Below are 46,446 nucleotides of genomic sequence, written 5' to 3'. Positions count from 1 at the left end.
CGGGTAGGGGTCCGGCCCGGCGGGGCCGCGGGGGGCCCGGAACAGGCAGGTCCCGCCGACGACCCGGCCGCCGGCCCGGGCGATCATCCGGTCGAGGCGGCCCGCATCCGCGGCCCGGGCGCGGGCGGCTTCAGCGCGCCAGCCCGCGTCCGACAGGGCCGCGCGCCCGATCGCCAGGGCCGGGCCCGACACCGCCCAGGGTCCGAGGGCCGCGGCGATCCGGGCCGCCGTGCCGGGCGCGGCGACCGCGAAGCCGAGGCGCAGGCCGGCGAGCCCGTAGGTCTTGCCGAAGGAGCGCAGCACCACGGTGCCGGGCGCCGAGCCCGGTGCGGAGACGTGCGGGCACAGGCTCTCCACCGGCTCGAGGTCGGCGAAGGCCTCGTCGGCGACCAGCAGGCCGCCCCGGGCGGCGGGCGCCGCGGCGAGCGCCCGGCGCTCGGCCAGGGGATGGGTCCGCCCGTCCGGGTTGTTGGGATCGACGATCACCGCCACCCGGGCCTCGCCGACGGCGTCGACGCTCGGAACCTCCGCGACCGCGTGCCCGGCCCGCGCCCAGGCGGCGGCGTGCTCGGCGTAGGTCGGCCCGACCACGGCGACCCGGGTCGGGGCCAGGAGCCGGGGCAGGGTCTCGATCAGGACCTGCGTGCCGGGCGCGGGCACGACGTGGTCGGCGTCCGGCGCGCCGTAGGCCGCGGCGGCGGCCTCGCGGAGCGCGCGGACCTCGGCGGCCTCGGGCAGGCGCGCCCAGGCGCTGGCCTCCAGGGCGGGCACGGGATAGGGGACCGGGTTGATCCCCGTCGAGAGGTCGAGCCAGGGCTCCGGCGCGTCGGGAAAGGCTTGTCGGAGTCCGCCGAGATCGCCGCCATGCGCGATCGGGGCGGCCTCACGCGCGGGAACGCTCCACACCGAATGGTCCATCTGCCCGGTACGTTCGCCGACACGCTCGCCGTCCTCGCCGTCGCCCTCGGGATCGAGGCGGCGGCCGGCTATCCCGACGCGCTCTACAGGGCGGCCGGTCACCCTGTCACCTGGATCGGCCGGTTGATCGCCGCCCTGGAGCGCGGCCTCAACCGCGGCTCGGCGTGCCGGCGGCGGATCGCCGGCTGCCTCGCGCTGGCGCTGCTCCTCGCCGCGGTCGGCTCGGCCGCCCTCGCCGTCACGGCGCTGGCGGGGCTCGCCGGCCCCCTCCCCGCTCTGCTCCTCCTCGGCCTGCTCGGCGCGAGCCTGCCGGCGCAGCGCAGCCTGCACCAGCACGTCGCCGCCGTGGAGACGGCCCTGCGCGCGGGCGGCCTGGAGGCCGGGCGCCGGGCCGTGGCGATGATCGTGGGGCGCGACCCCGACCGCCTCGACGAGGCTGCGGTCTGCCGGGCCGCGATCGAGAGCCTGGCGGAGAACTTCTCCGACGGGATCGTGGCGCCGGCCTTCTGGATCGGCTGCCTCGGCCTGCCGGGGGGCGCCCTCTACAAGGCGGTCAACACCGCCGACAGCATGATCGGCCACCGCAGCCCGCGCTACGCGGCCTTCGGCTGGGCGGCGGCCCGGCTCGACGACGGCGTGAACCTGCCGGCCTCCCGGCTCGCGGGCCTGCTGATCGCCGGGGCGGCGGCCCTGCGCGGCGCCGACGCCCGGGGGGCGCTCCGGGCGATGATGCGCGATGCGCGCCGGCACCGCTCGCCCAATGCCGGCTGGCCCGAATCCGCCATGGCGGGGGCGCTCGGCCTGCGGCTCGCGGGGCCGCGGGTCTACGATGGCACCCTCGTCCCGGACGCCCATATGGGCGACGGCCGGGACGCGGCCACGGCCGACGACATCGCCCGGGCTCTGGCCCTCTACCGCACCGCCTGCTGGCTCCAGGGCGGGCTCGTGCTGGCGCTCCTCGCGTTCTGCCTGTCGCTCACCGGCTGAGCCGTCCTCGCGAGCGGAGCGGAGCGCGCCAGGGCCGCGCGACCTCTGATATCGTGGCGCCGACGGGATCGCTCCGCTCGCGAAGACGGCGGCCATTCCGGATCGGGCCTTGGCACGGCCCGCGCACCGGACGCATCGTGGCCGGACGGGGCTGGATGAGGGAGACGCCGATGCGCGCCGTGTTCGTGGATGCCAGCGAGACCCTGGCGGCGGTGGCCCGGCGGCTGCTGCGGCCGGACGATCCGCCCTTCGCGATCCATGCGGATCCCGGAATCGCGCCGCAGGACCTGCCCGCGATTCTCGACGGCGCCGAGACCGCGGTGATCGACCACACCGCCCTCCCCCTCGACGTGGCCCGGGCCTGCGCGGGCCTGAAGCACGTCGTGTTCCTCGGCACCGGCGCCCGCAGCTACATGGACCCGGATGCGCTCCGGGACGCCCTCGGCGTCACCGTCCACACCATCAAGGGCTACGGCGACACGGCGGTCGCCGAGTGCGCCTTCGCCCTGATGTGGGCCGCCGCCCGCGGCCTGCCCGAGATGGACCGGGCGATGCGCGCCGGGTCCTGGCTGCGCACCGAGGGGATCCAGCTCACCGGCAAGACCGTCGGCCTCGTCGGGTTCGGCGGGATCGCCGCCGAGATGGCGCGCCTCTGCCGGGGCGTGGGCATGCGGGTGCTCGCCTGGAACCGGACCCCGAAGACCCATCCCGGCGTCGATTTCGTCCCCCTCGACCGCCTGCTCGCCGAGAGCGACGTGGTCTCGCTCCACCTGCTCCTGACCGACGCGACGCGCGGCTTCCTGTCGGCCGCGCGGATCGCCGCGATGAAGCCCGGCGCGATGCTGATCAACACCGCCCGCGGGGCGGTGCTCGACGAGGACGCCCTGGTCGCGGCCCTGCGCACCGGCCACGTGGCGCGGGCCGGGCTCGACGTGTTCACCGTCGAGCCCCTGCCCGCGGATCACCCGCTGGCGCACCTGCCCAGCATCACCCTGTCGGCGCACTCGGCGTTCCGGACGCCCGAGGCGAGCGACAACCTGATCGGCGCCGCCCTCGACCATTGCCGGCGGATCGCCTCAGGCTGACAGCTGCGCCGCGGGAGCGGCCGCCCCGGTGCTCGGCTATCCTAGTGCTCGGTGCCCTGCATGTTCGGGCGCGGCTCGCCGCCGTGATGGTGGATCACGCTGGAGCGCTCCGGGCTCCCCTTCGCGTCGGCGACCTGCTTCCGGGCCGCGGCGGCCAGGAACCAGATGCCGCCGAGCGTCCCGAAGGCGAGGATCATGAGCGGAAATCCCTGACTCATCGCGGTGCCCTCCTCGACGATGGCCCGCGGGCTTGCGGGTCTGCATCATCCTGCCGGTCGCGCCGGCCTGAGGAAGGATAACGCACGAATCCGGGCCGTGTTCAGGCCGGTCTCGCGGCCGTCGGCACCGCCCGCCGCGCCGCGTCGCGGCGCAGGGCGGAAAGCACCACGAACATGAGGCCGGCCCCCACGGCGAGGCAGGCGGCCAGGAACAGCATCGGCACGAGGTCGCTCTGGGTCTGGTCGCGGATGAACGGCACGGCGTTCTGGGCGACGAAGCCGCCGAGATTGCCGACCGAATTGATCGCCGCGATCCCGGCGGCCGCCGAGGCGCCGCGCAGGAAGGTCCCGGGCATCGACCAGAAGACCGGCTGGGCCGCGAAGGTCCCGGCCGCGGCCACGCACAGGCAGGCGAACTTCACGGCGTTGCCCGGCAGGACGACGGAGAGCGCGAGGCCCGCCGCCCCGACCAGCGCCGGCCCGACCACGTGCCAGGTCAGGGCGTTGCCCTGCGCCCCCGTGCGGGCGGCGTGGCGCGGCACCCACCACAGGGCGAAGGCCGTGGCGAGCCACGGGATGATGTTGAGGAAGCCGTTGGTGAGGTTCGAGACGCCGAAGCCCTTGACCACGGTGGGCAGCCAGTAGCCGAGGCCGTAGGCGGCGAGCGGCAGGGAGACGTAGACCCCGGCGAGCATCAGCACCCGCCGGTCGAGGAGCGCCGCGAACGGGTTGCCGTGGTCGACGTGGCCGCCGTCCTCGCGCTCGGCCCGGAGCGTGCGGGCGAGCCAGTCGCGCTGGGCCTGCGACAGCCAGGGCGCGGTCTCGGGGCCGTCCGGCAGGACGAACAGAACCACCGCGGCCATGAGGATCGCCGGCGCGCCGGTGGCCAGGAACACCCACTGCCAGCCCTGGAGGCCGAGGAGCCCGTCGAGGCCCAGCAGCGCGCCGCCGATCGCCGCACCGACCGCGTTGGCGATGGCGCTGGCGATCATGAACCAGCCGATCATCCGCGCCCGGTGCGCTTGCGGGAACCACAGGGTCAACGCGAACAGCACGCCGGGGAAGAAGCCGGCCTCGGCGGCGCCGAGCAGGAAGCGCAGCACGTAGAACATCGCCGTGCCCTGGGTGAAGCCCAGCAGGACGGTGACGATCCCCCAGGTGATCATGATCCGGGCGAACCAGATCCGCGCGCCGACCCGCTCCAGGAAGACGTTGGCCGGCACCTCGAACAGGAAGTAGCCGAGGAAGAACAGCGAGGCCCCGAGCCCGTAGGCGGTCTCGGAGAGGCCGAGGCTGCCGACCATCTCCAGCTTGGCGTAGGAGACGTTCTGCCGGTCGATATAGGCGATCAGGTAGAGCAGGCCGAGGAGCGGCATGAGCCGCAGGGTCACGGTCCGGACGGTGCTCGCGGCGAGATCCTCCCCGGCGGGGGACGGCGTGGTCGGCATGGGCGTTCCTCCGGGGGCCGTGCGGCCCTTCGTGGCGGGGCCGGCATAACACAGAGCAATCCCTGGCCCGCGCCCCGCCTACCGGGCAAGCGCCAGGAGGCGGTCGCAGTCGACATGGGCCGCGATGTGTCGCGCGAGGCCGTCCAGCGCCGCCTCGACCCCGGCCTCGTAGCCGGCGCCCGCCGAGGCGGTGCCCAGGCGCGCGAGCCACGCCGCCCGCTGGGCGTCGTCGGCGAACAGGCCGTGCACGTAGGTCCCGGCCACGCGCCCGTCCGCCGAGACCGCCCCGTCCGGGCGCCCGTCGGCGAGGCGCAGCAGCGGCCGGTCCGCGTCGGGGCCCTCCGTCGCGCCGATATGCATCTCGTAGCCGGCGAACGGCACGCCGTCGGGCAGGCTCGTGCCGGTGACGGCGGCGAGGCGCTTCTCCGGCGTCATCACGGTGTCGACGGCGAGGAGCCCGAGGCCCGGCACCGTGCGGGGCGACCCCTCGATCCCGTGCGGGTCGGCGAGGCTGTTGCCCAGCATCTGGTAGCCGCCGCACAGGCCGAGCACCCGGCCGCCCCGGCGGACATGGGCGCGCAGGTCGACGTCCCAGCCTTCCCGGCGGAAAGCCTCCAGGTCGTCGATCGTGGTCTTCGAGCCCGGCAGCAGCACGAGGGCGGCCTCGGCGGGGATCGGCGTTCCGGGCCGGACCAGCACCACCGACACGTTCGGCTCCGCCCGCAGCGGGTCGAGATCGTCGAAATTGGCGATGCGCGGCAGCACCGGCACCGCCACCGTGACGGAGCCAGGCCCGCACGGGTCCGAGCCGGCGAGGCCCAGCACGTCCTCGGCCGGCAGGCGCGCGGCGTCGGGGAAGTGCGGCACGAGGCCGAGCGCCGCCCAGCCGGTGCGCTCGGCAATCAGCCGCATCCCGTCGGCGAACAGGCTCGGATCGCCGCGGAACCGGTTGACGAGGAAGCCGGCGACCATCGCGGCGTCCTCCGGGTCGATCACCGCCTTCGTGCCGACGAGGCTCGCGATCACCCCGCCCCGGTCGATGTCGCCGACCAGCACCACCGGCGTGTCGGTGGCCCGGGCGAAGCCCATATTGGCGATGTCGCCCGCGCGCAGGTTTATCTCCGACGCCGAGCCCGCGCCCTCGACGAGGACGAGGTCGGCCTCGTCCGCGAGCCGCGCGAAGCTGTCCAGGACGGCGCTCATCAGCCGGGGCTTCCAGGCCTGGTAGTCGCGCGCCTTCACGGTGGCGACCATCCGGCCCTGCACCACCACCTGGGAGCCGACCTCGCTCTGCGGCTTCAGCAGGACCGGGTTCATGTGCACGGAGGGCGCCACCCGGGCGGCTCGGGCCTGGAGCGCCTGCGCCCGGCCGATCTCGCCGCCGTCGGCGGTGACGGCGGCGTTGTTCGACATGTTCTGCGGCTTGAACGGCCGGACCCTCAGGCCCCGCTCGGTGAAGGCGCGCGCGAGCCCCGCCACGATCAGGGACTTGCCGACATCGGAGCCGGTGCCCTGGATCATCAGGGCCTTCTTGGGCGCCGTCGCGCGCGGCGGGCTCAGAACTCGATCCCTTCCTGCGCCTTCACGCCGGCGGCGAAGTGGTGCTTGACGCTGCCCATCTCGGTGACGAGGTCGGCGGCCTCGATCAGGGCCGGCTTGGCGTTGCGGCCGGTGACGACGACGTGCAGGTCCGGCCGGCGCGCGCGCAGGGCGGCCAGCACCGCGTCGAGGTCGAGATAGTCGTAGCGCAGCGCGATGTTGAGCTCGTCGAGGACGAGCAGGCGGATCGCGGGATCGGCCATCAGGCCCTCGGCGACCGCCCAGGCGTGGCGGCAGGCGGCGATGTCGCGCGCCTTGTCCTGGGTCTCCCAGGTGAAGCCCTCCCCGAGGGTGTGCCACACGACCCTCTCGCCGAAGACCGCCACGGCGTGGCGCTCGCCGGTGTCCCAGCCGCCCTTGATGAACTGCACCATGCCGACCCGCCAGCCGCGGCCGAGCGCCCGCAGCATCAACCCCAGAGCCGCCGTGCTCTTGCCCTTGCCGGGGCCGGTATGGACGAGGAGCAGGCCCTTCTCGAGGGTTTTGCCCGCGACCTCGGCGTCCTGGACGGCCTTGCGCTTCTCCATCTTCTCGCGGTGGCGCGCGGCGTCGTCGCTCATGCGGAGGCTCCTGTCTCAGAGGTTCGCGGCTTCACGACCAGCGGCAGGCCGGCCACGGTCAGGACGACCCGGTCGGCCCGCGCGGCGAGCTGCTGGTGGAGGCGGCCGGCGGCGTCGCGGAATCGCCGGGCGAGGGCGTTGTCGGGGACGATCCCGAGCCCGACCTCGTTGCCGACCAGCACGAGCGGGCCCGGGACGTCGGCGCAGGCGGCGAGGAGCCGCGCCGTCGCCTCCGCCACGTCGGCCTCCGCCAGGATCAGGTTGGTGAGCCAGAGCGTGAGGCAGTCGACCAGGACCGGCCCCTCGGCCTCGGCGACCGCCTCCGGCAGCGCGAGCGGCACGTCGCGGGTGCGCCAGGCGCCGCCGCGCCGCGCGCGGTGCTGGGCGATGCGGTCGACCATCTCGTCGTCGAAGGCCTGGGCGGTGGCGAGGTAGAGCCACGGGCTGGGGCAGGCTTCGATCAGCCCCTCCGCGTAGGCGCTCTTGCCGGACCGCGCCCCGCCGAGGACGAGGGTCATGCGAGGGGGGGGCTGGGGCATGGCTCTCCATCGCCCCAACCCGGCGCGCGGTCAAACCCAGGACCGACAGAGTCAGGACCTGCAAACTCGGGACCTGTGGCACCTGTGCCGCGCCTGGACAGTTGCCGGGCGTCTCCGGTCCGACTATAGAACCCCGGCCCAGCCAGAGCGCCCTTCGTCTAGCGGTCCAGGACGTCGCCCTTTCACGGCGAAAACACGGGTTCGATTCCCGTAGGGCGCGCCAAAAAAAATCAAGCACTTAGTTGCATCTGGCGGCCTGCCTAGCTTCTCCTGGGAAGAATTCGGGGAGAAATGGCTCCTGCCGTGTCCCCGTGGCTTGGCTTGTTCCTCATCGCTCCTCGATGTGCAGGCCGATTTCGCTGCTGCGGCATTGCGCCCACTCTCGCAGCCTGATTTTCACCAACGTGCGGTTGCAGAGGGCCGGTGCAGGGGACGGGCCGAACGGCTTTGTCCCTGACTCTCAGCAACGCGGACGCACTTCCGCTTCCCCGCGCTCGGCTTCAGTCCCCCACGCGGGCGATGACCGCTACCGGGCCGCCGCCATCCGGCCCCTGATGCTCAGCGCCGCCGGAGACGAAGAGGTCCGTCCGGCCGATCGCCGCGGCGGCCACGCCGCCGACCAGGGCGCGGGCGTGCCGGGTGGCGTTGATATCGCTGTCATCGTTCATGATGTGGCGCCGTCCGCGGATCAGGCCGTCATGGGAGGGCTCGGCTTTGGCGAGCAGGGCGATCACGCGCTCCGACTCATGAGACGGCAACTGCGCCGCCTCCAGGAAGCCGAGGTCGGTGAGCACCCGCCGAATCGCCGACAGGTCGATGCCGTCGTCCATGACCCGGTGGGCGATGGCGAGCGGGCCGGTCCAGCCCTGGGCGTTGCCGAGCACGATGATCTCGTTGCGCATCAGCTCGATCCCCGCCGAGCAACTGGCGCGGCCGGAGAAGAGATCGCGTCGGGTGCCGATGGCGGAATCCGCGAGATGTTCGCGGTCGACCTCTCCCAGGGCGAGCGCGATGCCGAGCGCCGAGGCGCCGCGGGATAAGCCCATCGAGGCGTAGGTGTCGTGTGTGGCGACGCCGTGGCCCCGGGCGGCCGCCTCGGCGATCCGAGCGCTCGTCAGGAGCGGGCACTTCACCTGCACGAAATGCACGTCCGCGGGATCGGTGAGCCCCGCCTCTGCCATGGCCCGGCCCACCGCCGCCGCAGTCGCCTCGACCTGCGCCATCCGGCCGATCTCCTCCGCCCGGAACTCCTGGGTGAAGGCCGTTCCGATGGCGAGCGCCTTGCCCTCCGGCACCGCGGGGCTTTCGCGCCGGGCGAGGACGAGGAAGTGCGGCGACAGCCCGCCTTCGGTGCCGCCGGACATGATGAGGGCGATCCGCGCTCCGACCTCCGCCGCCGTACAGCCGAGGGCGGTGGCGAGCGCCGTCTCCAGGGCCATCACCGCGAGCTGCCGGGTGAAGTCATTCACGCAGCCGTTGCCCTCGGTCTTGCCGAAGATCGCGACGATCTCGGTCGCGTCCACCGCCCCGGAGGCGACGAGGCCCATCACCTCGGAGACGTCGGCGGGATGCTGCGCGGGCACGCGGAAGACGAGGCATTCGGGCATGGGGGAACCGGGGTGGAAGAAGAGGGCGCGCCGCCCTTCCACTGGGGCGATCCCGTCGTCTGTCCGCGTCCAGCGACGACAGGGACCGGCACGATCGGGTGGCCAGCACGGGCAAGCACAGACCGGACCATCTTCGGAGAATCCACGAGCCTTCTATCGCGCGGGAGAAAGAACGCGTTGATCGGCTCCTGACGCCGAACCAGCAGGATGGCCCAATCTGTGGTAGAAGCAGATCGTCTCTAGACCACTCCATGCCGCCGTGCCGGTAGCAACCCTGGCTGTGTCGAAACCGCGATGGTGGTAGCTTTGTCCGGCACGCCCGGGGGGCGGCATGGGACGGTTCGTTGTCGGCGCCGAGCGCGATCAGACGACGCTGTTCCCGCCTTGTCTCGAAGATCGGATTGCCGAGGACAACCCTGTCCGGGTCGTCGATGCCTTGGCTGCCTCCAGGGGCACCCAATCGGAAAAGTGGCTCAGGGACCGAGAGGCGTGAGGCTACGAGCTACACCGCGTCTTCGCGGGCGCTACCGGCCTCCCGTCCCAGGCGAACCATGACCTCCCGCAGCCAGCGATGGGCGGGATCGCGGTCATAGGAGGCGTGCCACAGCATGGAGATGACGATCTCCCCGGTCGGCACCGGCACGGGGCTCGTCGTCAGGCCGAGCTGGGTCGCGAAGGTGGTGGCCAGCTCGTCGGCCATCGTGGCGATCAAGGGCGCGGCCTGCACGTGAAACGGCACGGTGGCGAAGCGCGGCGTCGTCGCCGCCAGCCTCCGCGTCCGGCCCACCTTCGCGAGCGCCTCGTCCACCACCCCCGGGCCGACGCCGGTCAGGTACGTCAGGATGTGCGGGAAGCGGACGAAGTCGTCGAGCGAGAGCGGACCGCTCACGCCGAGCAACCGGGGATTGAACAGGCTCAGGAAGCCGAAGCGATAGAGCGGCCGGACCTTGTGGTGGACTTGGCCCTCGGAGATCATGCCGACGGCCATGTCGATCCTGTCGGCGTCGAGGTCCCCCAGCACGCTCCCGTAATCGAGGCCGACCAGGTGCAGGCGGATGCCGGGCGCCTCGCGTGCGAGGAACGCGAGCAGGCGCGGGATGAGACGCACCTCGACGCTGCCGGGGATGGCGAGCGTGAAGGACCGCTCGACCTGCGAGGGGGCAAAGTCGTCCTCCCGGAGGACGATGCCCTGGAATTGGCGCAGGGCGGCTCGGACCGGCTCGACGAGGGCGAGCGACCGCGGTGTCGGGCGCATGCCGTCCGGCGTGCGCGTCAGGAGCTCGTCGCCGAGGAGCCTGCGCAGGCGGGCAAGGCTGCTGCTCATGGCGGATTGCGTGATGCCGACCTTCGCGGCAGCGCGCGTGACGCTGCTCTCGGTCAGGAGTGCGTCCAGCGCCACGACCAAGTTCAGGTCGATGCCCGCGAGGTCACGGTGCTTGATCGTCATGGTCAGGTCCGCCGGTGGCTCGCGACCCTGGTCTCGGCGACCGGACAATGCGGCATCCGACCGAGCGGGACCATCAGACTTCCGAGCTGCATCGGCCGCGCCATCGCGGCCGTCGAAACCGGCCCATCATTTACGGCGTAGATACCGGGTATCAACCGCATCTGTTTGATGAATGCGGCCCCCGGCCGCATCTCCTCCTCATCGAAAGACGGGCCACCCCGTCACACCGAGAGGATCGAGAGATGACCCACCGTACCATCACCCTCACCGCCGCGCTGACGATGACCGTGGCGTCCCTCCTGCCGGCCGCCGCGTCGGAGGTGACCCTCAACACCGCCGCGCACGGCGCCTTCTCCGTCCCCGCCGTCATCGGCGCGGCCCACCATGCGCCGGGTCTCGCGCTGAGCGCCGCCGACGTCCGTGCGCAGGGTGGTCTCCTCGTACCGGCCCTCACGCGCTGGCAGGAGGCTCGGCCGGCCATCGCCTCCGTCGAGCCCTTCAAGGCGCCCGCCACCATCACCGTCGCCTATCGGAGCCGAAACGTCGCGACGCATGCCGCGCAGGTCCTCAAGCAGGGGGGCTTCGCGACCGCGGGCGTCGTCCGGTGGCTGCCCGACGCGCCTGTTACGGTCGAGGCCGACACGAACACGGTCAAGCTCGGGTCGCTTGAGGCCATGAACTGAGCGAGCACTCGGACAGGCCGAGGACGAGCAACCGAGGCCCGCCCAGCGAGCCGCCCGCTGCATGAAGTCAGGAGATCAGATCATGTCCGACCACTTCGCGTCGACCAAAATCGCGGTCGAGCACGTCACCCTTTCCTCGGCCAAGTCCTTCGAGGCGGTCCGATCCGCCTTGGAGGCTTCGGTGCCCGTCATCGACCTCGATTACGCCAAGCTCCTGAAGGCCGGACGAGTGGACGAGGCGCGCGACCTCCTCGAACGGCAGGCGCCGCTCTCGATCTTTGGCTTCCGAGACCATGGCGATGTGCTGCTCACCGCCGGGTTGGGCCGCAAGGCCATCCAGTACGACATCGGCAACCCGCTGACGGCCGCGTCGATGACCCGGCACGCCGTTTCTGCCGCCTTGTACGCGCCGATCCGGGTGCTTCTGCGTGCGGATGCCGAGGGTGGCGTCGCCTTCGAGTACGACCGCCCGGTCAGCACCTTCGGCCAGTTCGCGAATCCGCAGGTCGACCGCGTCGCTGGCGAACTCGATGAACGGCTTCGGAGCACGCTCGCCGCGGCCGCCGCGTGAGGTGAGGCGCTCGAGGACGCCGCGGATCGGGGCCGAGTGTCTTCGTTCCGCGGGGCGCGCCGTGACGCGGCAGCTCTGTTCCACGCGCGGTTCCGACGCGTGTTCGGCTTCACGGCAGCTTCGGCCGCGACCAGACCGTCCCAAAGCCACCCCTCCGAGACGTTCGAGCGGTCGTTCGGTGGTGACAGTGGCTGGCTGATCGAAGGCAGTCCGCTCGCGGCCGAGCAGAGCAGGAACGGACCCGCGTTTGGTAGGTCTCAGAACCGGAGGAGTCGCCGGAAGCGGGCGATGTTCACGAGCGACACGAGGGACGAGGCCACGTAGGTGAGGGCTGCGGCGCGCAGCACGGTGCGGGCGCCACGCATGTCGTCAGCGTCGAGGAAGCGGCCCGTTTCCAGGATGGGCAGAGCCCGCCGGTAGCTCGCATCGAGCTCGACGGGCAGCGTCAAGAGGTGAAACACGAGGCGAACGCTGAGGAGCGCGATGCCGAACCCGACCTGTAGGGTGAGCAGGGCGGGTGATTTGATGACGGCGAGCATGATGGGCGCGGTCATCATCACCAAGCCTGCGGCAAGCTCGAAGCCCTGCACGATTGGCGCGAAGGTCACCCGCGCCGCGAGCAGCCGGTCCCCCGCCGCGTGCTGGAGCGCGTGGGACACCTCATGTGCCGCCACCGCGACCGCCGTGATGGAGCGGCCCTCATGGTTCTCCGGCGACAGGCGCACGACGTTCGCGACCGGATCGTAGTGGTCGGCCTGCGCGATCTCGACGGGAACGTGCTCGAGCCGTGCCAGGTCGAGCAGATGGCGGGCAAGCTCGCCGCCGGTCCCGGGAAGGTCCGGCCTCTCGGTGGCGTGTTGCCGCATCACCCGGCGCACCCACCACTGAGGGCCGAACACGAGACCGAACAGCAGGGCGGCGCCGAGCGCCAGGAGGATCGGCATACCGGGTATGTAGGCGCGGGGCCGAATCCGTGGAAGCGCGGCGCTGGCTCGACCGCTAGAGCCACGGTCGTGGATCGACTGGTGGCCGAGGCGTTCGCGCTTCGGCCGTCCGGCGGGTCACCGCGGCCGGTCGACGAGGTGCGCGCGGCGTCGAGCGGTGGCCAGTCCGAGCTCGCTCAGGGGCGCACGGCCGGCGTCTCCAGCGGCAGCGGCGCGGCGCGCGTCGCGAGGTAGAGTTCGAGCGCAACGTATTCCGGCGCGCCGTACCCGAAGGGCTCGGCGCGCATGCCGGTGAGGCAGTTGCGCAGGCGCCGTTGCAGCGAGCCGAGACCTTGCCATTCGAGGCGGTAGAGCGGGTAGCCGGTCGGGTGGCCCTGCGGGATCATCGCTGCGCCGAGGCGGTGACCCCGATGGTCGTCGTGGCAGATGGCGCAGGACAGGCCGAGCTGGCCCTGGCGCGCCTCGAACAGCGCGCGACCCGCCGCCCGCGCGGGATCGAGCCGGGGATCGTCCGGCGGAGCGATCGGCAGCCCGCGGGACTGCGCGGCGACGAAGGCCGTCAGCGCCAGCAGGTCGGGGCTCTCGTAGGCGAGGGCCTCGGAGCCCTGATGCTCGCGGCGGCACGCGTTGACGCGAGACTGGAGGTCGATGGGCCTGCCCGTCCGCGCGTCCCAAGCGGGATAGCGTGCCGCGACACCCCGCATCGTGGACGAGGCCTCGCCGTGGCAGCCGGCGCAGGCGAGTCCCCCGGAGATGGGCGCCTTCGCCCAGAGGTCCTCCCCGTCCGCGACCGCGAGCATGCCGGGATTGGCCCCGTCGTCCCGCTGCATCGCCTGGATCTCGGGGCTCATCTGGTCGAAGCCCGAGCGTCGCTCGGCCGGCGGGACCGGCTCCGACCGCGCGAGAGGGCTGGTGAGGAGCAGGGCCACGAGCGCCGTCTGCAGCAGGGAGCCGAAGCGGCGCGGCACGGCGGGACTCAGGCCACGGTGATCGCCGCGGACTCGGTCTGATCGAAGCCGCCGTCGCCGCGCCACGTGAAGCTGAAGCGGCCGCTGCGCGTCGCGACCCAGGTGAAGGTCAGGTAGGGGTTGGCCGCTGAGGCGGGAAACAGCTCGGCCCGGAAGATCTCCTCGTCCTCGAAGCGGCAGACGAAGTCCGTCACGATGTTGCGCGGCAGGATGCGGCCGTCGGCACCGGGGCGGAAGCCCGTCTCCATCGGGTGCGAGATCAGGGTCCTGATCGTGATCGTGTCGCCGGGCTTGGCGGTCTTCGGCAGGTTGATCAGCGTGCGGGCCATCGGGGTCAGCCCTCCAGGCAGGCGGCGAGGGTCACGATGGCATCGGCGCTCGCCGACCAGTAGGTCCCGTCGCTCATCTCGGCGATGGCGGTGATGCGCTGCGTGTCGGCGAGCCGGATGCGTGTCGAGACCTGCGCGCGGCCGGCGCCCGGCCGCAGGTGGAATGTCACGACGTTCGGCTGCGGGTTCCTCTCGTTGAACACCCCGATCCGGCGCACGTGATCCCCGGGCGTCATCGCGCTCTCGACGGCGACGGTGAGCGGCACCGTGTTGCCGTTCTCCACGAGCGGCGGCAGGTCGAGGGTCACCCGGCCCGGTCGGATCGGGTTGTCACCCGCGAAGCGTCGGATGGCGGATTCCGTCGTTTCCGTGCGCGGGAGCGTCGCCGCGGCGGCGGGGCGCAGCGCGACGGCGAGCGCGGTGCCGACAGCCCCGGCGAGCACGCCGCGCCGGTCCATCGAACGCGCGCTCCGTCTCCTGTGCCTGCTCATCGGCTCTCCTCGGGACCCGCCTCGCGCAGCGTCGCCAGGAAGGCGACGACATCCTCGATCTCGGCCGCGCTCAGGATCGGCCGCCCCTGCCACGGCCGCCCCACGCGGGTGAGCCCTGTCAGGCTATAGTACGGTGGCATGATCGTCTCCGGGTTCAAGGCCCGTCCGTCCACCAGCCGCAGGCGCAGCTGACCCGAGCCCAGCCGCCCGCCGACGCCCGCGAGATCCGGGGCGAGGTTGCCCTGGAACCGCTCCTCCGGGAAGGGCCCGGTATGGCAGAGAAGGCAGAGCCCGCGGGTCCGGTCCACGACGATGGCCCGGCCGCGCGCGGCATCGCCCGGCGCGCCGGTCAGGCTCTCGGGGATGGCGTCGCCGACGATCGCGGTGGGGACCAGGCCCTCCCCGGCCTCCGCCGGCGGGGCGGCGACTGCCAGCACGAGCATGGCGGCCACGCGGCCCTCCCTCATCCGAACACGTCCCGGGTGATCGTCCGGTACCAGCTCTCGCCGTAGGCCGCCTCCTGCGCGCGCACCGCGTCGGGCGCGTCGAGGGGGCTGATACCGCCGGCGCCCGGAACGTCCGCCAGGAGGCCGTCGGTCGGGCGGAAGACGCCCGCGATCGAGATGCCGTTGCCCGGTGCGACGAGGCTCCAGCAGGTGTTGATGAGCCTCGGGCTCTCGGGCTCCCGTCCGGCCAGCAGGTCGATCACCGCCTGCGCGCAGACTTTGGCCTGCGCGTTCGCCGAGAAGGCGGATTTCGGCATCGCCCCTGCGATCGCCGCGTCGCCGATGACATGGATGCCCGGCACGAGGCGCGATTCGAAGGTCACCGGATCGATCGGGCACCAGCCGCTGCGGTCGGCGCAGCCGGCCTGCGCCGCGATGGGGCCGGCCCGCTGGGGCGGGATGATGCACGCCACATCGGCCTTGTACTCGGCGAAGTCCGTGCGAACGACCATCGCGGCGGCGTCGACTTCCGTGACCGCACCGCCCGAGGCGAGCGGCACGTATTCGAGCATGTCCGGGTACAGCTTCGCCCAGGCCGCCTCGAACAGTTTCTGCTTCGAGAACGTGTCCTTGGCGTCGAGCAGGACGAGCTTCGCCTGCGGCTTCCGGGTCTTCAGGAAATGCGCGATCAGGCTCGCGCGCTCGTAGGGGCCGGGCGGGCAGCGATACGGGTTGGCGGGTGCCGAGAGGACCACCGTGCCGCCCTCCGGCATGGCCTCGAGCTGGCGGGCGAGGAGCACCGTCTGCGCCCCGGCCTTCCAGGCATGGGGCATCGCCTCGGCGGCCTTCGCGTCGTAGCCCGGCACGGCGTCGAAGCGCAGCGCGATGCCCGGCGAGAGGATCAGGCGGTCGTAGGGCAGAGTCGTGCCGTCGCCGAGGGTCACCCGGCGCCCCGCCGGGTCGACCGCATCCGCCGTTCCGCGCACGAAGCGGAGCCGAGCCCGGCCGAGGGCCTCGTAGCCGAAGGTCTGGGCCTCGATCCCGCGCAGGCCAACGACGACCGCGTTGCTGCCCGTGCAGGCGACATAGCGCTCGGCCGCCTCGACCAGGGTCACGTCGACGCCGCCCGCGGCGAGGCAGCGCGCCGCCGTGGCACCCCCGAACCCGGCGCCCACGACCACGACGCGCGGCGCTGCGCCACCGAGGGCCGGGCGCGCCAGCGCGGTGGCCGCGGCTCCGCCGATCAGGGCGCGGCGGGTCGGAGAAGGCGCGCGCATCACCGCGATCCCTGCGCCGCGAACCAGGCGGCGATGGCCTGGCTCTCCTGCGCGCCGAACCCCTTGGCGATGCGGTTCATGATCGTCGCCGGGCGCGCGCCGGTCCGGAAGGCATCGAGGGCGCCGACGATCTCGGCTTCCGGCCGCCCCGCGAGCGCGCCCATCGCGGAGCCCTCGGCGTGGCAGCCGGTGCAGGACGAGGCGCCGGGCGGCGGCCGCATCCCGGCGGCGCCCGCGCCCGTTCCCCCGGCGAGGGCGGCGAGCAGCGCGAGCGCCGGCGTCATCGCCCTCATGCCCGTCCCCTCATGCCCGGCGGAGATCCGTGTCCTTCAGCGGAAGCTGGCGGACGCGCTTGCCGGTCGCAGCGAAGATCGCGTTGAGCACGGCCGGCGCGGCGACCGCGATCGTCGGCTCGCCGACGCCGCCCCAGAAACCGCCGGACGGCATCAGGATGGCCTCGACCGCCGGCATCGCGTCCATCCGCATCACCGGATAGCTGTCGAAGTTCGTCTGCTCGATGCGCCCGTCCTTCACCGTGCAGGCGCCGTACAGCGCGGCCGAGAGACCGTAGACGAAGGAGCCCGCCACCTGCGCGTCGATCTGCTGCGGGTTGACCGCGTGGCCGGGGTCGGTCGCCGCCACGATACGGTGGATCTTCAGCTCGCCCTGGTCGGAGACCGAGACCTCGGCCGCGCCCGCGACGTAGCTCCCGAACCCCATCGTCTGGCAGATGCCGCGGTAGACGCCCGCGGGCGGCTTGCTGGCCCATCCGATCCGCTCGGCCACCGCCTGCAGCACGGCCCGGTGCTTCGGATGGTTGTCCATCAGCTTCAGCCGGAAGGCGAGCGGGTCCTGCCCGGCGGCGTGGGCCAGCTCGTCCATGAAGCATTCGAGATAGATGGCGTTCGGGTTCAGGTTCACGCCCCGCCAGAAGCCCGGCAGGATGTGCGGGTTGCGCATCGCGTGATCGACCAGGATGTTGGGGATCGTGTAGCCGATCGCGGCCTCCGGACCTCCGGGGTTGAGACCCTGGAAGGTGACCGGGTCGCGGCCCTCGACCATGCGCTGGGGGGCGACCGAGGCCAGGATCGACTGGCCGGAGATGCGCATGTGCAGGCCGGTCAGGTTGCCGTTCCCGTCGAGGGCGGCGCGCATCCGGCACTGCGTGACCGGATGGTACCGGCCATGGGTCATGTCCTCCTCGCGGGTCCAGATCAGCTTGACCGGCGTGCCCGGCATCTCCCGCGCGATGAGCACCGCCTGACGCACCCAGTCGTGCGTGGCGCCGCGCCGGCCGAAGCCGCCGCCGAGATGGATCTTGTAGACCTCGCACGACGTGGCCGGCAGCCCGGCGGCGTCGGCGGTCGCGGCCAGAGCCGCCTCGCCGTTCTGTGTCGGCGTCCAGACCTCGCAGCGCTCCGGCGTCCAGAGCGCGGTGGCATTCATCGGCTCCATCGTGGCGTGATTCTGGAACGGTACGCCGTAGACGGCCTCCACCACCTTGGCGGCGCCCTTGAGGGCGCCGGCCACATCGCCGGCCTTGTTGCCGACGAAGGCCTGCTCGGCGTCGAGTCCCTCGCGCAGGGTCGCCGCGATGGTCTCGCTGGACACCGTCGCGTTCGGGCCATCGTCCCAGACGACCGGGAGGGCGTCGAGGGCTGTCTTGGCGCGCCAGAACGTGTCGGCCACCACCGCGACCGCGCTGTCGCCGACCTGGAGCACTCTTCGGACACCGGGCATGCCCGACACAGCCGCGGCGTCGAAGCTCCTCACGCTGCCGCCGGTCACCGGACAGTCCCGGATCGCGGCGTTGAGCAGCCCCGGCAGCTTGAGATCGATCCCGTAGACCTGGCTGCCGTCGAGCTTGGGTAGGGTGTCGAGCCGCTTCAGCGGCTTGCCGGCGATGGTCCAGTCCTTCGGATCCTTGAGCACCACGTCTTTCGGCGGCTCGATCCTGGCCGCCTCCGCGGCGACGGCGCCGTAAGTGATGCTGCGGCCGGAGGGGCCGTGGGTGATCACGCCCCGCTCGACGCGGCACTCGGCGGCGGGTACGCCCCAGCCCTTCGCGGCGGCGGCAATGAGCATCGTGCGGGCGGCGGCGCCGCCTCTTCGCACGTACTCATGAGAATCGCGCACGCCGCGGCTGCCGCCGGTCGAGTAATCACCCCAGACGCGCTTGCGGGCGAGGTTCTGGCCCGGGCTCGGATACTCGGTGGTGACCCTGGCCCAGTCGCAGTCGAGCTCCTCGGCGACGAGCTGCGCGAGGCCGGTGAGCGTGCCCTGGCCCATCTCCGAACGGGCGATGCGAATGACCACGGTCTCGTCCGGCTTCACCACGACCCAGGCATTGACCTCCGGCGCGGTGGGCGCCGCGTCGAGGGTTGCGGCCCGTGCGGCGAACGGGATGTGGAAGCCGAGGGTGAAGAGACCGGCGCCGGCGAGCAGCGTGCGGCGGCTGGGGCGGGCAGCCTGCGGGGCGGCCTTGGATTCGAGGCTCATCTGCTCTCCCCCCGTCAGCCGGACTGGCCGCGCTCGGCGGCGATCTTGATGCCGGCGAGCACACGGTTGTAGGTGCCGCAGCGGCAGATGTTGGTGATCTCCTGGCGGATCTGCTCCTCGCTCGGACGCGCGTTCTGCGCGAGCAGCGCCGCCGAGGCCATGATCATCCCGGGCTGGCAGAAGCCGCATTGCGGCACGTCGAGCTCGGCCCAGGCTTGCTGGACCGGATGGCGGGCATCCGGGGCTAGCCCCTCGATCGTGACGATCTTCTGCCCCGCCTCGATCGCCGAGAGCGGCACGGAGCAGGAGCGGACGGCCGCCCCGTCGATATGCACGGTGCAGGCGCCGCATTGGGCGATGCCGCAGCCGTACTTGGTGCCGGTCAACCCGATCTGCTCGCGGATGACCCAGAGGAGCGGGGTGTCGGCCTCGGCATCGACCTCACGCACGACGCCGTTGACGTTCAGTCGCGCCATCTGACCCCTCTCCCAAACGAGATTATGTATCCAGTATCCCCAAAGCGAGGGAGGCCTCAAGGGAGGGCGTCAGCGACCGTCGGCAGCATCCAGCCGGCGCTCGGACAGGTCGCCGTCTGCGACCCGAAGGCGCCAAGGCTCTCGAGGCCAATGGCGTGACCTCTCCTGCCATCGAGCTGACTTCTCGCAGATCCCGGCCGCCGTCAGCTGGATCGGAACCGAGCACCGAGCCGTGCCCGCTGGCCCGACTCTGTTCTCCGAGCGGATCGACGCGCATCCTCCCAGCCACACGCCTCTGCCCGACACCTTCCACGATGCTTCGCGCACATCTGGAGTCCATCATCCAGCGCGAGACGATGTCCGCTTCCGGAATACCGCCGTCGATCGCCGCATGGCCGTGACGGGCGCCAAGCCCTCGGTCAGCTTCCCAGCTCGCAGCCAGGGTCCGGCAGCAGTGCGTCCCAAACCCAGGTGACCGAACGGCGCTTTCCAGCTCGTCGCTGGTCCTCCCGAGAGCTGCGCACGGAACGCGACCTGACAGGATCCCGAGGCGCGTTGCATTTAATAATAAACCGGTCTATTTCTAAATTATGAAGCCCGATTCGGTCTCGGCTGTCACCGCGCGCAAGAGAGGTCGGCCACCTAGGCCTGAGCCGGCCTACGGCACGTCGCGGGCGGCCCTGATCCGGGTGGGCGTCGCGCTGCTATCGGAGAAGGGCTACTCGGCAACCGGCCTCGAAGAGGTCCTGCGCACCGCGGGTGTGCCGAAAGGTTCGTTCTACCACTACTTCGCGAGCAAGGACGTCTTCGGCGCCGAACTGATCGAGGCGTACGCAGCCTATTTCGCGCGCAAGCTCGACCGCTGGTTGCTCGATGAGCGTACGACCCCGATCGAGCGCATCAGGAACTTCGTCGCCGACGCGAAGGCCGGCATGGCACGCTACGAGTTCCGTCGCGGCTGTGTCGTCGGCAATCTCGGGCAGGAGATGAGCGCCCTGCCCGAGCTCTTCCGGGACCGTCTGCATGGCGTCCTCCTCGACTGGCAGGCGCGGACGGAGCGCTGTCTCCGGGAAGCCCAGGCAGCCGGCGAGATCGCCGCGGATGCCGATTGCGCTGCGCTGGCGGCGTTTTTCTGGATCGGCTGGGAAGGCGCGGTCCTGCGCGCCAAGCTCGAGCGCAGCCCCGAGCCTCTCGACCTCTTCGCCACCCTGTTCCTGACCTGTCTTACGCGCTGAGCGCCCCGCGGAGTGCCCCGAATGTTCAAGGCGATCCTGATCGAGAAGGATGAGGCGGGCTACCGCGCCGGCCTGCGTGAGATCGACGAGGCGCAGCTCCCCGAGGGTGACGTCACCGTGGATGTCGTCTACTCGACGTTGAACTACAAGGACGGGCTCGCGATCACCGGGAAAGGCCCGGTCGTGCGCAAGTTTCCGATGGTGCCGGGCATCGACATCGCCGGCACCGTCCGCGAGTCCCGGCATCACGACTACAAGGCCGGCGACCGCGTCGTCCTCAACGGCTGGGGCGTCGGCGAGACCCATTGGGGCGGGCTGGCGCAAGTCGCGCGGCTCAAGGGCGACTGGTTGGTGCCGTTGCCGGAGGCGCTTACGCCACGGCAGGCGATGGCGATCGGAACTGCCGGTTACACGGCGATGCTGTGCGTGATCGCCCTCGAGCGCCACGGCGTCACCCCCGACAAGGGCGAGGTCGTCGTCACCGGCGCGGCCGGTGGCGTCGGCAGCACGGCGGTCGCTCTCCTGTCGCGCCTCGGCTACACGGTCGTGGCGGTGAGCGGCCGTCCTGAGGAGGCCGATTACCTGCGCCGCCTCGGCGCAGCGGAGGTGCTGGACCGGGCGACATTCTCGGATCCGGGCCGGCCGCTCGCCCGGGAGCGCTGGGCCGGGGCCGTCGATGCGGTCGGTAGCCACACGCTGGCGAACGTCTGCGCCGCCATGAAGTACCGGGGCGTCGTGACGGCCTGCGGTCTGGCGCAGGGCATGGACCTGCCTGCGAGCGTGGCCCCCTTCATCCTGCGCGGCGTCAGCCTGATCGGGATCGACAGCGTGATGTGCCCGCGGCCCGAGCGGATCGACGCCTGGAACAGGCTGGTCCGCGACCTCGATCCGGTCAAGCTCGAGGCGATCACGGACGAGATCGGCCTGTCAGAGGCTGTGGCCACCGCGGAACGCCTGATGTCGGGCCGGGTGCGCGGCCGCGTCGTCGTCGACGTGCATCGCTAGGCGCTCTCGCCAGCTCTCGCCGCCGTTCGACTGCGGCACGGACGGAAATCATACAGGGAAGACTTGAGTGTGATGACGTAGCACTGGGCGCGGCACTGCCGCCGGACTGGCAAAAACAAACACAGTCCGTTCATACCGATGGAGGAAAGACCATGAAGGGTGTATTCGCGCTGGCGATCGCGTTGGGCGGCCTGTCCGTCGCGCAGGCCGACCCGCTGCCGACCTTCCGTATCGGCGTGCTGAACGATCAGTCCGGGCTCTACGCCGACATCGCGGGGCCGGGCTCCGTCGAGGCCGCGCGCATGGCCGTCGAGGACTTCAAGCCGGACGCGAGGGGCTTCCGCGTCGAGGTTCTCTCGGCCGACCATCAGAACAAGCCCGATATCGGCGCGGCCATCGTGCGACGCTGGTTCGACGTCGACCAGGTCGACGCGATCGTCGACGTACCGACCTCTTCGGTCGCCCTGGCCGTGTCGAACATCGCGAGCGAGAAGGACAAGGCGTTCCTGATCGCGAGCGCCGGCTCCTCGGATCTGACCGGGAAGAACTGCACCCGGACCAACGTCCACTGGACCTACGACACCTGGGCCCTCGGCAACAGCACGGCGCGCGCCGTGATCAAGCAGGGCGGAAAGTCCTGGTACTTCCTCACGACGGACTACGCCTTCGGTCACGCCCTGGAGCGCGACGCCACCGAGGCCGTGACGAAGGCGGGCGGCAAGTCCCTCGGACACGTCCTGGCTCCGTTCCAGAGCACTGACTTCTCCTCTTACCTGCTCCAGGCCCAGGGCAGCGGTGCGCAGGTGGTCGCGCTCGCCAATTCCGGCGGCGACACCATCAACGCCATCAAGCAGGCCTCGGAGTTCGGCCTCACCGACGGCGGCCAGAAGCTCGTCGCGCTCCTCGCCTTCATCTCGGACATCCACTCGGTCGGCCTGAAGGTCGCCCACGGCCTGACTCTGACCGAGGCGTTCTACTGGGACCTCAATGACGGCACCCGGACCTGGGCGAGGCGGTTCGCGGCACGCAACGGTGGCCGTTACCCGACGATGAACCAGGCCGGCACCTACGCGGCGATGCTCCACTGGATGAAGGCGATCGCCGCCCTCGACAAGGACAAGGCGCATCGCGGCACCGACGTCGTCGCGCAGATGAAGGCGATGCCGACGGACGATCCGCTGTTCGGCCACGGCTCGATCCGCGCGGACGGGCGCACCATCCACGACCTCTACCTGTTCCAGGTCAAGGACCCGTCCGAGTCGAAGGGGCCGTACGACTACTACAAGCTCGTCGACACCATCCCCGGCGACCAGGCGTTCCGGCCCATGGCCGACGGCGGCTGCCCCCTCGTGGCCCATACGGCCGCGAAGTGAGGCAGCCTAGCCATGGCACGTCCTGACTCGGCCGACAGCGCGACCATCAGCGCAAAGCGGATGGCGATCGGGCTGCTGCTCCTGAGCGAGGTGGCGGCTATGGCGACGTGGTTCGCCACCACCGCCTCGATCGGCGCGATCCGCACGCAGTGGACGCTGAGCCCGTTCCAGGAGGCCCTGCTCACCAACAGCGTGCAGGCCGGGTTCGTCGCCGGCACCCTGGTCAGCGCGCTGCTGGGGCTGGCCGACCGGTTCGACCTGCGCCGGCTGTTCTGCGGCTGCGCCGTCGCGGCCGGTCTCGCCAACCTCCTGATGCTGGCCTTCGCGCCGACCTCGCCGATGGTGCCGCTGCTGCGCTTCGTGACGGGGGCCTGCATGGCCGGCGTCTACCCGGTCGGCATGAAGATCGCCGCGACCTGGGCGGTGGGCGACCTGGGGCTGCTGATCGGCCTTCTGGTGGGCGCGCTAACCCTCGGCTCGGCGCTGCCCCACCTCGTCGCGGCCCTCGGCCAGCTCGACTGGCACCTGCCGGTGCTCGGTGCGGCGTTGGGCGCCCTCCTCTCGGCGGCCCTGATCCGCTTCGTGCAGCTCGGGCCGATCCGGTCGGAGGCCCCGCCCCTGCGCCTGGAGAACGCCCTGGAGGCGTGGCGCAACCGCGGGGTGCGCTTGGCCAATCTCGGCTATCTCGGCCACATGTGGGAGCTCTACGCGATGTGGGCCTGGATCGGCGCCTTCATGGCGGCGAGCTTCCGTGAGCGTTACGGCAACGCGCCGCCGTTCCCGCCGGAACTGGCCGCCTTCGCGGTGGTGGCGGCCGGGGCGTTCGGCGCGATGCTGGGCGGCTGGGCGGCCGATCGACTCGGGCGCACTCTGGTCACCGGCGCCTCGATGCTGGCCAGCGGCTGCTGTGCCATCGCGGTGGGTTTCCTGTTCGGCGGCCCGGCCTGGGCGGTGCTGGCGGTGGGCGTGCTCTGGGGCGTCGCGGTGATCGCCGATTCGGCGCAGTTCTCGGCGGCGGTGAGCGAGCTGAGCGACCGCAGGCTGATCGGCACGATGCTCACCGTGCAGACCTGCCTCGGCTTTCTCCTGACGCTCGTCAGCATCCAGCTCATCGCCTTCGCCGGGACATTCCTCGGCTGGCGCTTCGCCTTCGCGCTGCTGGCCGTGGGGCCGTTCCTAGGTCTCGCTTCGATGCTGCGGCTGCGGCGCCTACCCGAGGCCAAGCGACTGGCGGGAGGACGCAAGTGACAGCGAGGAGAAAGCCACCCGTGGCCTTCAAGACGATCACCTACGAGACGCTCGCGCCGGTGGCGCGCATCACCCTGAACCGCCCGGAGCGCACCAACGCGATCAGCGCGACCATGCTGGACGAGCTCGCGCAGGCGATGGACGCGGCCGAGGCCGACGATGCGGTCCGCGCCGTGATCGTGCGCGGGGCCGGCACGGCCTTCTCGTCGGGCTTCGATCTCAAGGATCAGATGGCGCTGCGCCCTGAAGGCGTGAGCCAGTGGCGCCCGATCCTGCGCAAGGATTTCGACGTGCCGATGCGCTTCTGGCACTGCCCGAAGCCGACCATCGCGGCGGTGCGCGGCCCCTGCCTCGCGGGCGCCTGCGAGCTGGCACTGGCCTGCGACGTGACCGTGGCGGCCGAGGACGCCTTCTTCGGGGAGCCGGAGCTGAAGTTCGGCGCGGGCATCGTGGTGATGATCCTGCCCTGGATCGTGGGTCCGAAGATCGCCAAGGAGATCATCCTCACGGGCGAGGACCGCATCCCGGCGCGGCGCGCCTACGAGATCGGCATGGTCAACCGGGTGGTGCCGGCGGCCGACCTCGACGCCAGCGCGCTGCACCTCGCCCGGCACATCGCGGCGATCGACCCGAACCTCGTCAAGGAGACCAAGCGAGCGATCAACCGGTCGATCGAGGCGCGGGGCATGCTGGAGGCCCTGGAGACGGCCCTCGACATCGACCTGCTGATCGAGGGCGAGGGCTCGCCGGACAAGCGGGCCTTCATGGACATCGCCCGGTCGCAGGGTCTCAAGGCGGCGCTAGCGTGGCGCGACAGCCGCTTCCCGGGAGCCGGATCGTGACCGGGGCGCTGGCGGAGACCCTGGGCGCGGGACTCGGCCGCCCGAGCAGCCGGGTGGACGAGAGTTCCGGCCCCGGGATGTCGGGGCGCGACCTCGGTGCACACGCGGAGCTGGTCGCCGGTCAGCTGCGTGCGGCGGGCGTGCGCCCGCACGAGCCGGTGCACCTCACCATCGGCAACCGGGCGCTCGATCTCGGGACTCTGCTCGGCCTCTGGCGGGCGGGCGCGGTCGCGGTGCCCGTGCACCGGGCCGCCGCACCGCTCACCCGCGCGGCGGTCGAGCGGGCGACGCGTGCCCGCTTCCGGATCGACGGGCTCAGCTTGGAGGAGATCGCGGAGGATGCGCCGCCGGTGCGGCCGCTCCTGGACGGGGCCGCACTCGTGGTCTTCACCTCGGGCAGCACCGGCGTGCCGAAGGGCGTGGTTCTCGGGCACGATGCCCTGGCGCGCAAGCTCGCGATCCTCGACCGGCTGCTGGGCTTTCGCCCGGACGACGTTGTCGCGGTGCCGCTCCAGCTGACCTTCATCTTCGGGATCTGGGCGAGCCTTCTGGCGATCCGCTCCGGGGCAAGACTCGTCCTCGTCCCGAAGTTCACGCCCGCGACGCTCGAGGGCCTGCTCGCCACGGAGGCGACGGTGTTGGCCGTCGTGCCGACCATGCTGCGAGCTCTGCTGGCCGACGGTGTCCCGCCGGCCGCCCGTCTGCGGGCGGTGCTGACCGGCGGCGAGGCGCTCAGCCCGTCGCTGACGCAAGCCGTCCGCGGCGGATGGCCGAAGGCCGAGCTCGTCGACCTCTACGGCTCGACCGAGACTGGCTCCTGCGACTTCTGTCACCGGCCGCGGGACGTCTCGGAGGCTGGGTCGATCGGCATGCCAACCGAGGGCGTGTCGTTCCGCATCGTCCGGGACGACGGCGCGCTCGCCGCTCCGGGCGAGACCGGCGAGCTGCGGATCCGAACTGCCTGCGGCATGCTCGGCTATCTCGACGGCGCCGAGCTCACGCGCTCCGCGCTGGAGGCGGACCACTTCCGCACAGGCGATCTCGCGCGCCTGCGCCAGGACGGTCACGTCGAGCTCGTCGGGCGCTCCAAGGAGATCGTCGCGCGGGGCGGCAACAAGATCGCCCCCATGGAGATCGAGAACGCCCTGTGCGCGCATCCGGACATCGCGGCGGCCCTGTGCGCCGGCGTGTCCGACCCGCGCCTCGGCGAGGCGATCCACGCGGTCGTCGTGCTGAAGCCTGACCGCGCGCTGTCGGCGGACGAACTCAGGCGCTGGGCATCGGCCCATCTCGAACGTTACAAGGTGCCGGACGTGATCGTCTTCAGCGACACGCTGCCGTCGGGCGCGACCGGAAAGGCGAGCCGGGCGATGGTCAGTACGCTCACGCTGATCCACGCGGAGACGACGTCGGACGACCTGCAGGGCGCGCCGGTGAGCTCCTAGGCGGGGACGCGGGGCCGTTCGCGCGATCGTCTTGTCCGCGCTCTCAGCACCGCGGGGAGCCTATTCGCGCGGGCGCTCTTCCGGTTCGAGAGCCGATCCGCCCTGTCCTGCTCGACGTGGACCTGCCGGCGCCGGTGCGCCTGCCGCCGAAGCGGATCCGGGTTCGGCGCGAGAACGCGCGGTACAACAAGGATCCTGAGCCGCCGGCCTGATGCAATCAGGTCGGAGCCGGTTCTGTCCTGGGTCGGCCGCGAGCGTGCGCCACACCGAGGCGGGTCGGTGAGACGCGCTGCGGTTCGCGTCTGCCGTTCGCGTAGACACGCGTCCTAGGAAGCGGCCAACAAGCCACGCAGCGCCTTGCGGTCGGTCTTGCCGACGCCGTTGACCGGCAGCACGTCGAGCCTGCGAATCTGCGCCGGCACGTAGATCCGCGCGAGGGACCCGCGCACGAAATCCTTGAGCCCCGGCTCGTCGAGGCCCTCGCCCTCCCGCAGCACCACGAAGGCCACCGGTACCTCGCCGAGATCCGCGTCGGGGGCGCCAACCACGCAACAGTCGCAGATGGCCGGATGGGCAGCGAGTTGCCGCTCGATCAGCGCGGGCGAGATATTCTCGCCGCCGCGAATGATCACGTCCTTGATGCGCCCCGTGATGGCGAGGAAGCCGTCGGCGTCGAAGCGGCCGAGATCACCGGTGCGCAGCCAGCCGTCCACGATCGGCTGGTCCGCGCTGCCGAGATAGCCGACCATCAGGGCCGGGCCGGCGATGCGGATCTCCCCTTCCCGGCCGGCCTCGACCGGGCGATCCGTGACCGGATCGAACAGGTCCACGTTCTGGCCCGCGAGCACGGTCCCGATCGTGCCGATGCGACGCCGGCCCGGCGGGTTCATGGTCGAGGTGCAGGTCGCCTCCGACAGGCCGTAGGAGACGAGGAGCGGCACGCCGAAGGCCTCCTCGATCTGCCGATGCAGGGTCGGGGTGATCGGCGCCGAGCCGCAGCGCAGGAAGCGCAGACCCGGGAAGCGCTCCCCGGGGCGCAGCAGGGGCAGCATCCGCGCGTAGATCGTCGGCACGCCGGTCATGTAGGTGATGCCGCCAGATCGCAGGCGGTCGAGGGCGGCCTCGGCCTGGAAGCGCTCCATCAGCACGATCTCGGCTCCGGCCAGGAGAGGCACGATCAGCTGGTTGTTGATGCCGTTCGTGTGATGAAGCGGCATGACGTGGAGAAGCCGGTCCTCGGGCCCCGTACCGGTGTGACGGAGCACGCCCGCGGCGTTGCAGATCAGGCCTTCGTGGCGCAGCAGCACGCCCTTCGGCCGGCCGGTGCTCCCCGAGGTGAAAAGCAGCATGGCCTCATCCCGCGGGCCGACCTCGGCCGCGAAGGCCGCGCCGTCGGCGAGGCTGTCCAGTGCGCGGACGTCCAGGCCGGTCAGAGCGGCGGGCGAGGCGTCGACCTGGGCGACGATGAGATGCCGCATGCCGACGAGCGCCGCCTGCTCGGCCACCACCTCCGGCGCGAGCCCCGGCTCCAGGAAGCAGACGCAGGCGCCGGCCTGCATGGCCCCGAAATAGGCCGCGATGGCCGCCGCACTCTTGGGCGCGATCAGTCCGACCCGGTCACCCTTGGCGACACCCCAGTCCCGGACCGCGCCCGCGGCGGCGTCGATCCGCGCACCGAGGTCGGCATAGGATACGACGTCGGAGCCCGAGAGCGCCGTGCGGCCCGTCCCCGCATGATCCGCGATGGCCGCGCGCAGCCGCGCGCTGATCGAGTCCGGCATGGCAGCGCTCATGGCGGCGATCTCCTGTCCCGTCTGTCTGCCCCGCGCCTCAGCGCAAGCGGATGCCCGCATCGGCCGCGAACCGGCCCTCCGGGTCGAGGGCCGCCAGCGCCGCCCGCTCCTCCGGGGTCGGCGGGGGCGTCGGGGCGGCACCGTCCGCCGAGAACGCGAAGCCGGTGCGGTCCCGGACCTCGTCGAGGGTCGCCTCGGGATGCCAGGAGGCCAGCACGAGCCGGCCCTCTCGCTTCGTGAAGACGGCGATCGGCGTGACCACGCCGTGCATGCCGCCGGCCGCGGTGACGAAGTCGAGGGTCTCGACGAGGGTGCGGCGGGAATGCTCGGAGCGCCACGTGACCGCCCGGCGGGCCGTGGGCAGCATCACGGCGCCGCCGCCGCCCCCCGGAAGCCGCACCCGCGGGGCGTGCCAGTCGCCGATGCAGGAGACGTTCGTCCGGCCCAGCCCGTCGACCTGCGCGGCGCCCAGGAAGCACAGGTCCATCAGGCCGCGGGTGCAGAGATCGTAGAAATCCTCGTTGGCGAAGATCGCCCGCGAGCCCTCGGCGAGCACCGGGTCGGAGGACGAGATCGGCACCTTCGACGGGTTCGGGTCGACGCCGCCGGCGACGTTGATGTAGGTGAACGCGAACGAATAGGCCTGCTTAGCGAGCAGGCAGGCCAGCATCGGCAGGGCCGAGTTCACGCCGCTGAAGGTGATCTCGTTCGGCCGCACGAACCGGGCGAGATTGGTGACGATGTAGGAAAAGCCCGACCAGGCCTCATTCGCGTTGGACGCCGCCTCAGACATGGGCAGCCTCCCGCGCCTCGGGGCCGGCGGCGAGGTGGTCGGCGAGCACGCCCGGGGCGTCGGTCATGTAGGCCTCCACGGCCGGGTAATCGATCTCGTAATCCGGCCAGAGCGAGCCGGGCCAAGCCCCGTTCGGCACGATGCTCACCGCCTCGACGAGGAAGTGGGGCACCAGCGTCAGTTCGGGCTGGTCGCGGAAGGAGGCGTCCGGGGCGACCCGCTCGGCCACCACGAGCACGCGCTTGGCCGAGCGGCTCATGATCCGGTCCCAGTGCGAGGTTCCGTAGACGCGCACATCCCCCGACGCGCTGACCTCGTTGGCCTGGATCACCGCGAAGTCCGGCTGGATGCGCGGGATGGCGTAGACCGCCTCGCCGCTGCCGTAGGGGTCCTCGATCGTCGTCCAGCCGTTGAGCGCCGGCAGGTCCGAGCCGTGGATGCCGCCGCAGGGCATGAACGGCACGCCGAAGGCCGCCGCCCGCAGACCGGCGGTCAGGCTGGCGCAGGCGTGCTCCTCGAGGCGAACGTCGCCGGACTCGATCGCGCGGCGGTACCAGGGCGCGAGGCCGAAATTGCCTTCCATGGCCACGATCCCTGCCTTCGCCCGCGACAGGGCGCCGGCGCGGCAGAGGATGTCGATGTCGTAGCCGGGCGACTGCTTGACGACTTCGAGGTCGCGGCGCCCCTGGCGGATCAGCTCGCGCACGAACGCGAAGGGGCCGCGGTGCAGGAAGCTGCCGCCGAGCGCCAGGGAGCTGCCGTCCGGCACGCGGGCGGCGAGGTCTGCGAGGGGGACGATCTTCTGGGTTCCGGCGCTCACGGGGCGTCCTCCGGTCGGAAACGAGTCAGGCCGCGCGGTAGGCGCGGATTCGGTCCTTCAGCCCCGGGCGCGCGGCCGAGGCGACGAGGTCGGCGAGGTCGTCCGCGCGGGTGTCCCGGGCGGCGGCGCGGTTGAGGGCCGCCCCGGCCCAGGGAGACAGGCGCGTCGCCGCCTCCGACGCGTCCGCGACCGTGCCGGGCCAGGCCTCGGTCGCCGCGACAGCGGTGAGAAAGCCGTCCGCCAGGGCCTCCGGGGCATCGAACACCCGGCCCTCCTGCAGAACGAGCCGGGCCTTGGAGCCGCCGACACGCTCGGCGTAGCGGCGCGTGCCGAGCACCAGCCCGAACGACAGGCCCGGCATGCGGAAGGTGGCGGCCGGGTCGCCGACCCGTCGGCCGCAGGCGCAGATCATGTCGACCCCGGCGCCGAAATTGCGCCCGTGCGCGAGCGCCAGCGTGTCGAAGGGCGCGTGGGCCAGCGCCTGGAGCAGCTGCTCGATCCGCACGAAACGGAGCAGGAGGTCGCCCTCCGACCGGTCCTCGTAGCCCCCGAAATCGAACCCGGCGCTGAAGTTCCGGCCCGCGCCCTTGAGCACGAGGAGCCGGGTCCCGTCGCCGCCCGCCGCCGCCACGGCGTCGAGGAGCGCGTCGACCAGGTCGGCCGACAGAGCGTTCATCTTGTCGGGGCGGTTGAGCGTCAGGGTCAGCGTGTCGCCGCTGCGCGCCTTCAGGAGTTCGTCCATGGCGCCGCCCTCACGCCGTCCGCGCGCGGGCCGGCGCGGCGTCGCCGAACAGCTCGTCATTGTGCTGACCGAGCGCCGGCGGTTCCCGGTAGATCGGGAAGCCCTCGCCCGAGAACTTCAGCGGCGACACGAAGGTGCGCGTCTCGGCACCGGACGGCAGGCTCAGCGGCTGGACCCAGCCCATGTGCGCGACCTGCGGATCGGCCAGCGCGTCGGCGTAGCCGTTGATCGGCGCGCAGGGCACGCCCGCTGCACGGAACCGGGCGAGAAGATCGGCGCAGGTGAGGTCGGCGAAGTCGCGCTCGAGGATCGCCAGGAGCGCCCCCTGGTTCTGCGCCCGCAGGGCGGTCGAGGCGAAGCGCGGATCCGCGGCGAGGTCGTCGCGCCCGATCGCCGCGCAGGCGGCGCGATAGAGCGCGTCGTTGCCCGCCGCCATGGCGAAGTATCCGTCCTGGGCGCGGAACGCCTGATAGGGCGCGTTGCGCGGGTGGGCGGAGCCCAGCCGCTTCGGATCGCGGCCGCTGCCGAAATACTCGCTGGTCTGGAGCGCGCCCATCGCCAGCGAGGCCCCGAACATCGAGGCGTCGATGTGCACGCCCGTCCCGCCCGCCCGCACCTGGAACAGCGCCGCCGCGATGGCGTAGGCCGCGTAGAGGCCGGTGCCGAAATCCGAGATCGGCACGCCGCACTTCACCGGCGGCGCGCCGGGCTCGCCCGTGACGCTCATCACGCCGCTCATCGCCTGCAGCGTCAGGTCGAACCCGGCCTCGGCGGAGCGCGGCCCCTCCTGCCCGAAGGCCGAGATGGAGCAGTAGACGAGGCCCGGCTGCCCGGCGCTGACGCTCGCGTAGTCGAGGCCGAGCCGCTTCATCACGCCGGGGCGGTTATTCTCCAGCACCACGTCGGCGGAGCGGATCAGATCGAGGGCGCGGGCCTTGTCGGCCGGATCCTTCAGGTCCAGCGTCACGGAGCGCTTGTTGCGGTTGAGCGAGGCGAAGTTCTCGCTGAAGCCCGCGTTGAGGGGCGGCCAGGCCCGCATCGTGTCGCCGCCGTCCGGATTCTCGACCTTGACGACGTCGGCGCCCATGTCGGCGAGCAGCATGGCGCAGAACGGACCGGCCGCGACACTGCAGAACTCGATCACGCGGATACCGGACAGCGGTCGCATGGGCCTACTCCTCGATCAGGCAAGCGCCGCCGGCGCGCGCGGGGGCGCCGAGCCTCGGGCATGCCGCGGCGCGGCAGGGGATGAGACGGTGATGGGGTTGTAGCCGAGGGCCCGCGACAGGCTGCGCGCCGCGTCGACGACCACGTCGCTGAAGCGGCGGAGCGCCGTGGGATTCAGGCGATCGGCCGGCCCGGAGATACCGATCGCCGCGACGGGACGGCCCATGGCATCGTGGACGATCGCGGCGAGCCCGCAGACGCCCTCACGCCACTCCCCGCGATTGATCGCGAAACCCTGGATCCGGACCTGCTCGAGTTCCCGCCGCAGGAGGGCGAGGGTCGCGATCGTGCGCGGTGTGTGGACCTGGAGCGTCTCCGGCAGGTGGGCCAGCGCCTCCTCCTGATAGGCGAGCAGCGCCTTGCCGGACGCCACGCAATAGGCCGGAGCGCGGCCACCGATCGACGAATAGGCGCGAACCGGCTGGGGGCTCTCGATCTTGTGCAGGTAGATGACGTCCGCCCGGTCGAGCAGCGACAGGTGGATGGTCTCCTGGGTTTGATCGGCCAGGGTCCGCATGAAGGGCTCGGCGACCTGCCGGACGTCGATCCGCGCCACGACGGGACTGGCGAGTTCGAAGAGCTTCAAGGTGCAGGCGTAGGTGCCACCGGTCTGGGCGCGCACGTAGCCGGCGGCCACCAGTGTCTGGAGCGTGCGATGCACGTTGCTCTTCGTGAGGTTGAGCGCGCGCGCCAGTTCGCTGACGCCCCGGGGCGTCTCGCTGCCGGCCAAGTGCTCCAGGAGCATCAATCCCTTGAGGAGGGTGCTGTCCATCGTTCCAACATTCGAAACGTCGTTCTGGTAGAAGCTAGCGTTGCCCGTCACGCCTCGTCAAGTGCAGTCACCCGAACGAGCTGCAACAACGCTAGCGGTTTCTCGAATACAGGCCGCGCAGTCGCGAATTCTGCAGTTTCTCCATTGACTGCAGGCCGGGGCGTTCATAGCCTGTCAATTCCTGATACGTCGTTATAAATAATAGAACAATGCGCGTCGTTCTCAGGCTGGCACAGCCTTCCGAAGAGGAGGCCGATCCATTGACGGGAGAGAAACCATGGACGCTTCGGCGCAGCGACCGCCCTCGAAGAAGGACGTCTTCCGCGTAGTGAGCGGCAACTTCCTCGAAATGTTCGATTTCATGGTCTACGGCTTCTACGCCGCTGCGGTGGCAAAGGCCGTCTTTCCCAACGACAACGAGTACGTCTCGTTGATGCTGTCGTTGGCCACCTTCGGGATCGGCTTCCTGATGCGTCCGCTCGGCGCCATCGTGCTCGGCGCCTATATCGACCGCCACGGCCGACGAGCCGGGTTGGTCATGAGCCTCGCCATCATGTCGGTGGGCGTCGCGCTCATCACGTTCACGCCGACCTACGCGTCGATCGGCATCGCCGCCCCCGTTCTCGTCCTGATCGGCCGATTGCTGCAGGGGTTCTCCGCCGGCGCCGAGTCCGGCGGCGTCTCGGTCTATCTGTCGGAGATCGCGACGCCGGGGAATCGCGGCTTCTACGTGAGCTGGCAATCGGCGAGCCAGCAGGTCGCCGTGGTCTTCGCCGCCGTTATCGGCGTGACCCTGCGCGGCTTCCTGACGGAGGAGCAGATGCTCGCCTGGGGATGGCGCATTCCGTTCCTGATCGGCTGCCTGATCATCCCCGTCCTGTTCTGGATCCGGCGCTCGATGCAGGAGAGCGAGGATTTTGCGCAGCGGGCGAAGCATCGCCGCGTCACCCTCGGCGAGATCTACCGGTCACTTCTCCAGAACTGGGCGATCGTGCTCAAGGCGGTGCTGCTCGTCACACTGACGAGCGTCTTCTTCTACATGATCACGGCCTATACCCCGACCTACGCGCGTCAGGTTCTCGGCCTGAGTGCGCATGACAGCTTCGTGGTCACCGTCTGCGTCGGCGTGGCGAACTTCGTCTGGGTGCCCGTTATGGGGGCGGTGTCGGACCGGGTCGGGCGGCTTCCGGTGCTCCTGACCTTCTCGGTGTTGATCGGTCTCACGGCTTACCCGGTCATGGCGTGGCTCGTGACAGACCCGTCCTTCGGCCGCTTGCTGGCCGCCCTCATGTGGATGTCGTTCCTGTATGGCGGCTACCAGGGGGTGATGGTCGTCACGCTGACCGAGATCATGCCGGCCGAGGTTCGCGCCACAGGCTTCTCCCTGGCCTACAGTCTCGCACAGGCAATTTTCGGCGGCTTCACCCCGGCGATCTGTACCTATCTGATCCACGCAACGGGGAATCGAGCCATGCCAGGCCTCTGGCTCGCTTGTGCGGCCCTGTTCTCGATCGTGGGCGCCCTGACCCTCTACCGCAACGTGCACATCTCCCGACGTGGGACGACGGCTGTCACGCCGGCCTGAGCCGGACCGGCACAAGCGCGCTGGTCGACTCGTTCAATGGTCGCCCGCGGGACGAGTGCCTGAACGCGAACTGGTTCTCGTCGTCGGCCGCCGCGAGGAGCGAGATCGAGGCGTGGCGGCGGCGGCCAACCCGGCTGGACCACAGCCTCCGTCCCTGGGCGCCTCAAGGCGTCCCAGATCTTCCGACGACGGACACGCGGCGCGGCCCCGTCATCGGCGTCGTCGACCTGCAGGCGGCGATCAAACGCGACATCGCCGGGCACGACCGACACGCCGAACCGGTCATCCGGACCCGGCCGGCCACCGATATCCTCGCAGCCGTCAGCCTGGCCTACTGGTACCCTTTCGGGAAGGGATCGGGCTTGATCAGCTCGGGACTGGTGTAGACGATCTCGAACTGGCCGTCGGGCTTGGCCCGGCCGACCCGGGTCTTCGACCAGAGGTGGTGGTTCTCGTCGATCTTCACGTAGCCTTCCGGCGCCCCCTTGAATTCCAGGCCCGGCGAGGCCGCCACGACCTTGTCGACGTCGAACGAGCCGGCCTTCTCGCAGGCCATCTTCCACAGGAACGGGCCGAGATAGGCCGCCTGCGTCACGTCGCCGATGACGGTCTTCTCGCCCCACATTTTCTTGAACGCGGCCACGAACGCCTTGTTGTTCTCGTTCTGGATCGACTCGAAGTACTTCATGCACGAGTAGGCCCCGGCGATGTTCTCGCCGCCGATGCCGTCGACCTCGTCCTCGGTCACCGACAGCGTCATCAGCACCTGCTTCGAGAGGTCGATGCCGGCCGCCTTGAGCTGCTTGTAGAACGCCACGTTCGAGCCGCCCACGATCGTGGCGAAGATCACCTTGGGCTTGGTGAGCTTGATTTTGTTGATGACCGAGTTGAACTGCGTGTGGCCGAGGGGGAAGTACTCCTCGCCGACGACCTTGCCCTTCAGCACGGTCTCGATGTGCCGGCGGGCGATCTTGTTGGAGGTGCGCGGCCAGATGTAGTCGGAGCCGATGAAGTAGAAGCTGTCGCCACCCTTCTCCCTGTGGACCCAGTCGAGGCCGGCGAGGATCTGCTGCGTCGCCTCCTGGCCGGTGTAGAAGACGTTCTTGGACTGCTCCAGGCCCTCGTAGAAGGTCGGGTAGTACAGCAGGCCGTTGTACTGCTCGAAGACCGGCAGCACCGCCTTGCGCGAGGCCGAGGTGAAGCAGCCGAACACGGCGGCGCAGTGGTCGTTGACGAGGAGCTTCTTGGCCTTCTCGGCGAAGGTCGGCCAGTCGGAGGCGCCGTCCTCCTGGATGATCTTGATCTTGCGGCCGAGCACGCCGCCGGCGTCGTTGATCTGCTGGATCGCCAGCTTCTCGCCCTGGCTCGGCCCGGTCTCCGAGATCGCCATGGTGCCGGTGATCGAGTGCAGGATGCCGACCGTCACCTCGCTGTCGGTCACCGCCAGCGCGCCGGCCTCGGCGGCCGCCGCGACGCGCGGCAGCGATGCCGCGAGCGGGGCCGCCGCCAGCCCGAGCAGCAGGCGCCGGCGGAGGGTGAAGTGCGCGGGATCGTCTGTCGCCATGGCGGGCAAATCCTTCGGATCGTTCGAGAAGGTGGGCCGCCCCGTCCGCACCGGATCAGCCGTCACGCACGGGATCGTCTCCTTCAGCACATTTCTTCCAAAGAAAATAAATTTCGCAAGATGAAAACATCGGCACCCTGCCCATATCGGCGGCGGCGCTCCCGGGCGTCGCTTTCCTATTTGCGACGGCGCGCCGGGGCGAGACCGGTCAGCGCCGCGAAGGCGCGACCGGCGGGCGCCCCCCGCCCCCCCCGCCAGGGCCCCGCCTCGGGCGCGAGGAGCCGGAGGCCGAGCCCGGCCGCGTTCGGCAGCGGGCTGAGCCCGGCCCGACAGCCGGTGCGGTCGGCCGCGGCCTGGACGTCCCCGGGATCCGGCAGGCACGGGGCCGGGCCGAGGATGACGAGGGCGCCGTAGGCCCGCCACGGGCCGAGCGGCGAGGCCGGATCGCAAAACTCGGCGCCGGCGATGCGCGCCCGCTCGCGGACCAGGACTGCCCCCGCCGTCGTCTCGATGCCGAGGGCGAGCTCGACGTGCTCGAACGGCCTGCCGCGGCCCTCCGGGTCGTGACAGGCGATGCTCTCGGAGACGACGGCGCGGGCCCCGGGCTCGAGCGTGACCCGGGTCGAGGCCGAGAGGGCGGCGCCGGGGAACAGGATCAGGGGATCGGGCACGCAGTGGAGGAAGGCGTCCGCGCCGACGCGGATCCGCGTGTCCTGGCGGGCCGGCTGGTCGGCGCTGCGATGGACGACCGTGGCGGCCTGGGTGGTGACGTGCGCCGCCGAGCCCGGACCCATCGCGATGTCGAGGCCGAGACGGTCGCCGCGGTAGAGGCCGCCGGAGGCCGATTGCAGGTACAGCGTGATCAGCTCCGGCCGCTGCGGATACAGGCGGAACGGCCTCGTGATGTGGAACGGGTACGGCACGTGCTGGTCGGCGAGCACGCTGGTCCCGCCGCCGCGGACGAAGCCGAGGCGGGCCGTCGCGCGGCGGCCGGTCTGGACGTCGTCGGGCACGGCTAGGGCGCGAACAGGACGGCCCGGCCGATGGCATCCGCCACTGCGTCGATGCCGAGGCCCGCGCGCGCGTTCGTGGCGAGGACCGGCCTGCCGCTCCGGACCCGCGCGGCCTCCGCGAGCATCCCGTCGAGGTCGACGCCGACATGCGGCGCGAGGTCGATCTTGTTGATCACGAGGAGGTCGCAGCGCAGCACGCCCGGGCCGCGCTTGCGCGGGATATCGTCGCCGCCGGCCACGTCGATCACGAAGATCCACCAGTCCACGAGGTCGAGGGAGAAGGTCGAGGCGAGGTTGTCGCCGCCGGATTCGAAGACGAGCAGCTGCAGGCCCGGGAAGCGCGCCTCCAGCGCGTCGCCCGCGGCGATGTTGAGGGTCGGGTCCTCCCGGATCACCGTGTGCGGGCAGGCCCCGGCCTCCACCGCCTCGACGCGGCTCGGATCGATCAGCCCGGAGCGGCGCAGCCGCTCGGCATCCTCCTTGGTGACGAGATCGTTCGTGATCACCGCGAGATCGACGCCGCGCGCCCGCAGCACGGGGATCAGCCGCTCGATCAGCGCGGTCTTGCCGGATCCGACCGGGCCGCCGATCCCGATCCGGGCGGCGCTCGCGGGAGTCACGTCGGTCATGGGGAGCGGGGCCGTGAGAGGGGTGGCGGGGTTCGGCGGCGCTCAGCGCAGCATGTAGCGCTGGGCGAGCGGCAGGGTCCGGGCCGGCTCGCAGGTGGCGAGCACGCCGTCGACGAAGACGTCGAAGGTCTGCGGGTCGACGCGGATCTCCGGGCAGGCGTCGTTCCAGAGCATGTCGGCCTTCGTCAGCGTGCGGGTCCCGCGCGCGGGCAGGAGCGCCTTGCGCAGGCCGAGCCGGCCGCCGAGATCGGCCTCGATCGCCAGGGGATGGACGAAGCAGGCCGAGAGCGCCTGCCTGGCGCGCCCGAAGGCGCCCCATTGCGGGCGCATCAGCACCGGCTCGCAGGTCATGAGCGAGGCGGCGGAATCGCCCATCGCGCCCCAGGCGATGAAGCCGCCCTTGATCACGAGCTCCGGCTTGATCCCGAAGAAGGCCGGCCGCCAGACCACGATGTCGGCCATCTTGCCGGGCTCCAGCGAGCCGACATGGTCCTGGATGCCGAAGGTGCGCGCCGCATTGATCGTGTACTTGGCGATGTAGCGCCTGATCCGGGCATTGTCGCCGAAGCCGGGCCTCTCCTCGGGGAGCGGGCCGCGCTGGTCCTTCATCTTCGAGGCGAGCTGCCAGGTCCGGCAGACGACCTCGTGGATCCGGCCCATACCCTGGCTGTCGGAGCCGAGCATCGCGATCGCCCCGATGTCGTGGAGCACGTCCTCGGCCGCGATGGTCTGGGCGCGGATGCGGCTCTCCGCGAAGGCCACGTCCTCCGGCAGGGCCGGGTTGAGGTGGTGGCACACCATCGTCATGTCGAGGTGCTCGTCGAAGGTGTTGACCGTGTAGGGGTTGGTCGGGTTCGTCGAGGACGGCAGGCAGTGCGGCAGCCCGGCGACCCGGATGATGTCCGGCGCGTGGCCGCCCCCGGCCCCCTCCGTGTGGTACATGTGGATGGTGCGGCCGCCGATCGCCGCCAGCGTGTCCTCCACGAAGCCCGACTCGTTCAGCGTGTCGGTGTGGAGCTGGACCTGGAAGTCGTATTCGTCGGCGAAGCCCAGGCAGGCGTCGATCGCCGCCGGCATCGCGCCCCAGTCCTCGTGGATCTTGAGGCCGAGGACGCCGGTCTCCAGCTGCTCCTTCAGGGCGGCCGGACGGTGGGTGTTGCCGCGCCCGAGGAAGCCGAAATTCACCGGCCAGGCCTCGGCGGCCTGGAGCATGCGGCCGGTGTTGAACGGACCGCCGGAATCGATGCCGACGGTGATCGGCCCGAGCGAGCCGCCGAGCAGGGTCGTGACGCCGGAGGCGATCGCGTGGTCCGGCAGGCCGGCGGAGTCGAAGTGCACGTGCACGTCGATGGCCCCGGGCGTCGCGATCAGGCCCTCGCAGTCGCGCACCGTCGTCCCGGCCGACACGATCAGGCGCGGGTCGACGCCGTCCATGATCGCCGGGTTGCCGGCCTTGCCGAGCGCCACGATCCGCCCGTCCTTGATGCCGAGATCGCCCTTCCGGATGCCGAGGACGGGATCGATCACCACGACGTTGCAGAGGAGGAAGTCGAGCGCCCCCTGCGCGGCGGTCACCCCGGGCGCCATCCCGATCCCGTCGCGCAGGGTCTTGCCGCCGCCGTGCAGGCACTCGTCCCCGTAGACGGCGTGGTCGTGCTCGACGACCGCCACCAGGGAGGTGTCGGCGAGCCGCACCCCGTCCCCCGTGGTCGGCCCGTAGAGGGCGGCGTAGTCGCGGCGCGGGATCGTCACCATGGCACTCTCCCTAGGCGCCCTTGAAGCCGCGGGCCTTGGCGCGGGCGAGGGCCGCCGCCCGCGCCGCGTCGTCGGGCAGGGTCCCCTGCGTCAGGTCGTTGAGCCCGGTCAGCTCCCGGGCGCCGCCGAAGCCGACCAGCGTCACGGTCTTGCGCTGCCCCGGCTCGAAGCGGATCGCCGTCCCGGCCGGGATGTCGAGGCGGTGGCCCAGGGCCGCCGCCCGGTCGAAGTCGAGCGCCCGGTTCACCTCGAAGAAGTGGTAGTGCGAGCCGATCTGGACCGGCCGGTCGCCGGTGTTGACGACGTCGAGGGTGACCCGCGGGCGGCCCGCGGCCAGCTCGATCGCGCCGTCGGCCGGCAGGATCGCGCCGGGCTCCAGGGTGTCGGCGGGGGCGCCCGCCCGGGCGCGGACCGGCTCGTGGACCGTGACGAGCTTGGTGCCGTCCGGGAAGACGCCCTCGACCTGCAGGATCGGCAGCATGGCGGCGATGCCCGGCATCACGTCCTCGGTCGACAGGATCGTGGAGCCCCAGCCGATGAGGTCGGCGACGCTGCGCCCGTCGCGCGCGCCCTCCAGGATCTCGTCGGTGATGAGCGCCACCGCCTCCGGGTAGTTGAGCCTGAGGCCGCGGGCCCGGCGCTTGCGGGCGAGCTCGGCCGCGGTGAAGATCGTGAGACGTTCCAGCTCGGTGGGCGTGAGCAGCATCACCCGCTCCCTAGTTGGCGAACAGGCGCAGGTCGGCGCGCGCGTGCCGCATCGCGGCGATCTCGATCAGCGGCGTGAAGCCCGTGAGGACGATCGCGCCGTCGGGGTCCTCGGTCACCGGCCGCTCGGCGATCTCCGCGACGAGCGGCAGCACCGCCTGGAGGGCCTGCTGGCCCTGGATGGCGCCCACCTGACCGAGCCGGACCGTGGCCGAGACCAGGCCGGAGACGAGCTGGTAGCCGGCGACGGCCGCCGCCTCCGCTTCCGACAGGCCCAGCCCGCGCCACAGGGCGCCCTGCACGGTGGCGAGGTGCCCCAGCATGAGCCCGGACCGGATCGCGGCGCGGATGTCCCCGGCGCCGGGCGTCGCCAGCCGCGCGTGGGTGGTCAGCAGGGAGGCGCCGTTGCGCCGGCTGCCGGTGCGCATCGCCTCGACGAGGGTGGCCGCCTCCACGGCGGCGTCGATGCGGCCGAGCCGGGCCGGATCGGGGCCGGCGCGGTGGGCGAGGATCAGGGCGACGCGGTCGCTCTCCGCCCACCGGAAGCGCACGAGGGCCGTGAGCGTCCGCGTCAGGCTCCCCGTGTCGAAGGCCGGGTCGCCCGCGACGAGACCCTCGATCCCGTTGGAGAAGGCGAAGCTGCCGCTCGGGAAGGCGGCGTCGGCCTGCTGGAACGCCAGGAGCCGGCTCAGCACGGCGCCGCCTCGTCGAGGATGGTGTGGGTCACCTGCCGGTCGGTGACGAGGGCGCCGAGGCGGACGAGGTACGCGTCGGCCGGCCCGTCCAGGGCCACCAGGAGCGCCCCGTCGGCGAAGCGCACCCGCCAGTGGAGGTTGCCCGCGTGGTAGCCGAGTTCGAGGGCGGCGGCCTGGCTGTCCGGGACGAGGCGGAGCCAGCGCTCGGAGCCGACCCGGGCGACGAGGGCGCGGTCCGCGTCCAGCGCCAGCACGGCCCCGTCGAAGAGCGGCTCGTCCCGCGGCAGGGCGAGGGCGATCTCCTCGCCGGACTGGGTGGTCGCGCGGATCCGCCGCCGGGCGACGTCGGTGCTCGAAACGACGAGCACGTCCACCGCGCCGTGATGCGCGAGATGGTGCAGGCGCTGGGCCATCCCGGATTCGTGCCGGCTGCCCAGGATACGATGGATCACACGCATGTCGGTCCGCGTCCCGCTCCCCGTCGCCGGGATCGATCTGGGCCTTGCAAGAGCCGGTCCGCCGTTCGGCCCGTCACCGGCAGTACCGGCTCAGACATCGAGCGTGGTCTCGCGCTCCCAGGCGGTGAAATGGGCGCAGTAGCTGTCCCACTCATTTTGCTTCAACTTGAGGTAGGCGACGGAGAACGCGCCGCCCAGATTGTCCCGCAGGGCCTCGTCGGCCTCGAAGGCCCGCAGCGCGTCCAGCAGGTTGAGCGGCAGGCGCGGCGCGCCGGTGACGGCGTGGCCGTCGCGGTACATGTCGACGTTGCTGTGCGGCCCGGGATCGGCCGCCGACGCCAGGCCGTCCAGGCCCGCGGCCAGGATCGCCGCCTGGAGCAGGTACGGATTGGCCGCCCCGTCGGGCAGGCGCAGCTCGAACCGGCCCGGCCCGGGCACGCGCACCATGTGGGTTCGGTTGTTGCCGGTCCAGGTCACGGCGTTCGGCGCCCAGGTCGCGCCCGAGATCGTGCGCGGCGCGTTGATGCGCTTGTAGGAATTGACCGTCGGGTTGGTGATCGCGGCGAGCGCGGGCGCGTGCCGCATGATCCCGCCGAGGAAGTGCCGGCCCCGGGTCGAGAGGCCGAACGGCATCTCGGGATCCGCGAAGGCGTTCACGGTGCCGGCCGCGTTCCACACCGAGACGTGGCAGTGGCAGCCGTTGCCGGTCAGCCCCGGGAACGGCTTCGGCATGAAGGTCGCCCGCAGGCCGTGCCGCTCGGCCACCGACCGGACCATGAACTTGAAGAAGGCGTGCTTGTCGGCGGTGGCCAGCGCGTCGTCGTATTCCCAGTTCATCTCGAACTGGCCGTTCGCGTCCTCGTGGTCGTTCTGGTAGGGCTTCCAGCCGAGCGCCAGCATGTGGTCGCAGATCTCGGCGATCACGTCGTAGCGGCGCATCAGCGCCTGCTGATCGTAGCAGGATTTTTCCGCCCGATCGTGGTGATCCGAGATTGCCGATCCGTCCGGGCTCAGCAGGAAGAACTCGGCCTCGACGCCGGTCTTGACCCGCAGACCCTCGTCGGCGGCCCGCGCCACGAGCTGCTTCAGCACCACCCGGGGCGCTTGGTCGACGGGGGCGTCCGCCATGGTGCAGTCGGCCGCCACCCAGGCGACGTCCGGCTTCCAGGGCAGGCGGATCACCGAGGCGGCATCCGGCATCGCGAACAGGTCGGGGTGGGCCGGGGTCAGGTCGAGCCAGGTGGCGAAGCCCGCGAAGCCCGCGCCGTCGCGCTGCATGGCGCCGATCGCCTGCGCGGGCACCAGCTTGGCGCGCTGGCAGCCGAACAGGTCCGTGTAGGAGATCATGAAGTACTTCACGCCGTGCTCGGCGGCGTAGGCGGAAAGGTCGGTCGTCACGGCAGCCCCCTGAGCGCGGATCGGTTGGGGGCCGGCCGCGCCCCGTTCCGGCGCGACCGGCGGGGTTGAAGGGCTCTAGAAGCCCGCTTTGCCCGGGTACCAGTCGGTGCCGGCCAGCGGCACGCGGGCCATGGCGGCGGCCTCGAGCGTCAGCGCCACGAGATCCTCGGGCTCCAGATTGTGCAGGTGGTTGTGGCCGCAGGCGCGGGCGATGGTCTGCGCCTCCAGGGTCATGACCTTCAGGTAGTTGGCGAGCTTCCGGCCGGCGCGGACCGGGTCCAGGCGGGCCGCCAGCTCGGGGTCCTGCGTGGTGATGCCCGCCGGGTCGCGGCCCTCGTGCCAGTCGTCGTAGGCACCCGCGGTGGAGCCGAGCTCGCGGTACTCCTCCTCGTAGGCCGGGTCGTTGTCGCCGATGGCGACGAGCGCGGCGGTGCCGATCGAGACCGCGTCCGCCCCGAGCGCGATGGCCTTGGCGACGTCCGCGCCCGAACGGATGCCGCCCGAGATCACGAGCTGCACGCTCCGGTGCAGGCCGAGATCCTGCAGCGCCTGCACGGCGGGGCGGATGCAGGCGAGCGTCGGCTGGCCGACATGCTCGATGAACACGTCCTGGGTCGCCGCCGTGCCGCCCTGCATGCCGTCGAGGACGACGACGTCGGCCCCGGCCTTCGCGGCGAGCGCGGTGTCGTAATAGGGCCGGGCGCCGCCGACCTTCACGTAGATCGGCTTCTCCCAGTCGGTGATCTCGCGCAGTTCGCCGATCTTGATCTCGAGATCGTCCGGGCCGGTCCAGTCCGGATGCCGGCAGGCGGAGCGCTGATCGATGCCCTTGGGCAGGTCGCGCATGGCGGCGACCCGGTCGGAGATCTTCTGGCCGAGCAGCATGCCGCCGCCGCCGGGCTTCGCGCCCTGGCCGACCACCACCTCGATGGCGTCGGCGCGCCGGAGGTCGCGCGGGTTCATGCCGTAGCGGGAGGGCAGGTACTGGTAGACGAGGATGTCGGAATGGCCGCGCTCCTCGTCGGTCATGCCGCCGTCCCCCGTGGTGGTGGAGGTGCCGGCCAGGCTCGCGCCGCGGCCCAGCGCCTCCTTGGCGTTGGCGGACAGGGATCCGAAGCTCATGCCGGCGATGGTGATCGGGATCTTCAACGCGATCGGCGTCTTCGCAAACCGCGTGCCGAGGGTGACGCCGGTCCCGCAGGTCTCCCGGTAGCCCTCCAGGGGATAGCGGGACATCGAGGCGCCGAGGAACAGCAGGTCGTCGAGATGCGGGAGCTTGCGCTTCGTGCCGCCGCCGCGGATGTCGTAGATGCCGGTGGCCGCCGCCCGGCGGATCTCCGCCAGGGTGTGGTCGTCGAAAGTCGCCGACTTGCGCGGCGGCATCGGCGGGTTCTGGTAGGTCATGCCCGGTCTCCCGCTCAGTAGGCGTCGGCGTTGTCGATGTTGAAGCTGTAGAGCGTGCGGGCCGAGCCGTAGCGCCGGAACTCTTCGGGCCGCACGTCCGTGACCCCGGCCCGGTCGAGCAGGACGGCGAGGTGCTCCAGATGCTCAGGGCGCATCGGTTTCTCGATGCAGTCGGCCCCGAGGCTCTTCACGCTGCCGCGGACGAACAGCTTCGCCTCGTAGAGCGAGTCGCCCAGCGCCTCGCCGGCATCGCCCAGCACCACCAGGGAGCCGGACTGGCCCATGAAGGCCGACATGTGCCCGATCGAACCGTGCACGACGATGTCGATTCCCTTCATGGAGATGCCGCAGCGCGAGGCTGCGTTGCCCTTGATGACCAGGAGGCCGCCGCGCCCGGTCGCCCCGGCATATTGCGAGGCGTCGCCCTCGATCACCACGGTGCCCGACATCATGTTCTCGGCGACGCCGGGGCCCGCCGAGCCCTGCACCGTGACGGTGCCGCCGTCGTTCATGCCGGCGCAGTAATAGCCGACCGGGCCGCGCACCGTGACGGTGACGGGGCCGTCGATCCCGACCGCCACCGCGTGCTGGCCGCGCGGGTTCAGCACCTCGAATTCGGTGTCGTTGGCGCCGACGGAGACGCCGTGGAGGGCCTGGTTCAGGGCGCGCAGGGGCGTCGCCGCCAGATCGAAGACGGGCATAAGCGAGATCCGTGGAAGGGCGGAAGCGTGGCGGCTCAGGCGGCCTGCCGCTGATCCCAGAAATAGACGGTCGCCGGCTCGGGCTCCCAGACGCGGGCGGATTCGATCCCCGGCAGCCCGACGAGCGCCCGGTACTCCGAGCCGAAGGCGACGTAGCGCTCGGTCTCGGCCATGATCGCCGGCTTGCAGGCGATCGGGTCGCGCAGCACGCCGAAGCCGGACTTGGTGCCGACCACGAAGGTGAAGAACCCGTCGAGATCCGTGAGCGCCCCCGCGAGCGCCGCGCCGAGGTCCCGGCCCCGCGCCATCGCGGTGGTGAGATAGGCCGCCGCGACCTCGGAATCGTTCTCCGTCTCGAAGGCCATGCCGTCCCGGGCGAGGCTCCGGCGCAGGTTGTTGTGGTTCGACAGCGAGCCGTTATGCACGAGGCACTGGTCGGCGCCCGTCGAGAACGGGTGCGCGCCCATCGTGGTCACGGCCGATTCCGTCGCCATCCGGGTGTGGCCGATCCCGTGGGTGCCCGACATCCCGGCGATGCCGAAGCGCGCCACCACCTCCCGCGGCAGGCCGACCTCCTTGTAGATCTCCACGCTCTCGCCCGCGCCCATCACGCGCAGATCGGGCGCGAGGCCCTTCAGGGCGGCGCGCGTCGCGGCGAGGCGGTCGGACGCCACGGTGATGACCGCGTGCGAGCTCTTCACCGCCACCCGCGCCGAGCCGCCGGAGGCCTCCGCGAGGCGCTGCTCCAGCGAGGGAAAATCCGCCTCCGGGCGCGCCGACTGCACGGTGATCTTCGACAGGCCGGGGGCCGGCGGCCCGTAGATCGCGAGACCGGCCGAGTCCGGCCCCCGATCCGTCATGGTAACGAGCATGTCGGAGAGCAGCGCGCCGAGCCGCGGCTCCAGGGCGGGGTCCTTCAGGAACAATCCGACGATGCCGCACATGGCACCACCTCCGTCGCGGGTTCGCCCGGAGCATAGGCGGCCTGCGCGGCGGAAATCAACCCTCAAGAAATAAGATTTCTTCCTGAGAACAGAACAGCCCGTCAGCCGGTGCGGCCCGACTGCGGATACGCGATCACCGAGAGGTAGCGGGCCGGCAGCACGAGCAGCTCCGCCGGCCCGTGCGGGGCATCGGCGTCGAAGAACAGGCTGTCGCCGGGCTGCATGTGGAAGTGCCGGTCCCCGTGCCGGTACAGCACCTCGCCCTCCAGCATGTAGAGGAACTCCAGGCCCGGGTGCTGGAAGGTCGGGAACACGTCCGAATCGGTCGTGAGCGTGATCAGGTACGGCTCGACCGTCACGCCGCTGGTGTTCTCGTGGATGTGCCCGAGCAGGTTGTACTGGTGCCCGGCCCGCGTGCCGCGCCGCTCCAGCTCGATCCCCTCGCCGGCCTTGACGAAGACCGCGTTGCGGACCTCCTCGTAGCCGCGGAAGAAGCCGGTGATCGGCATGCCGAGCGCCTGGGCGAGCAGCTGCAGCGTCGTCAGGGACGGCGAGATGTTGCCGTTCTCGATCTTCGACAGCATGCCGGGCGACAGGCCGGTCGTCGCGGCGAGGTCCGCCGAGGTGATGCCGAGCCGCTTCCGGCGCTCGCGCACCGCGTGGCCGATCGCGCGCTCGAGGTTGTTCTCGCGCGGCTCGCGGACGGCGTGCGGATCCTGCAGCAGGACCGGCTCCCGCTCCGGCCGCGAGGCCTCCCCTGCCGTCCGGTTCGAAGCGCCTGACGGCATGGCGGATCTCCCTCCTCGGCGATCGTGGGCTCCGGCCAAGCGGGTCCTCCGCCGCCGTGCCGTGGCCCCGGACGCCTGTCAACGTCGCGATCCGCGACCCGTCGAAGAATCGCGGTTGAGGACGGATCGGCGCGCGGCGCCGACGGACGGAGCACGGGCGCTCGACCGCGCCGGGGACGGCGTGGCATCGTCCCGGCCGGCGGCGCGCCGCGCTCCGTGCGTGATCTCACGCCGCCGGATCCGAACCCGTCGCAGGGTTGGCCGGCGGGGCGAGCCGGTCGCCCCGCCGGCGCGAATCGAGGGTGGGCATGGCCGGGACAGGACCGAGCAGGCGCGGGATCCTCGCGGGCGGCGGCGCCGCGGCGGCCGCCGCGCTGCTGCCGCGGGCGGCCCGGGCGGCGCCGCGGATCATCCTCAACG

Annotated in this window: 46 protein-coding genes, 1 tRNA gene and 1 pseudogene; 13 read left to right on the top strand and 35 right to left on the bottom strand. The window is 71.5% G+C overall.

Annotated features, from left to right (window positions below):
- On the bottom strand, positions 1 to 918 hold a 918-nt coding region (gene cobD / locus ACLBYE_RS10655), incomplete at its 3' end, for a threonine-phosphate decarboxylase CobD (RefSeq protein WP_447694155.1).
- On the opposite strand from cobD, the gene cbiB reads away from it, so the two are divergent.
- Both cbiB and ACLBYE_RS10645 read left to right on the top strand, forming a co-directional pair.
- Positions 910 to 1,905 carry an adenosylcobinamide-phosphate synthase CbiB gene (gene cbiB, locus ACLBYE_RS10650; RefSeq protein ID WP_447694154.1) on the top strand — a complete coding sequence of 332 codons (996 nt, stop codon included), beginning with the start codon at positions 910 to 912 and terminating at the stop codon, positions 1,903 to 1,905. The genes cobD and cbiB overlap by 9 nt on opposite strands.
- 170 nt (positions 1,906 to 2,075) lie before the next feature.
- Positions 2,076 to 2,990: an NAD(P)-dependent oxidoreductase gene (locus tag ACLBYE_RS10645; RefSeq protein WP_447694153.1), complete on the top strand. Its 915-nt coding sequence runs from the start codon at positions 2,076 to 2,078 to the stop codon at positions 2,988 to 2,990.
- A gap of 41 nt (positions 2,991 to 3,031) precedes the next feature.
- Here ACLBYE_RS10645 and ACLBYE_RS10640 read toward each other — a convergent pair whose 3' ends face one another.
- The 5 genes from ACLBYE_RS10640 to cobU all read right to left on the bottom strand — a co-directional run bounded on the left by ACLBYE_RS10640 (position 3,032) and on the right by cobU (position 7,354).
- On the bottom strand, positions 3,032 to 3,208 hold the full coding sequence (locus tag ACLBYE_RS10640; RefSeq protein WP_010687019.1) for a hypothetical protein: 177 nt from the start codon (positions 3,206 to 3,208) through the stop codon (positions 3,032 to 3,034).
- A gap of 101 nt (positions 3,209 to 3,309) precedes the next feature.
- A complete protein-coding gene (locus ACLBYE_RS10635; protein WP_447694152.1) occupies positions 3,310 to 4,656 on the bottom strand; it encodes an MFS transporter in 1,347 nt (448 codons plus the stop codon).
- Between the two features lie 78 nt (positions 4,657 to 4,734).
- Positions 4,735 to 6,177, bottom strand: coding sequence for a cobyric acid synthase (locus ACLBYE_RS10630; protein WP_447694151.1), 1,443 nt, complete (start codon positions 6,175 to 6,177; stop codon positions 4,735 to 4,737).
- A 35-nt stretch (positions 6,178 to 6,212) separates the two neighbouring features.
- Entirely contained in the window at positions 6,213 to 6,815 is a 603-nt protein-coding gene (gene cobO / locus ACLBYE_RS10625; protein ID WP_447694150.1) for a cob(I)yrinic acid a,c-diamide adenosyltransferase, read from the bottom strand.
- Positions 6,812 to 7,354 carry a bifunctional adenosylcobinamide kinase/adenosylcobinamide-phosphate guanylyltransferase gene (gene cobU, locus ACLBYE_RS10620; protein ID WP_447694149.1) on the bottom strand — a complete coding sequence of 181 codons (543 nt, stop codon included), beginning with the start codon at positions 7,352 to 7,354 and terminating at the stop codon, positions 6,812 to 6,814. The genes cobO and cobU overlap by 4 nt, the downstream gene beginning before the upstream one ends.
- Positions 7,355 to 7,501: 147 nt before the next feature.
- On the opposite strand from cobU, the gene ACLBYE_RS10615 reads away from it, so the two are divergent.
- A tRNA-Glu gene (locus ACLBYE_RS10615) sits at positions 7,502 to 7,577 on the top strand.
- Between the two features lie 277 nt (positions 7,578 to 7,854).
- On the opposite strand, the gene atzD is transcribed toward ACLBYE_RS10615, so the two are convergent.
- Positions 7,855 to 8,961 carry a cyanuric acid amidohydrolase gene (atzD, locus tag ACLBYE_RS10610; RefSeq protein ID WP_447694148.1) on the bottom strand — a complete coding sequence of 369 codons (1,107 nt, stop codon included), beginning with the start codon at positions 8,959 to 8,961 and terminating at the stop codon, positions 7,855 to 7,857.
- 502 nt (positions 8,962 to 9,463) lie between these two features.
- Positions 9,464 to 10,408 carry a LysR family transcriptional regulator gene (locus ACLBYE_RS10605; protein WP_447694147.1) on the bottom strand — a complete coding sequence of 315 codons (945 nt, stop codon included), beginning with the start codon at positions 10,406 to 10,408 and terminating at the stop codon, positions 9,464 to 9,466.
- Between the two features lie 242 nt (positions 10,409 to 10,650).
- On the opposite strand from ACLBYE_RS10605, the gene ACLBYE_RS10600 reads away from it, so the two are divergent.
- Positions 10,651 to 11,091 (top strand): hypothetical protein, encoded by a 441-nt coding sequence (locus ACLBYE_RS10600; RefSeq protein WP_447694146.1) that lies wholly within the window; start codon positions 10,651 to 10,653, stop codon positions 11,089 to 11,091.
- A gap of 82 nt (positions 11,092 to 11,173) precedes the next feature.
- Positions 11,174 to 11,662 carry a DUF302 domain-containing protein gene (locus ACLBYE_RS10595; protein WP_447694145.1) on the top strand — a complete coding sequence of 163 codons (489 nt, stop codon included), beginning with the start codon at positions 11,174 to 11,176 and terminating at the stop codon, positions 11,660 to 11,662.
- 257 nt (positions 11,663 to 11,919) lie between these two features.
- Here the strand turns inward: ACLBYE_RS10595 and ACLBYE_RS10590 are convergent, their stop codons facing one another.
- The 9 genes from ACLBYE_RS10590 to ACLBYE_RS10550 form a co-directional block, all read right to left on the bottom strand.
- On the bottom strand, positions 11,920 to 12,606 hold the full coding sequence (locus tag ACLBYE_RS10590) for a zinc metallopeptidase (RefSeq protein WP_447694144.1): 687 nt from the start codon (positions 12,604 to 12,606) through the stop codon (positions 11,920 to 11,922).
- Positions 12,607 to 12,782: 176 nt separating this feature from the next.
- On the bottom strand, positions 12,783 to 13,574 hold the full coding sequence (soxA, locus tag ACLBYE_RS10585; protein ID WP_447694143.1) for a sulfur oxidation c-type cytochrome SoxA: 792 nt from the start codon (positions 13,572 to 13,574) through the stop codon (positions 12,783 to 12,785).
- A gap of 8 nt (positions 13,575 to 13,582) precedes the next feature.
- The gene (locus ACLBYE_RS10580; RefSeq protein WP_447694142.1) at positions 13,583 to 13,903 is read right to left on the bottom strand and encodes a thiosulfate oxidation carrier complex protein SoxZ; all 321 of its coding nucleotides are present in this window, start codon (positions 13,901 to 13,903) and stop codon (positions 13,583 to 13,585) included.
- A 5-nt stretch (positions 13,904 to 13,908) separates the two neighbouring features.
- Positions 13,909 to 14,361: a SoxY-related AACIE arm protein gene (locus ACLBYE_RS10575; RefSeq protein WP_447694141.1), complete on the bottom strand. Its 453-nt coding sequence runs from the start codon at positions 14,359 to 14,361 to the stop codon at positions 13,909 to 13,911.
- Positions 14,362 to 14,390: 29 nt separating this feature from the next.
- Positions 14,391 to 14,837, bottom strand: a complete 447-nt coding sequence (soxX, locus tag ACLBYE_RS10570) for a sulfur oxidation c-type cytochrome SoxX (protein ID WP_447694156.1) — start codon at positions 14,835 to 14,837, stop codon at positions 14,391 to 14,393.
- Between the two features lie 20 nt (positions 14,838 to 14,857).
- Positions 14,858 to 16,117, bottom strand: a complete 1,260-nt coding sequence (locus ACLBYE_RS10565) for an FCSD flavin-binding domain-containing protein (protein ID WP_447694140.1) — start codon at positions 16,115 to 16,117, stop codon at positions 14,858 to 14,860.
- A complete protein-coding gene (locus tag ACLBYE_RS10560) occupies positions 16,117 to 16,410 on the bottom strand; it encodes a c-type cytochrome (RefSeq protein WP_447694139.1) in 294 nt (97 codons plus the stop codon). The genes ACLBYE_RS10565 and ACLBYE_RS10560 overlap by 1 nt, the downstream gene beginning before the upstream one ends.
- Before the next feature lie 10 nt (positions 16,411 to 16,420).
- Positions 16,421 to 18,616, bottom strand: a complete 2,196-nt coding sequence (locus tag ACLBYE_RS10555; RefSeq protein WP_447694138.1) for a molybdopterin cofactor-binding domain-containing protein — start codon at positions 18,614 to 18,616, stop codon at positions 16,421 to 16,423.
- 14 nt (positions 18,617 to 18,630) lie between these two features.
- Positions 18,631 to 19,092, bottom strand: a complete 462-nt coding sequence (locus tag ACLBYE_RS10550; protein WP_020095607.1) for a (2Fe-2S)-binding protein — start codon at positions 19,090 to 19,092, stop codon at positions 18,631 to 18,633.
- 590 nt (positions 19,093 to 19,682) lie between these two features.
- Between ACLBYE_RS10550 and acuR the strand changes: the two genes are divergently transcribed.
- From acuR to ACLBYE_RS10520, 6 genes are all read left to right on the top strand, one after another.
- Complete coding sequence (acuR, locus tag ACLBYE_RS10545) at positions 19,683 to 20,327, top strand: acrylate utilization transcriptional regulator AcuR (protein WP_447694137.1); 645 nt, start codon at positions 19,683 to 19,685, stop codon at positions 20,325 to 20,327.
- A 21-nt stretch (positions 20,328 to 20,348) separates the two neighbouring features.
- The gene (acuI, locus tag ACLBYE_RS10540; RefSeq protein ID WP_447694136.1) at positions 20,349 to 21,332 is read left to right on the top strand and encodes an acrylyl-CoA reductase (NADPH); all 984 of its coding nucleotides are present in this window, start codon (positions 20,349 to 20,351) and stop codon (positions 21,330 to 21,332) included.
- A 152-nt stretch (positions 21,333 to 21,484) separates the two neighbouring features.
- Positions 21,485 to 22,705 (top strand): ABC transporter substrate-binding protein, encoded by a 1,221-nt coding sequence (locus tag ACLBYE_RS10535; protein ID WP_447694135.1) that lies wholly within the window; start codon positions 21,485 to 21,487, stop codon positions 22,703 to 22,705.
- A 12-nt stretch (positions 22,706 to 22,717) separates the two neighbouring features.
- Positions 22,718 to 23,953 (top strand): MFS transporter, encoded by a 1,236-nt coding sequence (locus tag ACLBYE_RS10530; RefSeq protein WP_447694134.1) that lies wholly within the window; start codon positions 22,718 to 22,720, stop codon positions 23,951 to 23,953.
- Between the two features lie 20 nt (positions 23,954 to 23,973).
- Complete coding sequence (locus ACLBYE_RS10525) at positions 23,974 to 24,795, top strand: enoyl-CoA hydratase-related protein (protein WP_447694133.1); 822 nt, start codon at positions 23,974 to 23,976, stop codon at positions 24,793 to 24,795.
- Positions 24,792 to 26,240, top strand: a complete 1,449-nt coding sequence (locus tag ACLBYE_RS10520) for a class I adenylate-forming enzyme family protein (RefSeq protein ID WP_447694132.1) — start codon at positions 24,792 to 24,794, stop codon at positions 26,238 to 26,240. The genes ACLBYE_RS10525 and ACLBYE_RS10520 overlap by 4 nt, the downstream gene beginning before the upstream one ends.
- A 326-nt stretch (positions 26,241 to 26,566) precedes the next feature.
- Here the strand turns inward: ACLBYE_RS10520 and ACLBYE_RS10515 are convergent, their stop codons facing one another.
- The 6 genes from ACLBYE_RS10515 to ACLBYE_RS10490 are packed head-to-tail and all read right to left on the bottom strand — an operon-like array spanning position 26,567 to position 32,387.
- Positions 26,567 to 28,033: a class I adenylate-forming enzyme family protein gene (locus ACLBYE_RS10515; protein WP_447694131.1), complete on the bottom strand. Its 1,467-nt coding sequence runs from the start codon at positions 28,031 to 28,033 to the stop codon at positions 26,567 to 26,569.
- 37 nt (positions 28,034 to 28,070) lie between these two features.
- Entirely contained in the window at positions 28,071 to 28,826 is a 756-nt protein-coding gene (locus tag ACLBYE_RS10510) for a CoA-transferase subunit beta (protein WP_447694130.1), read from the bottom strand.
- Positions 28,819 to 29,646 carry a CoA transferase subunit A gene (locus tag ACLBYE_RS10505; protein ID WP_447694129.1) on the bottom strand — a complete coding sequence of 276 codons (828 nt, stop codon included), beginning with the start codon at positions 29,644 to 29,646 and terminating at the stop codon, positions 28,819 to 28,821. The genes ACLBYE_RS10510 and ACLBYE_RS10505 overlap by 8 nt, the downstream gene beginning before the upstream one ends.
- A 25-nt stretch (positions 29,647 to 29,671) precedes the next feature.
- Positions 29,672 to 30,388, bottom strand: a complete 717-nt coding sequence (locus tag ACLBYE_RS10500; protein ID WP_447694128.1) for an enoyl-CoA hydratase/isomerase family protein — start codon at positions 30,386 to 30,388, stop codon at positions 29,672 to 29,674.
- A gap of 10 nt (positions 30,389 to 30,398) precedes the next feature.
- Positions 30,399 to 31,556 (bottom strand): CaiB/BaiF CoA transferase family protein, encoded by a 1,158-nt coding sequence (locus ACLBYE_RS10495; RefSeq protein ID WP_447694127.1) that lies wholly within the window; start codon positions 31,554 to 31,556, stop codon positions 30,399 to 30,401.
- Between the two features lie 15 nt (positions 31,557 to 31,571).
- On the bottom strand, positions 31,572 to 32,387 hold the full coding sequence (locus ACLBYE_RS10490) for an IclR family transcriptional regulator (RefSeq protein WP_447694126.1): 816 nt from the start codon (positions 32,385 to 32,387) through the stop codon (positions 31,572 to 31,574).
- A gap of 277 nt (positions 32,388 to 32,664) precedes the next feature.
- Between ACLBYE_RS10490 and tcuC the strand changes: the two genes are divergently transcribed.
- Positions 32,665 to 33,972, top strand: coding sequence for a tricarballylate/proton symporter TcuC (gene tcuC, locus ACLBYE_RS10485; protein ID WP_447694125.1), 1,308 nt, complete (start codon positions 32,665 to 32,667; stop codon positions 33,970 to 33,972).
- A gap of 14 nt (positions 33,973 to 33,986) precedes the next feature.
- Positions 33,987 to 34,094, top strand: a pseudogene (locus ACLBYE_RS10480) (integrase core domain-containing protein); the annotation flags it as partial.
- 209 nt (positions 34,095 to 34,303) lie between these two features.
- Here the strand turns inward: ACLBYE_RS10480 and urtA are convergent.
- The 12 genes from urtA to ACLBYE_RS10420 all read right to left on the bottom strand — a co-directional run bounded on the left by urtA (position 34,304) and on the right by ACLBYE_RS10420 (position 46,026).
- The gene (gene urtA, locus ACLBYE_RS10475; protein WP_447694124.1) at positions 34,304 to 35,536 is read right to left on the bottom strand and encodes an urea ABC transporter substrate-binding protein; all 1,233 of its coding nucleotides are present in this window, start codon (positions 35,534 to 35,536) and stop codon (positions 34,304 to 34,306) included.
- Between the two features lie 176 nt (positions 35,537 to 35,712).
- A complete protein-coding gene (locus tag ACLBYE_RS10470; protein ID WP_447694123.1) occupies positions 35,713 to 36,549 on the bottom strand; it encodes an urease accessory protein UreD in 837 nt (278 codons plus the stop codon).
- Between the two features lie 2 nt (positions 36,550 to 36,551).
- Positions 36,552 to 37,178, bottom strand: a complete 627-nt coding sequence (gene ureG, locus ACLBYE_RS10465; protein ID WP_100252589.1) for an urease accessory protein UreG — start codon at positions 37,176 to 37,178, stop codon at positions 36,552 to 36,554.
- Between the two features lie 42 nt (positions 37,179 to 37,220).
- Positions 37,221 to 38,933, bottom strand: a complete 1,713-nt coding sequence (gene ureC, locus ACLBYE_RS10460; protein ID WP_447694122.1) for an urease subunit alpha — start codon at positions 38,931 to 38,933, stop codon at positions 37,221 to 37,223.
- A 10-nt stretch (positions 38,934 to 38,943) separates the two neighbouring features.
- Positions 38,944 to 39,639 (bottom strand): urease subunit beta, encoded by a 696-nt coding sequence (locus ACLBYE_RS10455; protein ID WP_056530829.1) that lies wholly within the window; start codon positions 39,637 to 39,639, stop codon positions 38,944 to 38,946.
- A gap of 10 nt (positions 39,640 to 39,649) precedes the next feature.
- Entirely contained in the window at positions 39,650 to 40,333 is a 684-nt protein-coding gene (locus ACLBYE_RS10450) for an urease accessory protein UreF (RefSeq protein WP_447694121.1), read from the bottom strand.
- Positions 40,327 to 40,791, bottom strand: a complete 465-nt coding sequence (ureE, locus tag ACLBYE_RS10445; RefSeq protein WP_447694120.1) for an urease accessory protein UreE — start codon at positions 40,789 to 40,791, stop codon at positions 40,327 to 40,329. The genes ACLBYE_RS10450 and ureE overlap by 7 nt, the downstream gene beginning before the upstream one ends.
- 90 nt (positions 40,792 to 40,881) lie before the next feature.
- Positions 40,882 to 42,189 carry a type III glutamate--ammonia ligase gene (gene glnT / locus ACLBYE_RS10440; protein ID WP_447694119.1) on the bottom strand — a complete coding sequence of 436 codons (1,308 nt, stop codon included), beginning with the start codon at positions 42,187 to 42,189 and terminating at the stop codon, positions 40,882 to 40,884.
- 75 nt (positions 42,190 to 42,264) lie between these two features.
- Entirely contained in the window at positions 42,265 to 43,593 is a 1,329-nt protein-coding gene (locus tag ACLBYE_RS10435) for an FMN-binding glutamate synthase family protein (RefSeq protein WP_447694118.1), read from the bottom strand.
- A 14-nt stretch (positions 43,594 to 43,607) separates the two neighbouring features.
- On the bottom strand, positions 43,608 to 44,294 hold the full coding sequence (locus ACLBYE_RS10430) for a GltB/FmdC/FwdC-like GXGXG domain-containing protein (RefSeq protein WP_447694117.1): 687 nt from the start codon (positions 44,292 to 44,294) through the stop codon (positions 43,608 to 43,610).
- 35 nt (positions 44,295 to 44,329) lie between these two features.
- A complete protein-coding gene (locus ACLBYE_RS10425; protein ID WP_447694116.1) occupies positions 44,330 to 45,238 on the bottom strand; it encodes a class II glutamine amidotransferase in 909 nt (302 codons plus the stop codon).
- 101 nt (positions 45,239 to 45,339) lie between these two features.
- The gene (locus tag ACLBYE_RS10420) at positions 45,340 to 46,026 is read right to left on the bottom strand and encodes a helix-turn-helix domain-containing protein (protein WP_447694115.1); all 687 of its coding nucleotides are present in this window, start codon (positions 46,024 to 46,026) and stop codon (positions 45,340 to 45,342) included.
- Positions 46,027 to 46,446 lie beyond the last annotated feature (420 nt).

It is taken from the genome of Methylobacterium sp. A52T (assembly GCF_053346095.1).
The sequence above is the reverse complement of the archived record's forward strand: the minus strand, read 5'-3'. Positions and strand labels throughout refer to the sequence as shown.

Bases quoted from the DNA above. Each gene is read 5' to 3' on its own strand.
- cbiB (WP_447694154.1), top strand. From the start codon at position 910: ATGGTCCATCTGCCCGGTACGTTCGCCGACACGCTCGCCGTCCTCGCC.
- ACLBYE_RS10645 (WP_447694153.1), top strand. From the start codon at position 2,076: ATGCGCGCCGTGTTCGTGGATGCCAGCGAGACCCTGGCGGCGGTGGCC.
- ACLBYE_RS10640 (WP_010687019.1), bottom strand. From the start codon at position 3,208: ATGAGTCAGGGATTTCCGCTCATGATCCTCGCCTTCGGGACGCTCGGC.
- ACLBYE_RS10635 (WP_447694152.1), bottom strand. From the start codon at position 4,656: ATGCCGACCACGCCGTCCCCCGCCGGGGAGGATCTCGCCGCGAGCACC.
- ACLBYE_RS10630 (WP_447694151.1), bottom strand. From the start codon at position 6,177: ATGATCCAGGGCACCGGCTCCGATGTCGGCAAGTCCCTGATCGTGGCG.
- cobO (WP_447694150.1), bottom strand. From the start codon at position 6,815: ATGAGCGACGACGCCGCGCGCCACCGCGAGAAGATGGAGAAGCGCAAG.
- cobU (WP_447694149.1), bottom strand. From the start codon at position 7,354: ATGCCCCAGCCCCCCCCTCGCATGACCCTCGTCCTCGGCGGGGCGCGG.
- atzD (WP_447694148.1), bottom strand. From the start codon at position 8,961: ATGCCCGAATGCCTCGTCTTCCGCGTGCCCGCGCAGCATCCCGCCGAC.
- ACLBYE_RS10605 (WP_447694147.1), bottom strand. From the start codon at position 10,408: ATGACGATCAAGCACCGTGACCTCGCGGGCATCGACCTGAACTTGGTC.
- ACLBYE_RS10600 (WP_447694146.1), top strand. From the start codon at position 10,651: ATGACCCACCGTACCATCACCCTCACCGCCGCGCTGACGATGACCGTG.
- ACLBYE_RS10595 (WP_447694145.1), top strand. From the start codon at position 11,174: ATGTCCGACCACTTCGCGTCGACCAAAATCGCGGTCGAGCACGTCACC.
- ACLBYE_RS10590 (WP_447694144.1), bottom strand. From the start codon at position 12,606: ATGCCGATCCTCCTGGCGCTCGGCGCCGCCCTGCTGTTCGGTCTCGTG.
- ACLBYE_RS10580 (WP_447694142.1), bottom strand. From the start codon at position 13,903: ATGGCCCGCACGCTGATCAACCTGCCGAAGACCGCCAAGCCCGGCGAC.
- ACLBYE_RS10575 (WP_447694141.1), bottom strand. From the start codon at position 14,361: ATGGACCGGCGCGGCGTGCTCGCCGGGGCTGTCGGCACCGCGCTCGCC.
- soxX (WP_447694156.1), bottom strand. From the start codon at position 14,837: ATGCTCGTGCTGGCAGTCGCCGCCCCGCCGGCGGAGGCCGGGGAGGGC.
- ACLBYE_RS10565 (WP_447694140.1), bottom strand. From the start codon at position 16,117: ATGCGCGCGCCTTCTCCGACCCGCCGCGCCCTGATCGGCGGAGCCGCG.
- ACLBYE_RS10560 (WP_447694139.1), bottom strand. From the start codon at position 16,410: ATGAGGGCGATGACGCCGGCGCTCGCGCTGCTCGCCGCCCTCGCCGGG.
- ACLBYE_RS10555 (WP_447694138.1), bottom strand. From the start codon at position 18,616: ATGAGCCTCGAATCCAAGGCCGCCCCGCAGGCTGCCCGCCCCAGCCGC.
- ACLBYE_RS10550 (WP_020095607.1), bottom strand. From the start codon at position 19,092: ATGGCGCGACTGAACGTCAACGGCGTCGTGCGTGAGGTCGATGCCGAG.
- acuR (WP_447694137.1), top strand. From the start codon at position 19,683: ATGAAGCCCGATTCGGTCTCGGCTGTCACCGCGCGCAAGAGAGGTCGG.
- acuI (WP_447694136.1), top strand. From the start codon at position 20,349: ATGTTCAAGGCGATCCTGATCGAGAAGGATGAGGCGGGCTACCGCGCC.
- ACLBYE_RS10535 (WP_447694135.1), top strand. From the start codon at position 21,485: ATGAAGGGTGTATTCGCGCTGGCGATCGCGTTGGGCGGCCTGTCCGTC.
- ACLBYE_RS10530 (WP_447694134.1), top strand. From the start codon at position 22,718: ATGGCACGTCCTGACTCGGCCGACAGCGCGACCATCAGCGCAAAGCGG.
- ACLBYE_RS10515 (WP_447694131.1), bottom strand. From the start codon at position 28,033: ATGAGCGCTGCCATGCCGGACTCGATCAGCGCGCGGCTGCGCGCGGCC.
- ACLBYE_RS10510 (WP_447694130.1), bottom strand. From the start codon at position 28,826: ATGTCTGAGGCGGCGTCCAACGCGAATGAGGCCTGGTCGGGCTTTTCC.
- ACLBYE_RS10500 (WP_447694128.1), bottom strand. From the start codon at position 30,388: ATGGACGAACTCCTGAAGGCGCGCAGCGGCGACACGCTGACCCTGACG.
- ACLBYE_RS10495 (WP_447694127.1), bottom strand. From the start codon at position 31,556: ATGCGACCGCTGTCCGGTATCCGCGTGATCGAGTTCTGCAGTGTCGCG.
- ACLBYE_RS10490 (WP_447694126.1), bottom strand. From the start codon at position 32,387: ATGGACAGCACCCTCCTCAAGGGATTGATGCTCCTGGAGCACTTGGCC.
- tcuC (WP_447694125.1), top strand. From the start codon at position 32,665: ATGGACGCTTCGGCGCAGCGACCGCCCTCGAAGAAGGACGTCTTCCGC.
- urtA (WP_447694124.1), bottom strand. From the start codon at position 35,536: ATGGCGACAGACGATCCCGCGCACTTCACCCTCCGCCGGCGCCTGCTG.
- ureG (WP_100252589.1), bottom strand. From the start codon at position 37,178: ATGACCGACGTGACTCCCGCGAGCGCCGCCCGGATCGGGATCGGCGGC.
- ureC (WP_447694122.1), bottom strand. From the start codon at position 38,933: ATGGTGACGATCCCGCGCCGCGACTACGCCGCCCTCTACGGGCCGACC.
- ACLBYE_RS10455 (WP_056530829.1), bottom strand. From the start codon at position 39,639: ATGCTGCTCACGCCCACCGAGCTGGAACGTCTCACGATCTTCACCGCG.
- ureE (WP_447694120.1), bottom strand. From the start codon at position 40,791: ATGCGTGTGATCCATCGTATCCTGGGCAGCCGGCACGAATCCGGGATG.
- ACLBYE_RS10435 (WP_447694118.1), bottom strand. From the start codon at position 43,593: ATGACCTACCAGAACCCGCCGATGCCGCCGCGCAAGTCGGCGACTTTC.
- ACLBYE_RS10430 (WP_447694117.1), bottom strand. From the start codon at position 44,294: ATGCCCGTCTTCGATCTGGCGGCGACGCCCCTGCGCGCCCTGAACCAG.
- ACLBYE_RS10425 (WP_447694116.1), bottom strand. From the start codon at position 45,238: ATGTGCGGCATCGTCGGATTGTTCCTGAAGGACCCCGCCCTGGAGCCG.
- ACLBYE_RS10420 (WP_447694115.1), bottom strand. From the start codon at position 46,026: ATGCCGTCAGGCGCTTCGAACCGGACGGCAGGGGAGGCCTCGCGGCCG.